The sequence below is a fragment of the Kribbella sp. NPDC003505 genome, from assembly GCF_040610875.1.
Classification (GTDB): Bacteria; Actinomycetota; Actinomycetes; order Propionibacteriales; family Kribbellaceae; genus Kribbella.
In genome coordinates, this window is sequence record NZ_JBEXNA010000003.1 from 866,223 (window position 1) to 921,804 (window position 55,582).

General features: G+C 68.7%; 57 protein-coding genes (2 of these 57 only partly in view). 25 read left to right on the top strand and 32 right to left on the bottom strand.

All coding sequences use genetic code 11. The annotated features are described in order from the left end of the window. The 3 genes from ABZX12_RS13085 to ABZX12_RS13095 form a co-directional block, all read right to left on the bottom strand. Positions 1-115, bottom strand: partial view of an MFS transporter gene (locus ABZX12_RS13085; protein WP_355692685.1) — the beginning only. Its footprint begins 1,259 nt before the window's first position; the window shows 115 of its 1,374 coding nt (coding positions 1-115); the start codon lies at positions 113-115; its stop codon lies beyond the left edge, outside the window. Between the two features lie 54 nt (positions 116-169). Beyond that, entirely contained in the window at positions 170-922 is a 753-nt protein-coding gene (locus ABZX12_RS13090) for a glycerophosphodiester phosphodiesterase (RefSeq protein ID WP_355692687.1), read from the bottom strand. A 181-nt stretch (positions 923-1,103) separates the two neighbouring features. Then, positions 1,104-2,333, bottom strand: coding sequence for an RNA-guided endonuclease TnpB family protein (locus ABZX12_RS13095; protein WP_355692688.1), 1,230 nt, complete (start codon positions 2,331-2,333; stop codon positions 1,104-1,106). 379 nt (positions 2,334-2,712) lie between these two features. Between ABZX12_RS13095 and ABZX12_RS13100 the strand changes: the two genes are divergently transcribed. Together ABZX12_RS13100 and ABZX12_RS13105 are read left to right on the top strand one after the other, a co-directional pair. Next, a complete protein-coding gene (locus ABZX12_RS13100) occupies positions 2,713-3,861 on the top strand; it encodes an aminotransferase class V-fold PLP-dependent enzyme (protein ID WP_355692689.1) in 1,149 nt (382 codons plus the stop codon). Continuing rightward, entirely contained in the window at positions 3,858-4,487 is a 630-nt protein-coding gene (locus ABZX12_RS13105; protein ID WP_355692690.1) for a methyltransferase domain-containing protein, read from the top strand. The genes ABZX12_RS13100 and ABZX12_RS13105 overlap by 4 nt, the downstream gene beginning before the upstream one ends. Here the strand turns inward: ABZX12_RS13105 and ABZX12_RS13110 are convergent. The 4 genes from ABZX12_RS13110 to ABZX12_RS13125 are packed head-to-tail and all read right to left on the bottom strand — an operon-like array spanning position 4,477 to position 10,406. Continuing rightward, positions 4,477-5,328, bottom strand: a complete 852-nt coding sequence (locus ABZX12_RS13110; protein ID WP_355692691.1) for a carbohydrate ABC transporter permease — start codon at positions 5,326-5,328, stop codon at positions 4,477-4,479. The two genes, ABZX12_RS13105 and ABZX12_RS13110, sit on opposite strands and share 11 nt — an antisense overlap. After that, entirely contained in the window at positions 5,325-6,251 is a 927-nt protein-coding gene (locus ABZX12_RS13115) for a sugar ABC transporter permease (RefSeq protein ID WP_355692693.1), read from the bottom strand. The genes ABZX12_RS13110 and ABZX12_RS13115 overlap by 4 nt, the downstream gene beginning before the upstream one ends. Continuing rightward, complete coding sequence (locus tag ABZX12_RS13120) at positions 6,248-7,579, bottom strand: extracellular solute-binding protein (RefSeq protein ID WP_355692695.1); 1,332 nt, start codon at positions 7,577-7,579, stop codon at positions 6,248-6,250. Before ABZX12_RS13120 ends, ABZX12_RS13115 begins: the two co-directional genes overlap by 4 nt. A 52-nt stretch (positions 7,580-7,631) precedes the next feature. Then, positions 7,632-10,406, bottom strand: a complete 2,775-nt coding sequence (locus tag ABZX12_RS13125) for a family 78 glycoside hydrolase catalytic domain (protein WP_355692696.1) — start codon at positions 10,404-10,406, stop codon at positions 7,632-7,634. A 224-nt stretch (positions 10,407-10,630) separates the two neighbouring features. Between ABZX12_RS13125 and ABZX12_RS13130 the strand changes: the two genes are divergently transcribed. Continuing rightward, positions 10,631-11,503 (top strand): AraC family transcriptional regulator, encoded by an 873-nt coding sequence (locus ABZX12_RS13130; RefSeq protein ID WP_355692698.1) that lies wholly within the window; start codon positions 10,631-10,633, stop codon positions 11,501-11,503. Here the strand turns inward: ABZX12_RS13130 and ABZX12_RS13135 are convergent. Beyond that, complete coding sequence (locus ABZX12_RS13135; protein WP_355692699.1) at positions 11,429-12,160, bottom strand: TetR/AcrR family transcriptional regulator; 732 nt, start codon at positions 12,158-12,160, stop codon at positions 11,429-11,431. The two genes, ABZX12_RS13130 and ABZX12_RS13135, sit on opposite strands and share 75 nt — an antisense overlap. A gap of 78 nt (positions 12,161-12,238) precedes the next feature. On the opposite strand from ABZX12_RS13135, the gene ABZX12_RS13140 reads away from it, so the two are divergent. Continuing rightward, a complete protein-coding gene (locus ABZX12_RS13140) occupies positions 12,239-13,441 on the top strand; it encodes an FAD-dependent monooxygenase (RefSeq protein WP_355692700.1) in 1,203 nt (400 codons plus the stop codon). Here the strand turns inward: ABZX12_RS13140 and ABZX12_RS13145 are convergent. Together ABZX12_RS13145 and ABZX12_RS13150 are read right to left on the bottom strand one after the other, a co-directional pair. Next, positions 13,409-13,867 carry a PGPGW domain-containing protein gene (locus ABZX12_RS13145; protein WP_355692702.1) on the bottom strand — a complete coding sequence of 153 codons (459 nt, stop codon included), beginning with the start codon at positions 13,865-13,867 and terminating at the stop codon, positions 13,409-13,411. The genes ABZX12_RS13140 and ABZX12_RS13145 overlap by 33 nt on opposite strands. Before the next feature lie 20 nt (positions 13,868-13,887). Next, the gene (locus tag ABZX12_RS13150) at positions 13,888-16,026 is read right to left on the bottom strand and encodes a peptidoglycan DD-metalloendopeptidase family protein (RefSeq protein ID WP_355692704.1); all 2,139 of its coding nucleotides are present in this window, start codon (positions 16,024-16,026) and stop codon (positions 13,888-13,890) included. Between the two features lie 164 nt (positions 16,027-16,190). On the opposite strand from ABZX12_RS13150, the gene lpdA reads away from it, so the two are divergent. Then, positions 16,191-17,588 (top strand): dihydrolipoyl dehydrogenase, encoded by a 1,398-nt coding sequence (lpdA, locus tag ABZX12_RS13155; RefSeq protein ID WP_355692705.1) that lies wholly within the window; start codon positions 16,191-16,193, stop codon positions 17,586-17,588. Positions 17,589-17,699: 111 nt separating this feature from the next. Here the strand turns inward: lpdA and ABZX12_RS13160 are convergent, their stop codons facing one another. The 3 genes from ABZX12_RS13160 to ABZX12_RS13170 form a co-directional block, all read right to left on the bottom strand. Beyond that, entirely contained in the window at positions 17,700-18,905 is a 1,206-nt protein-coding gene (locus ABZX12_RS13160) for an acyltransferase (protein WP_355692707.1), read from the bottom strand. An 81-nt stretch (positions 18,906-18,986) separates the two neighbouring features. After that, positions 18,987-19,400 (bottom strand): tRNA (N6-threonylcarbamoyladenosine(37)-N6)-methyltransferase TrmO, encoded by a 414-nt coding sequence (gene tsaA, locus ABZX12_RS13165; RefSeq protein WP_355692709.1) that lies wholly within the window; start codon positions 19,398-19,400, stop codon positions 18,987-18,989. Then, the gene (locus tag ABZX12_RS13170) at positions 19,397-20,140 is read right to left on the bottom strand and encodes a metallophosphoesterase (protein WP_355692711.1); all 744 of its coding nucleotides are present in this window, start codon (positions 20,138-20,140) and stop codon (positions 19,397-19,399) included. The genes tsaA and ABZX12_RS13170 overlap by 4 nt, the downstream gene beginning before the upstream one ends. A gap of 142 nt (positions 20,141-20,282) precedes the next feature. Here ABZX12_RS13170 and ABZX12_RS13175 point away from each other — a divergent pair, with 142 nt between their 5' ends. The 7 genes from ABZX12_RS13175 to ABZX12_RS13205 all read left to right on the top strand — a co-directional run bounded on the left by ABZX12_RS13175 (position 20,283) and on the right by ABZX12_RS13205 (position 27,307). Then, positions 20,283-21,638, top strand: a complete 1,356-nt coding sequence (locus ABZX12_RS13175; protein ID WP_355692713.1) for an NAD(P)/FAD-dependent oxidoreductase — start codon at positions 20,283-20,285, stop codon at positions 21,636-21,638. A gap of 36 nt (positions 21,639-21,674) precedes the next feature. After that, positions 21,675-22,694: an energy-coupling factor ABC transporter permease gene (locus tag ABZX12_RS13180; protein ID WP_355692714.1), complete on the top strand. Its 1,020-nt coding sequence runs from the start codon at positions 21,675-21,677 to the stop codon at positions 22,692-22,694. Then, positions 22,691-23,449 carry a cobalt ECF transporter T component CbiQ gene (gene cbiQ / locus ABZX12_RS13185; RefSeq protein ID WP_355692716.1) on the top strand — a complete coding sequence of 253 codons (759 nt, stop codon included), beginning with the start codon at positions 22,691-22,693 and terminating at the stop codon, positions 23,447-23,449. The genes ABZX12_RS13180 and cbiQ overlap by 4 nt, the downstream gene beginning before the upstream one ends. Next, positions 23,446-24,219, top strand: a complete 774-nt coding sequence (locus ABZX12_RS13190) for an ABC transporter ATP-binding protein (RefSeq protein ID WP_355692718.1) — start codon at positions 23,446-23,448, stop codon at positions 24,217-24,219. The genes cbiQ and ABZX12_RS13190 overlap by 4 nt, the downstream gene beginning before the upstream one ends. Then, a complete protein-coding gene (locus ABZX12_RS13195; protein ID WP_355692720.1) occupies positions 24,216-25,250 on the top strand; it encodes a mandelate racemase/muconate lactonizing enzyme family protein in 1,035 nt (344 codons plus the stop codon). The genes ABZX12_RS13190 and ABZX12_RS13195 overlap by 4 nt, the downstream gene beginning before the upstream one ends. 122 nt (positions 25,251-25,372) lie before the next feature. Further along, positions 25,373-26,158, top strand: coding sequence for an SGNH/GDSL hydrolase family protein (locus ABZX12_RS13200; RefSeq protein WP_355692722.1), 786 nt, complete (start codon positions 25,373-25,375; stop codon positions 26,156-26,158). 147 nt (positions 26,159-26,305) lie between these two features. Next, complete coding sequence (locus ABZX12_RS13205) at positions 26,306-27,307, top strand: winged helix DNA-binding domain-containing protein (RefSeq protein ID WP_355692724.1); 1,002 nt, start codon at positions 26,306-26,308, stop codon at positions 27,305-27,307. Here ABZX12_RS13205 and ABZX12_RS13210 read toward each other — a convergent pair. Then, positions 27,296-29,557 carry an excinuclease ABC subunit UvrA gene (locus tag ABZX12_RS13210; protein WP_355692726.1) on the bottom strand — a complete coding sequence of 754 codons (2,262 nt, stop codon included), beginning with the start codon at positions 29,555-29,557 and terminating at the stop codon, positions 27,296-27,298. The genes ABZX12_RS13205 and ABZX12_RS13210 overlap by 12 nt on opposite strands. A gap of 73 nt (positions 29,558-29,630) precedes the next feature. After that, on the bottom strand, positions 29,631-30,176 hold the full coding sequence (locus ABZX12_RS13215) for a MarR family transcriptional regulator (protein ID WP_355692728.1): 546 nt from the start codon (positions 30,174-30,176) through the stop codon (positions 29,631-29,633). Between the two features lie 56 nt (positions 30,177-30,232). On the opposite strand from ABZX12_RS13215, the gene ABZX12_RS13220 reads away from it, so the two are divergent. The 6 genes from ABZX12_RS13220 to ABZX12_RS13245 all read left to right on the top strand — a co-directional run bounded on the left by ABZX12_RS13220 (position 30,233) and on the right by ABZX12_RS13245 (position 35,901). Continuing rightward, positions 30,233-30,940: an SDR family oxidoreductase gene (locus tag ABZX12_RS13220; RefSeq protein WP_355692730.1), complete on the top strand. Its 708-nt coding sequence runs from the start codon at positions 30,233-30,235 to the stop codon at positions 30,938-30,940. 199 nt (positions 30,941-31,139) lie between these two features. After that, positions 31,140-32,189: a LacI family DNA-binding transcriptional regulator gene (locus ABZX12_RS13225; RefSeq protein WP_355692732.1), complete on the top strand. Its 1,050-nt coding sequence runs from the start codon at positions 31,140-31,142 to the stop codon at positions 32,187-32,189. An 88-nt stretch (positions 32,190-32,277) separates the two neighbouring features. Further along, positions 32,278-33,570 (top strand): extracellular solute-binding protein, encoded by a 1,293-nt coding sequence (locus ABZX12_RS13230; RefSeq protein ID WP_355692733.1) that lies wholly within the window; start codon positions 32,278-32,280, stop codon positions 33,568-33,570. Between the two features lie 14 nt (positions 33,571-33,584). Beyond that, positions 33,585-34,520 (top strand): sugar ABC transporter permease, encoded by a 936-nt coding sequence (locus ABZX12_RS13235; RefSeq protein ID WP_355692735.1) that lies wholly within the window; start codon positions 33,585-33,587, stop codon positions 34,518-34,520. A 71-nt stretch (positions 34,521-34,591) separates the two neighbouring features. Continuing rightward, positions 34,592-35,398 (top strand): carbohydrate ABC transporter permease, encoded by an 807-nt coding sequence (locus ABZX12_RS13240; RefSeq protein ID WP_355692737.1) that lies wholly within the window; start codon positions 34,592-34,594, stop codon positions 35,396-35,398. A gap of 209 nt (positions 35,399-35,607) precedes the next feature. Further along, positions 35,608-35,901, top strand: coding sequence for a hypothetical protein (locus ABZX12_RS13245; protein ID WP_355692738.1), 294 nt, complete (start codon positions 35,608-35,610; stop codon positions 35,899-35,901). 84 nt (positions 35,902-35,985) lie between these two features. On the opposite strand, the gene ABZX12_RS13250 is transcribed toward ABZX12_RS13245, so the two are convergent. The 8 genes from ABZX12_RS13250 to ABZX12_RS13285 all read right to left on the bottom strand — a co-directional run bounded on the left by ABZX12_RS13250 (position 35,986) and on the right by ABZX12_RS13285 (position 42,940). Beyond that, positions 35,986-36,330: a YciI family protein gene (locus tag ABZX12_RS13250; protein WP_355692739.1), complete on the bottom strand. Its 345-nt coding sequence runs from the start codon at positions 36,328-36,330 to the stop codon at positions 35,986-35,988. A gap of 73 nt (positions 36,331-36,403) precedes the next feature. Then, positions 36,404-36,859: a carboxymuconolactone decarboxylase family protein gene (locus tag ABZX12_RS13255; RefSeq protein ID WP_355692740.1), complete on the bottom strand. Its 456-nt coding sequence runs from the start codon at positions 36,857-36,859 to the stop codon at positions 36,404-36,406. 27 nt (positions 36,860-36,886) lie between these two features. Further along, positions 36,887-37,669, bottom strand: coding sequence for a TIM barrel protein (locus tag ABZX12_RS13260; RefSeq protein WP_355692742.1), 783 nt, complete (start codon positions 37,667-37,669; stop codon positions 36,887-36,889). Then, positions 37,669-38,493: a carbohydrate ABC transporter permease gene (locus ABZX12_RS13265; RefSeq protein WP_355692744.1), complete on the bottom strand. Its 825-nt coding sequence runs from the start codon at positions 38,491-38,493 to the stop codon at positions 37,669-37,671. The genes ABZX12_RS13260 and ABZX12_RS13265 overlap by 1 nt, the downstream gene beginning before the upstream one ends. Beyond that, positions 38,483-39,430, bottom strand: coding sequence for a sugar ABC transporter permease (locus ABZX12_RS13270; protein WP_355692746.1), 948 nt, complete (start codon positions 39,428-39,430; stop codon positions 38,483-38,485). The genes ABZX12_RS13265 and ABZX12_RS13270 overlap by 11 nt, the downstream gene beginning before the upstream one ends. A 5-nt stretch (positions 39,431-39,435) precedes the next feature. Continuing rightward, positions 39,436-40,740, bottom strand: a complete 1,305-nt coding sequence (locus ABZX12_RS13275; protein WP_355692748.1) for a sugar ABC transporter substrate-binding protein — start codon at positions 40,738-40,740, stop codon at positions 39,436-39,438. Positions 40,741-40,748: 8 nt separating this feature from the next. Continuing rightward, a complete protein-coding gene (locus ABZX12_RS13280) occupies positions 40,749-41,891 on the bottom strand; it encodes an enolase C-terminal domain-like protein (protein ID WP_355692750.1) in 1,143 nt (380 codons plus the stop codon). Positions 41,892-41,902: 11 nt separating this feature from the next. Beyond that, positions 41,903-42,940: a hydroxyacid dehydrogenase gene (locus tag ABZX12_RS13285; RefSeq protein WP_355692752.1), complete on the bottom strand. Its 1,038-nt coding sequence runs from the start codon at positions 42,938-42,940 to the stop codon at positions 41,903-41,905. A gap of 96 nt (positions 42,941-43,036) precedes the next feature. On the opposite strand from ABZX12_RS13285, the gene ABZX12_RS13290 reads away from it, so the two are divergent. Genes ABZX12_RS13290 through ABZX12_RS13300 form a run of 3 tightly spaced genes read left to right on the top strand, consistent with a single transcriptional unit; the run spans position 43,037 to position 45,737 of the window. Continuing rightward, positions 43,037-43,945, top strand: a complete 909-nt coding sequence (locus tag ABZX12_RS13290) for a LysR substrate-binding domain-containing protein (RefSeq protein WP_355692753.1) — start codon at positions 43,037-43,039, stop codon at positions 43,943-43,945. Positions 43,946-43,962: 17 nt separating this feature from the next. Next, the gene (locus tag ABZX12_RS13295; protein ID WP_355692755.1) at positions 43,963-44,907 is read left to right on the top strand and encodes an SDR family NAD(P)-dependent oxidoreductase; all 945 of its coding nucleotides are present in this window, start codon (positions 43,963-43,965) and stop codon (positions 44,905-44,907) included. 23 nt (positions 44,908-44,930) lie between these two features. Then, positions 44,931-45,737, top strand: coding sequence for a putative protein N(5)-glutamine methyltransferase (locus ABZX12_RS13300; RefSeq protein WP_355692757.1), 807 nt, complete (start codon positions 44,931-44,933; stop codon positions 45,735-45,737). Here the strand turns inward: ABZX12_RS13300 and ABZX12_RS13305 are convergent. From ABZX12_RS13305 to ABZX12_RS13320, 4 genes are all read right to left on the bottom strand, one after another. Continuing rightward, complete coding sequence (locus ABZX12_RS13305; RefSeq protein WP_355692758.1) at positions 45,694-47,652, bottom strand: translation factor GTPase family protein; 1,959 nt, start codon at positions 47,650-47,652, stop codon at positions 45,694-45,696. The two genes, ABZX12_RS13300 and ABZX12_RS13305, sit on opposite strands and share 44 nt — an antisense overlap. Positions 47,653-47,803: 151 nt before the next feature. Further along, positions 47,804-48,100, bottom strand: coding sequence for a hypothetical protein (locus ABZX12_RS13310; protein WP_355692760.1), 297 nt, complete (start codon positions 48,098-48,100; stop codon positions 47,804-47,806). A gap of 160 nt (positions 48,101-48,260) precedes the next feature. Next, positions 48,261-48,533, bottom strand: coding sequence for a hypothetical protein (locus ABZX12_RS13315; RefSeq protein WP_355692762.1), 273 nt, complete (start codon positions 48,531-48,533; stop codon positions 48,261-48,263). Positions 48,534-48,568: 35 nt separating this feature from the next. Further along, positions 48,569-49,486: a hypothetical protein gene (locus ABZX12_RS13320; RefSeq protein ID WP_355692764.1), complete on the bottom strand. Its 918-nt coding sequence runs from the start codon at positions 49,484-49,486 to the stop codon at positions 48,569-48,571. A 126-nt stretch (positions 49,487-49,612) separates the two neighbouring features. Here ABZX12_RS13320 and ABZX12_RS13325 point away from each other — a divergent pair, with 126 nt between their 5' ends. From ABZX12_RS13325 to ABZX12_RS13335, 3 genes are all read left to right on the top strand, one after another. Continuing rightward, positions 49,613-49,834, top strand: coding sequence for a hypothetical protein (locus tag ABZX12_RS13325; protein ID WP_355692766.1), 222 nt, complete (start codon positions 49,613-49,615; stop codon positions 49,832-49,834). 9 nt (positions 49,835-49,843) lie between these two features. Beyond that, positions 49,844-50,434: a VOC family protein gene (locus ABZX12_RS13330; RefSeq protein ID WP_355692768.1), complete on the top strand. Its 591-nt coding sequence runs from the start codon at positions 49,844-49,846 to the stop codon at positions 50,432-50,434. Between the two features lie 207 nt (positions 50,435-50,641). After that, positions 50,642-51,592 carry a small ribosomal subunit Rsm22 family protein gene (locus tag ABZX12_RS13335; RefSeq protein ID WP_355692770.1) on the top strand — a complete coding sequence of 317 codons (951 nt, stop codon included), beginning with the start codon at positions 50,642-50,644 and terminating at the stop codon, positions 51,590-51,592. Here the strand turns inward: ABZX12_RS13335 and ABZX12_RS13340 are convergent. Next, complete coding sequence (locus ABZX12_RS13340; RefSeq protein ID WP_355692772.1) at positions 51,582-51,902, bottom strand: nuclear transport factor 2 family protein; 321 nt, start codon at positions 51,900-51,902, stop codon at positions 51,582-51,584. The genes ABZX12_RS13335 and ABZX12_RS13340 overlap by 11 nt on opposite strands. Before the next feature lie 9 nt (positions 51,903-51,911). Then, a complete protein-coding gene (locus tag ABZX12_RS13345) occupies positions 51,912-52,673 on the bottom strand; it encodes an SDR family oxidoreductase (protein ID WP_355692774.1) in 762 nt (253 codons plus the stop codon). An 80-nt stretch (positions 52,674-52,753) separates the two neighbouring features. On the opposite strand from ABZX12_RS13345, the gene ABZX12_RS13350 reads away from it, so the two are divergent. Beyond that, positions 52,754-53,554 (top strand): MerR family transcriptional regulator, encoded by an 801-nt coding sequence (locus ABZX12_RS13350; protein ID WP_355692776.1) that lies wholly within the window; start codon positions 52,754-52,756, stop codon positions 53,552-53,554. Here the strand turns inward: ABZX12_RS13350 and ABZX12_RS13355 are convergent, their stop codons facing one another. The 3 genes from ABZX12_RS13355 to ABZX12_RS13365 all read right to left on the bottom strand — a co-directional run. Beyond that, positions 53,555-54,316: an SDR family oxidoreductase gene (locus ABZX12_RS13355; protein WP_355692778.1), complete on the bottom strand. Its 762-nt coding sequence runs from the start codon at positions 54,314-54,316 to the stop codon at positions 53,555-53,557. 69 nt (positions 54,317-54,385) lie between these two features. Further along, positions 54,386-55,258 (bottom strand): AraC family transcriptional regulator, encoded by an 873-nt coding sequence (locus tag ABZX12_RS13360; protein WP_355692861.1) that lies wholly within the window; start codon positions 55,256-55,258, stop codon positions 54,386-54,388. Positions 55,259-55,263: 5 nt separating this feature from the next. Next, positions 55,264-55,582, bottom strand: the 3' end of a protein-coding gene (locus ABZX12_RS13365) for an alpha/beta hydrolase (protein WP_355692780.1). It continues 473 nt past the right edge of the window; 319 of the gene's 792 nt are visible here — the last part of the coding sequence; its start codon lies beyond the right edge, outside the window; its stop codon occupies positions 55,264-55,266.

A 55,582-nucleotide genomic window follows, 5' to 3' on the forward strand; every position in this document is an offset into this window, starting at 1 on the left:
GCGCGAACAGGACCGTGCCGACCGTGGTGACATAGCCGGAGTTCGCCCAGTCGTACAGGCTGAAGCCCCAGTACTCACGCTTGTCCACGCCGGCCGGAGCGGAGAGGATTCCCATGCGCGGAAGTGTGTCAGGTCCCCGGGACGATCCGGCGTACCCGCGGATAACACTTCAGCTCCACTGACCGCGCTCCTGCAGCACGTCGCGGAGCAGGTCGGTGCGATCGGTGATGATGCCGTCGACGCCGGCGTCGAGCAGCCGGCGCATCGTGTCCGGGTCGTCGATCGTCCACACGTGCACCTGCTTGCCGCCGGAGTGCGCGCGCCGGATCAGGCCGGGCGTCAGCACGTGGAAGGCGCGGTACCGCTCGGGGATCTGCAGGCAGGCGCCGCGCGAGGGCAGCGCGAACGGCAGGAACCGGATCAGCGCCGCCTCCCACTCGCCGTACCCGGTGCACAGCCGGCGGCCGAGGAGCTTGCGGATCCGCCGGACCCGGGACTGGGAGAAGGACGACACGCAGATCCGGTCGATGGCGTTCGCGGCCTCCAGCACCTTCGCGGCCGGCTCCAGGCCGCTCTCGGCCTTGATGTCGAGGTTGAACCGGACGTCCGGGAAGTGCTCGAGCAGCTCGTCCAGGCGGGGGATCGGTTCGTGACCGTTGATCTTGGCCTTGCTGACCTCCGACCAGGGCAGCTCGGCGATCACCCCGGTGCGGTCGGTGACCCGGTCCAGGACCTTGTCGTGGAACGCGACCACGACCCCGTCGCTGGTCGCGTGCAGGTCGGTCTCCAGGTACTTGTACCCGAGGTCGACGGCGTGCTGGAACGCGTGCAGCGAGTTCTCGTAGCCGATGTTGTCCGGGTGTTTCGCACCGCCTCGATGAGCCATCGCGATCGGGCCGTCGTGGTCGAGGTAGGGGTACACGTCCAGAAGTATGTACCGTTTGGCTGGTGACGGTACTCAGCCGTTGCGTGAGTCTCAGTTGATGCCTCGCTGAGATTCTTCCTGCTTCATCGACCGCCGCCGACTCCGGAGAGTGAGGTCTCATGCGGTCTCCATCAGGCGTTTTGTCTCTCCGGGGAACTTCCCGGCGAGAGGTCTGGCGTCAGGTTGGTGTGGTGGTCCGCTCAGCCAGAAGTCCTCGGAGAAGATTTGCGGCCGCATTGTCGTCGCGGTCGTGGATGGCGCCGCAGCCGGTGCATTTCCATTCGCGGTCGGCCAGTGCGAGGGAGTGATTGAGCCGATCGCATTGCGCGCATTGTTTGGAAGATGGAAACCAGCGGTCGGCTTTCCAGATGCGGCAGCCGTACCATTCCGCCTTGTACTCCAATTGGCGGACGAACTCCGCGAATCCGGCGTCGGAGAGCGCCCGAGACAGTCTGCGGTTCTTGACCATGCCCTTGACGTTCAGGGTCTCCACGGCGACAGCGGACTTGGTTCTCGTCAGCTCGGTGGTGGTCTTGTGCAGGAAGTCCCGCCGACGGTCGGCGACTCGCAGGTGTAGCCGACCCACACGACGGCGTGCTTTCTCCCGGTTCTTCGATGCCTCCTGGGTCTTGGAGAGCTTTCGGTTGGCCCGCTTCAGAGCGCGTTGGACAGCCCTGAGTGGGGCCGGAGAACGGATCTCCTGGCGGCTTCCGTCGCTGTTGTGGATGACGGCGAAGGTCTTCAACCCAAGGTCGATGCCGCACATCGGTGCGTTCGCGGCCGCCCGGCGCCGCTGGTTGATCTCGTCGCGGTCTGCCTCGACCTGGAAAGATATCCACCAGCGTCCGGCACGTTCGCGGATCGTCGCACCCAGGACACGGACGCGGCCGCTGGTCATTCGCTCGGTCAACCAGGACATGTTCTCGCGGGTGGCGACGATCCCGATCGCAGGTAGACGCACACCGTGGGTGTTGAGCGGCTTGGCACGGTCACCGTCGTACCGAAATCGGGTCCCGTGCTTGCGTTTGCGCCACGTCGGAAAGCCCACCCGGTCGCCTTTACGCTTGCCCTGCTTGGATCTCAGATAGTTGGCGAATCCGGCGGCCCGAGCCCGGCACGCTTCCTTCGGGATCCGGGAGGACAGCTTGCTCTCGTTGAACCACGGGAACGATTGCGGGTGCTCTGCGCGCCACAGCTTCTCGAGTGCGGGTGCGGTCCACGGAACCCTGGTCAAGTCCGCGCCGGAGATGCCGTAGGTCTCCTCTGCCTTGCGCTGCGCCCACCTCTTGCGCACTGTCTCCAGGCAAAAGTTCTCGACGAGCCGCGACAAGCCGGCATGACGGCTCATGAGCGCAGCCTGTGCCGGGGTGGGAGCCAACTCGAACCGCAGTCCCTGCTTGTGTCCCAACTGTCCTCCACGACCTCATGGCCGCCGATCGCACCGGCGTCCGACGTGTTCTTTCCCAAGGATTCGTACGGTACGAGCCCGCACCGACAAACTCGGCGTCGGTGGCTCAGCCACATTCGGCGATGGTACGTCGGTCGTCGCGGCTCCAGGTGACCGAGGTACACGCCCGGCCGACGAGCCGACCGACGAGTTCGGCGATCTGACCGTGATCAAGCCCGAGTGTAGAGTGATGCCGCATCGACCCACCTAACATAGCCGTGTAGAGAACCTGCGGCCGGTAACCGAAGACAACCACCAATCTGAATCTCTGCTCTTTCTATCTCTTCCCTGTGAACTCATCACGTACTTCTGAATAGCCCTTCAATAAATATGCCGAGGAATGCTGTTGAAATACCCAATAGTTTCTGGCCCCCGCCCCGACCTGTGGACCCTCGATCCCGGCGTCCTGCACCTCAACCATGGTTCGTACGGCGCCGTGCCGCGCCGGACGCAGGAGGTGATGAGTGCCCTGCGGACCGAGATGGACGCCAACCCGATGGTCTGGTTCCGCACCGTCGCCGACCGGTTGACGGCCAGCCGGCTCGCGCTCGCGTCCTACCTCGAGACCGATCCGGCCGGATTCGCCCTGGTGCCGAACGCGAGCGCCGGCGTCACCGTCGCGCTCCAGACGCTGCCGATCCCCGCCGGCAGCCGGATCGTGCTCACCGACCACGCGTACGGCGCGGTGCGCTACGCGGCCGAGCGGTTCGCGAAGGAGCGCGGCGCGGAGGTGGTGACGGTCGGGATCCCGCTCGAGGCGGACGACGAGACCGTGGTCGCGCTGGTCGCGGCCGAGCTGGACAACGCCTCGGTGCTGATCGTGGACCAGATCACCTCCGGTACGGCGAAGGTGTTCCCGATCGACGCGCTGGTGACGGCCGCCCACGCGCACGGCGTACCGATCGTGGTCGACGGCGCGCACGCGCCGGCGCTGATCGACGCGCCGGCCGCCGGGGGCGCCGACTTCTGGACGGGGAACTTCCACAAGTGGCCGGCCGCTCCGCGCGCCACGGCCGGGCTGGTCGTCGCCGAGCGGTGGCGGACGGCCGCGATGCCGCTGATCGTGTCCTGGTCCGAGTACGACGAGCGCATGCCGGAGCGGTTCGACATGCAGGGGACGTACGACTACGTGCCGTGGATCGCGGCGCCGGAGTCGCTGCGGGTCCTGGCCGACCTGGACTGGCCGGCCCGCCGTCCGCAGCTGACCGCCCTGGTCGAGGAGGGCGCGAAGATCCTCGCGAAGGCGCTCGGGACCGGTGTCGCCGACGTGGTGCACCCGCCGGCGACGATGCGGCTGGTCGAGCTGCCGCCCGCGGTCGACCTGAGCGGCGGCGACGCGCTGAAGATGCGCGTGTCGCGCGAGCTGAAGGCCGAGATCACCTTCACCGGGTTCGAGGAGCGCAAGTTCATCCGGCTGTCGGCACATGCCTACAACTCGCTCGCGGACTACGAGAAACTGTCGGAGGGTCTGCCTAGAGTCCTCGCGTGAACGACATCCAAGGGTCTTACAACGCTGCCGCCGCCGATTACCACGCGATCCTGAAGGACTACCACCGCGACGATCCGTTCGAGATCGGCGCGCTGGAGTACTTCACCCGGCTGGTCGAGGACGGGCCGGTGGGAGACCTCGGATGCGGCACCGGGCGCATCACGACGTACCTGGCCGGTCAAGGGCTGGACGTGTTCGGTGTCGACCTGACGCCGGGGATGATCGACGTGGCCCGGCGGGAGTATCCGGAGCTGCGCTTCGAGGTCGGGTCGTTGTTCGGCCTGGGCCTGAAGGACGACGAGCTGGCCGGCGCCCTCGCGTGGTACTCGCTCGTTCACACGCCCCGCGAGGAGCTCCCGAAGGCTTTCGCGGAGCTGTTCCGGGTGCTGCGGCCCGGGGGCGTTCTGGTGCACGGGTTCAAGGTCGGCGACGGCAGCCGGGAGCTCAAGCAGGCGTACGGGCACGACATCGACCTCGAGGTGTACATGTACGAGGTCGCCGAGGTCGCCGAGTTGCTGACCGCCGCCGGGTTCGTCGAGGTGGCCCGCCTGACCCGCGCGGCGCTGCCGGCCGAGAAGGACGCCGCCCAGGCCGCCCTCCTCGTCCGCAAACCGGCTACCCCTTGATCGCTCCCGACGTCATGCCGGCGACGATCTGCCGGTTGAAGAACAGGAACATGATCAGCGGCGGGATCGTGATCAGCAGGATGTCCATGAACAGCAGGTTGTACTGCGTGGAGAACTGACCGGAGAAGTTGTAGAGCGTGAGCTGGACGGTGGCGTTCTTGTCGCCGGGCAGGAAGTACAGCGGGTTCACGAAGTCGTTGAACACGTTGACCGACTGCACCACGACCACGGTGATGATGACCGATCTGAGCAGCGGGAAGATGACGCCGAAGAACAGCCGCAGCGGCCCCGCCCCGTCGATGATCGCCGCCTCGTCCAGCTCCCGCGGGATCGTCGAGACGAACGCCCGGAACAGCAGGATGCAGAACGACAGCCCGAACGCGATCTCGATCAGGATCAGTCCCGGCATCGTCCGGAACAGCCCGAGCTTCTGCAGCACCCAGATCGTCGGCACGACGGCCGGCGGGATGATGAGTCCGGACAGCACCAGGAAGTTGATGAATCCGTTCCACTTGCTCGCCCGGCGCTGCAGCACGAAGCCGGCCATCGCGGCCAGCACCACCATCCCGGCCACACTCACGACGGTCAGGATGGTGCTGTTGATGAACGCGATCACCAGCATGTAGTCGCGGGCCTTGACCACGTCGACGAAGTTCTGCACGAACTGGAACTGGTGCGGCCAGGAGAAGTCGAGATCCGCGGCCTGCTGGCGGTCCTTGACCGCGGTCAGCAGCATGAACACGAACGGGACGATGAACACCACGATCGAGGCCAGGATCGCGGCCACGCTGAGCGCCCACTTGCGGCCCGGCCGGTGGTTGACGAGTTCGGCGGTGCTCACATGTCCACCTCCTTACGGTTCAGGAACCAGTTGAGCGGCAGCACGATCGCGGTCACCACCACGAACAGGATCACGTTGCCGGCCGTCGACAACCCGTAGAAGCCGGCCTGGTACTGCTTGTAGATCACCGACGAGATGACGTCCGAGGTGAAGCCGGGACCGCCCCGCGTCATCGCCCAGATCAGCTCGAACGACCGCAGGCCGCCGATCAGGGACAAGATGATCACGGTGACGGTGGCCGGCTTGCACAACGGGAGCACGATCCGGCGGAACGACTCCCAGGCCCCGGCCCCGTCGACCCGGGCGGCCTCCATGTACTCCCGCGGGATCGACACGATCCCGGCGATGTAGATCAAGGTCGCGAGGCCGACGCCCTTCCAGACGTCGACCAGGGCGATCGACAGCAACGCCCACTTCGGGTCGGTGAGCCACCCGGGCCCGTCGATACCGATGACGCCGAGGGCCCCGTTGATGATCCCCCGTTCAGGATTCATCATCACCTGGAACAGCAGGCCGACCCCGACGGTACTGACGAGCACCGGAAAGAAGACCACCGAGCGCAGGTAGCCGCGACCGATGATCTGCGACGTCAGCAGCACGGCCAGCAGGAGACCGAGCACGACCTTGGATCCCGACGTCACGACGGCGAAGACCAGCGTGTTGGTGAAGCCCTTGACCAGCGCCGGCTCCTGGAAGAACAGCTTGAAGTTGTCCAGCCCGATGAATTTCGACTCGAACAGGCTCCAGCGGGTCAGGCTGTAGTAGAACGAGGCGAACGTCGGGATCAGGAACAGCACGGCGTAGATCACCGCGGTGGGCACGTAGAACCAGAACGAGTACGGGCGGTACACCTTGCTACCGGTCTTCGCGACCGCCGCGGTCTTGCTGTGCTCCTGGGAGATCGACACAGCCACCGACCTCACCAGCCCTCCAGGCCCAACTGCTGCGCCTGCTTCTTGACGTCCTCGTCGTACCGGGCCGCGCCGTCCTTGGCCTTGCGGATCCCGGAGCCGACCTCGACCGTGATCTGCTCCAGCGACGGGCCCTTGACCGGCGAGAGGAACTCGAGCGCGAGGCTCGAACCGCCCGGCTTGTCGAGGTACGGCTGCATGTCCTTGATCGCCCGCGGCACGTTGTCGCCGAGCGTGCAGCCCTTCACGGCGTACGGACCGGTCGGCGCGCCCGCCTCGGACTGCGACTTGCACCCGTCCGGGCTGGCGACGAAGGCGAGGAACTTCTTGGCCGCGTCGAGCTTGTCGCCGGTCGTGGTCTTCGGGATGTAGAGGCCGCCCGGCGTCCACAGCGTCAGGCCGTTCTTGCCCGCGTCGTCACCAGGCAACGCGAACAGGCCGACGGTCTTCGCGGCGTCCGGGTAGGTGGCGATCATGTTCGCGACCACGCCGGACAGGATCGGGTAGTGCGCGCCCTTGCCGGTGGCAAGCATCTTCAGGCCGTCCGGCAGCTTGGCGGAGGCGAAGTCCTTGTTCTCGTAGCCGGCGTCGTGCACGGCCTGGGTGTGCTCGAAGCCCTTGATCGCGGCCGGCGACGTCGCGTACTTCGCCTGGTTCTTGGTGTACTTGTCGGCGAAGTCCGGCTCGGCCGCCGAGACGTTGTGGAAGTCGCCGAGCACGAACAGCTGCGACGTCCAGGTCTCGCCGTACGTCTGGATCACCGGAGCGACGCCGGGGTCGCCGGCCTTGATCTTGGCGTTGTTGGCCATGAACTCGGCCCAGGTCGTCGGCACCTTGAGGCCGAGCTTCTCGTAGACCGGGATGCTGTACAGCACCGCACCGCCCATGAACCCGCCGACAGGCGCGCCGTACACCTGGCCGTCGGCGGTCACGGTCTTCTTGAAGTTCTCGTCCAGGTCTCCGACGTAGGGCTCGTCGTTGATGGAGAGCAGGTTCTTCTGCGGCGCGATCGCCTGGAAGAGCGAGCCGGTGTTGTAGTTGAACACCTCGGGCATGTCACCGGTCGAGAGCCGGGTCTTGACGATGTTGTCGCCTTCGGTGCCGCCCGGCCGGCTGTCGACCTTGACGGTGATGTTCGGATTCTTCGCGTGAAAGTCCTTGGCGAGCTGCTCGGCCTCCTTGATGTCCTGATCCTGGTTCGTGGTCAGGTACGTGATCTCGACCGAGCCGCTGCCACCGGCGTCGTCGCTGGATCCGAGACTGCCCGCGCTGCACGCGGAGAGGGTTAGGGAACAGACAGCCAGCAGTGCGAGTCCGCTGGCTCCTGGGCGGAACCTCATCATGACCTCCAAGGGATGTACTTCGCGGCAGCGGGGCGGTCGGTGAGTCGGGCTAGTGGTTGAGCAGGGCGTCGAGCTCGGCCTTCAGGGCCTCGGCGCTCGCGGAGAAGCCGCGCGGGCTGATCGCGTCGACCAGGCCGGCGGCCGGCTGGTCCAGGTACCGCTCGAGCCGTCCGGCGAGCTCGGCGTCGTCGGCGACGATCCCGTGCTCGACGGCAGCGGCCGCGAGCGCGGACCAGGTCGGCTCGTGGTCCAGGACGTCGCGGATCGTCGCGTCGGCGGCCAGTTGCGGCGCCTCGGCGTACGGATCGGCGAGGGTCCACTCGTGCGTACCGTGCCCGGTCTCGACAGGATCGAGGCCCGGTACGTCGACCTTGGCGCGAGAGCCCACCGGAACGGTGACCTTCAGCGTCACCCGCCCGTCGGCACGGGTCCACGCGACCGACGCCTCGCCGTACGGCGTGAGGTGCCTGGCGGACGCGTTCGTCAGGTGGTCGGTGAACAGCGGGCGGACGTCGATCGTCCGGTAGCCGGGCTCCGCGGCCGCGAGGCCGGCCACCCGCCGGTGCATCCAGTCGGCAACGGCGCCGAGGGCGTAGTGGTTGAACGACGTCATCTGGCCGGGGTTGATGCTGCCGTCGGGCAGCATGCTGTCCCAGCGTTCCCAGACCGTCGTGGCTCCCATGGTCACTGCGTACAGCCAAGAGGGGCAGCCTGTCTGTAGCAGAAGGCGGTACGCCAGGTCAGGATGTCCGGAATCGGCCAGTGCGTCGGCCATCAGCGGCGTCCCGACGAATCCGGTACTGATCCGGAAGCCCGCCGTCCGCACGAGGTCGGCGAGCCGTTCGCCGGCGCGCTGCCGCTGGTTCTCGGTCGGCAGCAGCGCCCACTGCAGGGCGAGTGCGTAGGTCGTTGCCGCGTCGCTCAATACCCGGCCGCCGTCGGTCGCGTACTCGGTCGCGAAGGCCTGCCGGACGCGCGCGGCAAGGTCGGTGTACTCGCGGGCAAGGTCGGTCTGCCCTACGACCGCGGCAGCCTTGCCGAACACTTCGGCGGACCGGGCCAGGTGCGCGGTGGCGACGACATCCGGGTCGGCCTTGGCCAGGAACGCGTTCTCCGGCGGCGCGGTCGGGTCGAGCCAGTCGCCGAACTGGAAGCCGCCCGACCAGACCAGGTCGGGACCGGCCAGGTCGGCCATCTTGTCCACCCAGGCCCGCATGCTCGGCAGTTGCCGGGCGAGCAGCCCGGCGTCGCCCGTGCGCTCGTACACGACCCACGGAACGATCGTTGCCGCGTCACCCCAAGCCGCAGTTGCCGGTGACTCGTTGCGGAGCACGTCCGGGATGACGAAAGGCACCGAGCCGTCCTTCTGCTGCTCGGCGGCGAGATCGGCGAGCCAGTTGGTCAGGAAGCCCGCGGTGTCGAACAGGAAACCGGCGCTGGGGGAGAAGACCTGGATGTCGCCGGTCCAGCCGAGCCGCTCGTCGCGCTGCGGGCAGTCCGTCGGCACGTCGACGAAGTTGCCGCGCATGCCCCACACCACGTTCTGGTGGAACTTGTCGAGCAGCTCGTTCGACGACTCGAACCAGCCGGTCCGCCGCAGGTCGGTGCCGACGACGACGGCCTCCAGGTCCTCCTTGCGGAGATCGGCCACGCCGGTGACCTCGGCGTACCGGAAGCCGTGGAAGGTGAGCGGCGAGTCGAGGACGACCTCGTCCGGTCCGGCCAGGATGTAGGTGTCGGTCGCCTTCGCGGTGCGCAGCGGGCGGACGCCGAGCTCGCCGTTGTCCAGCACCTCGGCGTGCCGCAGGACGATCTCGTCGCCCGCGGACTGACCGCGGACCTTGAGGCGGACGCGGCCGACGAGGTTCTGGCCGAAGTCGACGAGCGTCTTGCCGGACGGCGACGTGCTGATCTCCAGCGCCGGTAGCACGTCGGTGATCCGGACCGGCGGGCCGTCGGGCGCGACGAGCAATGCGAGGTCGGCGTCCAGGACATCGACGGGCGCCGGCTCGCCGGGCTGCTTGCGCAGGTCGGTGGACTGGCCGTCGTACAGGTCGTCGGCCAGGACGTTGCTCTCCCGGGAGGTCCAGGTACCGTCGCTCGCGACCGTGTGGACCTGGCCGTCCTCGGTGGTCACCTCGAGCTGCGCGAGGACCGCGAGGCGGTCGCCGTACAGCTGCTTCTGGTCCTGGAAGCCGATCCGGCCGCGGTACCAGGCGTTGCCGAGGAGGAATTCGAGCGTGTTCTCACCAGGTCGGACAAGCTCGGTCACGTCGTACGTCTGGTAGCGGAGGCGGTACTGGTACGCCGTCCAGCCGGGCGCGAGCTCCTCGGTGCCGACCCGCTGCCCGTTCAGCTCCGGGATGTAGATGCCGTACGACGTGGCGTACAGGCGGGCCTTCACGACACCGCCGGGGAGCTCCGCGGAGCCGGCGATCAGCGGCGCGGGGGAGCCGTGCGGGTTGTCCCGCGGGCTGACGAAGCGCGCGGTCCAGTCGTCCGGCGTGAGCAGCCCGGCCTCGACGGTCGCGCGTTCGCTCCAGTCGCTCCAGTCCCCGGTACCGCGGACGCGGACCCGCACCTGCGCGGCCTGGCGGGACTCCAGCGCGTCACCCGGCCAGGGCACCAGGATCTGGTCGGGGGACTGGACGGTGAAGACCTGCGTGCTGCCCGTGGTGATCTCGACCTCGTACGCCGTCTGCGCGTAGCCGGCGTCCGCGGCCGGGACCTGCCAGGAGATCCTCGGGCTCGCGGTGCCGATACCCAGGACGGGTGCGGACCGATGCTCGAAGCGGAGGGCGGTGGGTGCGGCGAGTTGCGACATGAGACTCCAACCGAGTGAAACGATTCATTGGGTGCTCTGACAAAACGCTCGATCGTTGGCTGATGGACCGGCGAGGACGTTTCGCTTGTTCCCCGATCCTGCGACCGGCAGTCGCCGGTCACTAGCCCGATGTGCACTCGATCTAGCACGATCTGCACTTCGGCTCGTATCGTGACCTCGTGGCAGCGGTGGCCGATGAGCCCGTCAGGACCCGTGGAACCGTCTTGCATTTCGTCGAAGGGACGGTGGTGCACGCGGGCACACACCTGCACGAGAAGTCCCACCCGTTGCACACGCACAGTTTCTTCGAACTGCTGCTCGTCACCGGCGGTGAAGGCGTCCACCACAGCCTCGCGGGGCGCCAGCGGCTCCGGTCCGGCGACGCAATCCTGCTGCGGCCCGGGGTCTGGCACGAGTACGTCGAATGCGACGGCCTCGAGGTCTACAACTGCTGTTTCTCGGCCGACCTGGTGCGCCGCGAGCTCGCGTGGGCGCGCGAGGATCCCTTGCTGGGTTACCTGTTGTGGACCGGACCGTTCTCCGCGCAGCGTCGCGGGATGCTCGCCACACATCTCGATCCGGGCACCTTCGCCGAGGCTGTCGGGCACCTCGACGGACTGCGCCGGCTCCGCAACCAGCCGCTCAGCCGACACCGCGGCGAGGTGATCGGCTGGCTGTCGCTGTACCTGAGTTGCGTCGCCCGGACGGTGGCGGAATCCGACGAACGCGGTGAGCACACGCATCCCGCGGTGCTCGACGCGATGCGGTTGATGGAGGCCGACCCGGCGCGGCACTGGACGCTCGCCGAACTCTCCGGCGAGTTGCATCTCGCCCCCGGCTACCTGGTCCGGCTGTTCAAGTCGGTGACCGGGGTCCCGCCGATGGCCTATCTGTCGCGGCATCGCGTCGAGCTCGCGGCCGACCGGCTGCTGCACACCGACCTGCCGATCAACCGGATCGGCGAGTCGGTCGGATGGCCCGACCAGAACTACTTCGCTCGCCGATTCAAATCCCACTACGGGCTATCGGCGACCCTCTATCGGGAACGTTTCAACGCCATCAGGCACAGCTACCCGGCGGCGGACGAGAAGGTCTAACCCGTCCAGGATTCGCTGCAGACCGAACTCGAGGCCTTGGTTCTCGCTGCCCGCCGAGGTCCGCATCGCGGCGGTCAGATGCGGGAAGCGGTCGGCCTCGGTCGTCAGGATCGCGGCGAGCGACTGCTGCATCTCTTCCGCGGTCAGCCCGGTGGTGTGCCCCGGGAAGGTCGTCGACTGCTGGGCGATGTTCCGGACGTGGCTGGTGACGACCAGGATCGCGTCGAACTGCTCGCCGCCGGTGAGACCGGTGCCGGCGAGCGCGGCCAGTCCACGTTCCATCCAGAGGAGCTCGTTGGGCCCGAGCAGCCGGCGGCCGATCGTCGACTGGAGCAGCCACGGGTGCCGCGTGAAGCCGTCGTACAGATCGAGCGCCCAGGTGTGCAGGGCCTTTCGCCACGGTAGGTCCGGGCGCTCGGGCGGGGGGCCCATCGCGATGTCGCTCATCACCGCGACGAGTTCCGTCTTCCCGGGGACGTGCCGGTAGAGCGCCATCTTCGTCACCGGCAGCTCACCCGCGATCCGCTGCATGGACACCGCATCCAGGCCCTCGGCGTCCGCGATCGCGATGCCGGCCGCGGCGATCTCGGCCAGCGTGATCGCCGGCTTCGGGCCGCGGCTGCGAGCCGGCGGCCCGCCCCAGAGCAGTTCGGTCATCGGCGTCCTTCCGAATTCGGCTTGAACTGTGTCTACCATACACTTTAATGTGTCTACCGGACACAGTAAGGAGACGAAATGAAGATTCTGGTATCGGGTGCGAGCGTGGCGGGCCCGTCGGTGGCGCTCTGGCTGGGGCGCGCGGGCCACGACGTGACCGTGGTCGAGATCGCGCCGGCACTGCGGCAGGGCGGGTATGCGGTGGATTTCCGCGGTGAGGTGTTCACAACGGTCCTCGACCGGATGGGCGTGCTCGACAACCTGCGGGCGCTGCAGACCGGCGGGAACGCGATGCGGTTCGTCGACGAGTCGGGCCGCCGGCTGATGCGGTTGCCGGCCGAGTTCGCCGGCGGCGAGCTGGAGGTGCTGCGGGCAGATCTGTCGCGGGTGTTGTACGAGCACAGCCGGGCGCAGGCGACGTACCGCTTCGGCGACTCGATCGCCTGGTTGCGCGAGCACTCCGACGGCGTGGACGTGCGGTTCGAGAGCGGGGTCGAGGAGACGTACGACCTCGTGATCGGCGCCGACGGGATGCATTCCGTCGTACGGCGGCTGGCGTGGCCGGCCGACCAGGTCGTCGAGCGGCACCTGGAGTACTACGTGGCCGGCTGGGAGGTGCCGAACACGCTGGGCATCTCGGGGGACACGCTGATGTACAACGTGCCCGGCAAGCTGGCGAGCGTCGGCGCGGACCGCCGCGATCCGGCGCTGGCGCAGACGCTGTTCGTGTTCAAGTCGCCGCAGTTGCAGTACAACCGCCGGGACCTGGAGGAGCAGAAGGCGATCCTGCAGGAGCAGTTCGGCGGGCTCGGCTGGCACGTCCCGGAGCTGCTCGAGGCGTTGCCCGCCGCAACGGAGCTGTACTTCGACTCGATCAGCCGGGTGCATGTCGAGCGCTGGTCGACGGAGCGGATCGTGCTGCTCGGCGACGCGGGGTACGGCGCGACGTTCGGAGCGCTCGGAACCGGTACGGCGGTGGTGGGCGCCTACGTGCTGGCGGGGGAGCTGGCGCAGGCGCGCGGCGACGTCCGCACCGCCTTCGCGCGGTACGAGGCGACGCTGCGCAAGGCCGTGTCGACGACGCAGGACGGCAGCCGCGCGGGGTCGTTCCTGGCGCCGGCGACCCGGTTCGGCATCGCTACGCGGAACCGGATCCTGGACATCCCGTTCTTCCTCAACCAGATGCTCAGGATGGCCCGGAACATGAGCGAACTGATCGAGCTGCCTGCCTACTCGATCGACACGGCCTCAGGGCAGCAGCGGCAGCTGGTAGAGGAATGACTCCCAGGAGTCGGGCAGCCACCCCGGCACACCGAGCACGGCCAGGTAGAGCCAGATCGCGACGAGCACGCAGAGGAACAGCGCGAGGGTCCCGAGTGCCTTAAGCCAGGCGGGCTGCTTGCCGGTCCAGGCGGTGAGCGCCTTCACCCAGTCCTTGACCCGGTACAGCAGCCGCTGCGCCCACTCGAACTCGCTCGCGAGCACGGCGAGACCCGCGATGAACAACGGGATCCCACCCGGTCCCGGCAACCACCCCGTCAGCGGCGCCGCGATGATCAGCAGCCCGCCGAGCACCCCCACGCCGATGCGGTAGAACAGCAACTTCCTCGGATTCTCACGAATCCGCCTCCGCCACTCCCACCGGTCGTCCGCAGCATCGAGGGTGATGTTGTGATCGGTGCGGTCGGGACTCTGTTTCTCGGCCACCTGCCCAGCCTACCGGGCGACTAGGCACTGGCCGGGTTGCCGAACTCCCAGTGCCACGGCTCCTCGCGGTTGCCGCCCTGATCGGCCCAGGCCGGGTGCAGCCAGCCGTACGCCGGGGCATGCGACTTCATCCATTGGTACTGGGTGGTGTTGTACTTGTCGATCCCGCCGCACAGGTCGACGGCCACGCCCCACCCGTGGTTGGAGGTGCCCGGGAGCGCGGCCAGCGACGGCTTGCGCTGGTACAGGCTGACCTGCGACGCGTACGAGCGGTAGGAGTCGGTGATGCAGAGCGACTTGCCGAAGTGGGCGCGGTAGGCGGCGGCGAGTCGCGCATACGCCGCGGCGGCGTCGCAACGGAGCATGTGGCCGCCGGACCCGAGGGCGCACAGCTTGCCGGCGGGGATCATGCCGTTGCTGTAGCCGCCCCAGCCGGTGCTGGCGGATCCGGTCGCCAGGAACGGCATCGGGTTCACCGGGTCGCCGCCGAGCCGGACCTCGAAGTGCAGGTGCGGCCCGGTCGAGTTGCCTTCAGTGCCGACGGCACCGATCTGCTGCCCGGCGGTGACCTGCTGACCGTCCGTCACGTCAACGCGACTCAGATGGGCGTACAGCGTCTCGAGTCCGTTGCCGTGGTCGATGCGCACCAGGTTGCCGGCCCAGGCCGGGTGCTCGACGCGGACGACGCCCGACGTCACCGCGCGCACCGTCGTACCGATCGCGGCCGGGAAGTCCTGGCCGGTGTGCAACCCGGTCGACCACATCGCTCCCGACTGGCCGAACGGCGTGCCGATCTCGTAGGTGCCGTCCGGCAGCGGCCACGTCCAGGAGCCTGAGCCGACGTCGTACGAGGTGGCGGTGTTGCCGCAGCGGAACGCGTAGGCCTCGGAGGTCGCCACCGGTGCGACCTGCGGCTTGGCCGGGGCGCCGAGTGTCGGGCGCAAGGCGGCGTACAGGTTGTCGGGGATCGTCGTGACGACCACCGCGCCCTTGGCCTCGTCGGCGGCGATCATCTCGCCGCTGTCGAGCGCGATGCCGATGTGCACCAAGCCGAGCGACTTGCTGCCCATGACCAGGATGTCGCCCGGCTGGATCTGCGCGTTCGGGACAGCTTGGTAGTCCGGATAGACCTTGCCGACGAGGTTCGGCAGCGTCGTGTACGGCTGCCAGGCGACCCGGGCCGCGCCGAGGCAGCCGTACTTGTCGGGGCCGGTGGCGGCGACGCCGTACGGCTTGCCGACCAGGCTGAAGGCCTGGTTGACCGCGCGGATCGTCTCGGCCGACATCACGCGGACAGTCCGGCCGCCGGCCGCCACCGAGGCGACACCGGGGATGGCGGCGCCGCGGCGGGTCAGCGGGCCCAGGCCGGCCGGCAGCTTGGCCGGATTCTTGAGGACGGCGGCCGCCGGGGGAGCGACCTTCGTGGCGGCGAGCTCGGTGAGATACGCGCGCCAGCGCGCGAGGGCCTGCTGGTTGCGGGCCTGCTGGAGCTGCTGCGACAGCGCGGAGGCGACGTCGAGGTCGGCCGTCTGGTCAGCCATCGCGGCCGCGGCGTCGGCCGCCTTCTGCTGCACCTGGTTGCTGAGCTCCTGGGCCTTCGCGGCGGCCTGGTCGGCGGCGGTGCGCTTCGTCGTCGCCTCGCCCCTCAGCCGGTCCGACTCGACCTCGGCGGCCCTGGCCCGCTGGTACTGCGAGACCTGGGTGTTGCCCAGCTGCGTGATCGCGGTCTGCCGGTCGGCGATCTCCTGGAGGTTCTCGGCGACCGGGGCGAGCGACCACAGCATCGACTCGGTGCCCATCACGGTCGGGATGCCGAGCTGGTACGCCTGCGCGGTGATCACCCCGAGACGCCGGCGCTCCTCGTCGGACCTGCCCTTGGACACGGTCGCGCTGGACTCCGCCTTCTTGGCGGCGGCCTCGGCGGCCTGCGCCTCCTTCAGCGCCTTCGTGTAGGCGATGGTCGCCTTGGCGAAGTCGGCCTGCAAGGCCGCGGCCTCGGCCTGGAGCTGCTCGAGGGAGCGGTTGACGTCGGTGACCGAGGCCGGCGGCGGCTCGGTCGCGGACGGCGACGGATCGGCATGCGCCACCGGCACGGCGACCGCCGCCAGCAGTGTGCCGAGTGCCGCGAGCCGCAGCCCCCGGCGCTTCCCCAGATCCATCCGTCCCCCATGCGAGATCGCCTCACGCGCGAGCCCAGCGTAGGCGTCGTACGGTCCCTACGGAACCCTGGTGCACACAAAGTGACCGTTCGGACGACATGAGGCGGGCCACAGTTGCCGACTCGGCGTCGGATCGGCTGGTCCGACCTACTAAAGTTCACTGCATGGCCTCGCACTTTGACGTTGTTGTCCTCGGCGCCGGTCCCGGCGGGTACGTCGCGGCGATCCGCGCCGCCCAGCTCGGGCTCAAGACCGCCATCATCGAGAAGAAGTACTGGGGCGGTGTCTGCCTGAACGTGGGCTGTATCCCCTCCAAGGCGCTGCTGCGGAACGCCGAGCTGTCGCACATCTTCCGGACGGAGGCGAAGACCTTCGGCATCAGCGGCGAGGTGACCTTCGACTTCCCGACCGCGGTGCAGCGCAGCCGCAAGGTCGCGGACGGCCGGGTCAAGGGCGTGCACTTCCTGATGAAGAAGAACAACATCACCGAGTTCGACGGCTGGGGTTCGTTCACCGACGCCAACACCCTGGACGTCACGCTGAACGACGGCTCCTCGGAGACCGTCACGTTCGGCTCCTGCATCGTGGCGACCGGCGCGACCACCAAGCTGCTGCCGGGCACCCAGCTGAGCGACCGGGTGGTGACCTACGAGGAGCAGATCCTCACCGAGGAGCTGCCGGGCTCCATGGTGATCGCCGGCGCCGGCGCGATCGGCGTCGAGTTCGCGTACGTGCTGGCGAACTACGGCGTCAAGGTGACGATCGTCGAGTTCCTGGACCGGCTGGTGCCGCTGGAGGACCCGGAGGTCTCCAAGGAGCTCGCCCGGGCGTACAAGAAGCTCGGTGTCGACGTGCTCACCTCGACCCGGGTCGACTCGATCGACGACTCCGGCGACAAGGTGAAGGTCACGGTCACCGGCAAGGACGGCAACCAGCAGACCATCGAGGCCGACAAGGTCCTGCAGGCGATCGGCTTCCAGCCGCGCGTCGACGGCTACGGCCTGGACAAGATCGGCGTCCAGCTCACCGAGCGCGGCGCGATCGGCATCGACGGCTTCTGCCGGACCAACGTGCCGAACATCTTCGCGATCGGCGACGTCACCGCGAAGCTGATGCTCGCGCACGCCGCCGAGGCGATGGGCGTGATCGCGGCCGAGACGATCGCGGGTCACGAGACCATGGAGCTCGACTACGCGATGATCCCCCGGGCGACGTTCTGCCAGCCGCAGATCGCCAGCTTCGGGTACACCGAGGAAGAGGCGCGGAAGCTCGGCCACGACGTCAAGGTCGCCAAGTTCCCGTTCACCGCGAACGGCAAGGCCCACGGCCTCGGCGACGCCAGCGGCTTCGTGAAGGTGATCAGCGACAGCAAGTACGGCGAACTGCTCGGCGCGCACCTGATCGGCCCCGAGGTCACCGAGCTGCTGCCGGAGCTGACCCTGGCGCAGAAGTGGGACCTGACCACCAAGGAACTGGCCCGCAACGTGCACGCCCACCCGACGCTGAGCGAGGCCCTCCAGGAGGCCTTCCACGGCCTCGAAGGGCACATGATCAACTTCTGAGCCGGTCAACGGCTGCTCGTGCCTAGTCGGCGCGAGCAGCCGTTTTCTTGTGTCAGGCGACGGCGGTGGCATCGAGTTCGACCAGTTGGCCACCTCTGCCGCGGACAGTCGTCAGAGAACCCGGGACAGGCCGGGGATCCGGGTGATGAGTAGCCAGGCCAGCGCGAAGCACAGGATGACGCCACCCGTGGCAACTGCCAGGGCCTTGAGTTCAGCCGGCAGCGGTACGGGCCGCAGGGCGATGGCGAGCAGGACCAGCACGACCTGCTGCAGGACGAACGCTCCGAAGCAGGCCCGGATGACCGGTGGCCGGATCCACGGGACCTGTCGTGCAAGGCGTCGCTGCGCCAGACCGAGAAGCCAGATCGGGCCGAAGACGACCAGGGGACTCTCGATGACCGGGAACATCATTGCCGACCAGTCCCAGCCGCCGGTCCACGCCTCTTCGCCGATTCCGCTCTCGCTGACCCCGACGAGCACGAAGCCGCCGAAGGCGGCCAGGGCAACGAGCGTCACGACGCCGCTGATCCGCCGCAGCCGGTCGGGGACCGCCGTGAGCCAGTCGGCGCGCGACGCCACGATGCCGACGGCGAAGATCGCGATGCACGCCGGCCACTGGTAGAAGTTCAGGTCGAGATACCTGTTCTCGCTGTTGAACGGGAACACCAGGCGGACCAGGAAGGTGGTCACGGCAACGACCACGGACACCAGGGCGAGCTGCCGCGCGGTGATCTCGTGGACGGCGGAGCGAGTGGCGAGGCGACGCCGTGCGACGGTCCAGCCGGTGTAGGCGAGCGTGAACAGGAGCAGGTCGCCGACGAACCAGAGCGTGCCGGTGTCGAGGGTCTTCTCGGCGCCGAAGTACGACGACCAGTACGAGCCGGTGTCGGTGCCGATCCAGTGTTCGAGCACGTACATCGTGAGCGGCAGCAGAACCAGCACGTAGACGGCGAAGACGATGCCGAGGCGGAGCAGGCGGTCGCGGACGTACGGGCCGGGGTGCTTGCGGGCCAGCGATGGGGGTGTCATCAGCCCGGCGACCAGGAACAGCACCGGGATCAGCAACATCGCGAACGGCCCGCCGACCGCGAGGACGATCGCCTGGGTGACGGGGGACAGCGTCGTCTCACGCTGGTCCGCGTACGCCCACCAGTCCAGCTCGCCGTATCCGCTGACGGCGTGGCCGACGATGATCGCGGCGATCAGGATCACCTTGAGGTTGTCGACGTACCGCAGGCGCGCGCTCGCCCAGCGCGTGACCTCCGCGTCGTGGCTGCCGGTCACGCGGCTGCTCGCCGTGCCGCGCACCTTCCTCACACCCTGAGCGTCTGGCCGGACGTGCCTGGCCACCAGTGCCGAACGTCCGCCGTGCAGCCGGTCGACCTGCCCTGATCGCGGCTACCGTTCGGTGATGTCGCCGAGCACGGGTTTGACGTCGACGATCGGGGTGCCGTCGAGGGCTTCGAGGTTGCGCACCTGCAGACGGAGCTCGTCGCGGGCCAGCACCGTGACGCGGTGCAGGCCGAGCGGGTTGGGCCGGTCGGGGGAGCGCGTGCTGAAGACGCCGGTCGACGGACGGGAGGTGTCGCCGCGCGGGTGCACCTTCTGTACGTCGCGGTCGGCGCGGTCGAACCAGGTGATCAGGATGAGCTCGTCGCCGACACCCACGTCGGCCAGCGCGTCCCGAACCGACGCGTCGAACACCACCCACGCATCGGGCGCGCCTTCGTCACCTTGCCGCGGCGCATCCTCCCGAGCCCGCAAGCTCGACTCCACCCTCGCGATCGGACGCAGCAGCATCTCGCCGGTCACCTCGGGAACCTGTAGACGGTCTGAAGAGGTTCGCCGGGGGTGTGGAGGTGGAAGGCGAGGCCGGGGTGGGCGGTGGGGTCCACGACCGAGTCGGTGTGCGGTTCGAACGGCAGCGGAACGGTGGAGCGGATGCCGGGGGCGCCGAGGACGGGGTGGCCGGCGAACGTGGTGACGATGGCGTTGTGGACGTGGCCGGTGAGGATCGCGGTCACGGGTTTGCCGGTGAGAACCTCGGCGAGGGCGTCGGAGTCCATGAGCTTCCACTGGTCCATGACCGGATGATGCAGCTCGAGCGGCGGGTGATGCATGGCGACGAAGAGCGGCCCGTCGAACGGTTCCCGCAGTACGCCGTCCAGCCACGCGAGTGAGTCCGCGGAGAGCAGACCGTGGTCCGCGCTCGGGACGCTGCTGTCGACGAGGACGAAACGGGCGCCACCGATGTCGCGCACCTGATGAACCGGATGCCCTTCGCCGGCGGACGACACGAACGTGGCGAGTCCGGCCCGCAGCGGCGCGCTGACGTCGTGGTTGCCGGGCAGCGCCAGCACCGGCACGTCGAAGTCCAGCTCGCCGGCGAGTTCGGCGTACTCGGCCTCCAGCCCGTGATCGGCCAGATCACCGGTCACCAGCACGACGTCCACCGACGAGGACCGGACGTACGACGTGACCCGGCGCAGTCGCGACCGAGGCTCCTCGGAGCCGTCGAGATGCGGGTCACTGAGGTGCGCGATCACGAACATGGCAGCACATTAGCCGCAGAACCCCGGCACGGTTCCGCCCCGGTCGGGACTCCCGTGGCCGGTGGTGAACGGTTCCTTACGCTGCGACGACGTGCCGGGTGGCGACTTGGCCGGTCAAGGCCGGTCTGGGAGATTGGGGCGCATGGCTGAACAGGTTGATGTCGTGGTGGTGGGGCTCGGGGTCGGCGGCGAGGAGGCGGCCGGCCGGCTGGCGCAGGCGGGGCTGCGGGTGGTGGGCATCGAGTCCCGGCTCGTCGGCGGTGAGTGCCCGTACTACGGCTGCATCCCGAGCAAGATGATGATCCGGGCCGCGAACCTGATCGCCGAGACCCGACGCGTCGACGGCATGGCCGGTACGGCGAGCGTGACGCCGGACTGGACGCCGGTGGCGAAGCGGATCCGCGAGGAGGCGACCGACACCTGGAACGACCAGGTCGCCGTCGACCGCCTGGTGAACAAGGGCGCGACCGTGATCAAGGACGTCGCCACGATCACCGGCCCGACCACGGTCAGCGCCGGCGGCGCCGAGTACGAGGCGTCCCGCGGCATCGTGATCGCGACCGGGACGGTGCCGTCCGTCCCGCCGATCGAGGGGCTCGCCGGCACGCCGTACTGGACGAACCGCGAGGCGATCGAGGTCGAGACGCTGCCGGAGTCGATGGTCGTCCTGGGCGGCGGCGCGATCGGCATGGAGCTCACCCAGGTGTTCGCCCGGTTCGGCGTCCGGATGACGGTGGTGGAGGGCGCGCCCGAGGTGCTGTCGATGGAGGAGCCGGAGTCGGGTGTGCTGGCCCGCGAGGCGCTGGAGCGCGACGGCGTGACGTTCCTGCTCGGCGCGCACGCGCAGCAGGTCGCGTACGCCGACGGCACGTTCACCGTGACGCTCGCGGACGGCAGGACGGCGTCGGGCGAGAAGTTGCTGGTGGCAACCGGCCGGCGGGTGGCGACCGCGGGGCTCGGGCTGGACAAGCTCGGTCTGGACCCGGCGGCCCGCCGGATCGAGGTCGACGAGCACGTCCGTGCGGGCGACAAGGTCTGGGCGATCGGCGACGTCACCGGTGTCGGCGTCTTCACCCACAACGCGATGTACCAGGCCGACATCGCGGTCCGCGACATCCTGCAGGAGGAGAACGCGCCGACCGCGAGCTACCACGCGATGCCGCGGGTGACCTTCACCGACCCGGAGATCGGCGCGGTCGGGATGACCGAGAAGCAGGCCCGCGACGCGGGGCTGAACGTGCGCACCGGGTCGACGCCGATCCCGGCCTCGACCCGCGGCTGGATCCACAAGGCCGGCAACGAGGGCTTCATCAAGGTCGTCCTGGACGCCGACCGGGGGGTGCTGGTCGGCGCGACGAGCGCGGGCCCGACGGGCGGCGAGGTGCTGAGCGCGCTCGCGGTCGCGGTGCACGCCGCCGTACCGGTGAGCACGCTGCGTCAGATGATCCTTGCGTACCCGACGTTCCACCGGGCGATCGGGGAAGCTCTCAAGTTCTAGTTGCGAATCGGTCGCAACTAGAACAAGAATGTCGGAGTGCATGTACCTGACGGGTTCTTCGACGCGCCAACGTCCGTCGCCACCGGCCTGATCGCTGCCGGAGCGGTCGGTTTCAGCCTGCAGCGCGCGAACCGCGAGCTCCGAGAGACCGGTCCGGCGCTGGCCGGGCTGACCGCAGCGTTCGTTTTCGCGGTGCAGATGGTGAACTTCCCGGTCGGCGCCGGCACCAGCGGTCACTTGCTCGGGGGAGCGCTGGCCGCCGCGCTGGTCGGGCCGTGGACCGCCGTCCTGGTGATGTCCACGGTGCTGCTGGTGCAGGGGCTGTTGTTCGCCGACGGCGGGCTGACGGCACTGGGGACGAACATCACGTTGATGGGCCTGATCACGGTCCTGGTCGGATACTTCCTGACGCGGGCACTGCTCAAGCTGATGCCGCGCCGGGCCGGGAGCGTCGTACCGGCCGCGACCGTCGGCGCGCTGGTGTCGGTCCCGGTCGCGGCGCTGGCGTTCACCGGGCTATACGCGATCGGCGGTGCGGTCGACATCCCGCTCGGCAAGCTCGCGACCGCGATGGTCGGCTGGCACATCCTGGTCGGCATCGGCGAGGCGGTGATCACCGCCGCCGTGCTGAGCGCGGTCGTCGCCACCCGGCCGGACCTGGTGTACGCCGCCCGGCACCTGCAGCAGGACCTGGTCCTGGTCGATGCCGACGGCAACACGTCCACCGTCTCCCCGGACCGCCCGATCGCGGCGAGGCCCGCGGGCCGGTCGCTCGGCGTCGGCATCGCGGTGACGCTGGTGGTCGCCGGCGGTCTGAGTCTGTTCGCGAGCGCGCACCCGGACGGCCTGGAGTTCGTCGGGGCGAAGCTCGGGTTCGACAGCGCGGCCAAGCACTCGGCAGCCGCGAGCAGCCCGCTGGCCGATTACGGCGTCCACGGGATCGGCAACGCCCAGGTCTCCGGGGCGCTGGCCGGCATCATCGGCGTGCTGGTGACCATCGTCGTCGGCCTCGCGATCGCGAAACTGGCGTCGCTGCGAGCGAACAAGGCCTCATGAGCGGAGACGGCCTGCTCGTCGCGGTGGACAGCCCGGTCCACCGCATCCCCGCGCAGGTGAAGCTGGTCGCGCTGTTCGTCTTCGTGCTCGCGGTCGTCTCCACCCCGGCGGCGATCTTCTGGGCGTTCGGCCTGTACGCCGCGATGCTCGTGGCGGCCGTGGCGGTGGCGAAGCTGCCGGCCCCGGTCGTGTCGCGGCGGCTCGCGGTCGAGACGCCGTTCATCGTGTTCGCGTTGCTGCTGCCGTTCGTCGCCACCGGCCCGCGGATCGACGTCCTCGGGCTGCACCTGTCGCAGTCGGGCGTGCTCGGCGCCTGGAACGTGCTGGCGAAGGGCACACTCGGCGTGATCGCGGCGATCCTGCTGTCGGCGACGACAGCGCCACGCGACCTGCTCGCCGGGCTCGAGCGCCTGCGACTGCCGGCGACGCTGGTGGCGATCCTGTCGTTCATGGTCCGCTACCTGAGTGTCGTGTCCGACGACCTGCACCGGATGCGGGTCGCCCGGGAGTCCCGCGGGTACACCGGCGGCCGCGCCGGGCACCTGAAGGCTGTCGCCGGGGGAGTGGGCGCCCTGTTCGTCCGGAGCTTCGAGCGCGGGGAGCGCGTCCATTTGGCAATGCGCTCGCGCGGCTACACCGGACGGATGCCGCTGCTGAGCGTCGAGGGCGCGACCAGGAGCCAGTGGATCGAGGGTCTGACGATCTCCCTGGCCGCGGTGGCGATCGCGGTCGCCGCTAGGGTGGTGGCCTTGTGAGCGGTCCAGCGATCCAGGTCGAGCAGCTGGTCTTCGCCTACCCCGACGGGCGGCAGGCCCTGTTCGGCGTCGACTTCACCGTGGAGCCGGGCGAGCGGGTCGCGCTGCTCGGCCCGAACGGCGCCGGCAAGACCACGCTCGTGCTGCATCTCAACGGCATCCTCGGGTCGGTCGCGGGCGGCACCGGCAGCGGCCGCATCCGGATCGGCGGCACCGGCGTACATCGCGAGCACCTGACCGCGATCCGGCGCAAGGTCGGTCTGGTCTTCCAGGACCCGGACGACCAGCTGTTCATGCCGACGGTCCGCGACGACGTCGCCTTCGGCCCCGCGAATCTGGGCCTGCGCGGTTCCGAGCTCGACGATCGCGTCCACGAAGCCCTGGTCCTGGTCGGCATGCAGGACCACGCGGACCTTGCTCCGCACCACCTGTCGTTCGGCCAGCGTCGCCGGGTCGCGGTTGCGACGGTGCTCGCGATGCGTCCCGAAGTACTGGTGCTGGACGAGCCGTCGAGCAACCTCGATCCGGCAGCCCGCCGTGAGCTCGCCGACATCCTCGCCGAGCTCGACGTCACGCTGCTGATGATCACCCACGACCTGCCGTACGCACTCCAGCTGTGCGAGCGGAGCCTGCTGATGGACGGCGGCCGGATCGTCGCGGACGGCAAGACCCGCGACCTGCTCGGCGACGCCGGCCTGATGGCCGCGCACCGGCTCGAGCTGCCGTACGGTTTCAACCCCCTCTCCGTCCCCGGTCCGGAGCGTTCATGAAGATCACCGCGGTCACCGTCGAGGTCACGTCCGAGCCGAAGGCGCATCCGGTCCGCGACGCGATCCAGCTGCTCGACCGCGACGGTCTCGCCCGGGTCCGGATCGACACCGACGAGGGCGTCAGCGGCGTGAGTACGACGTACTTCGGTCGCGTCGAGAGCTCACCGGCCGTGCTCGCCAAGATCGTCACCGAGCAGCTGGCGCCGGCGATCATCGGAGCGGACCCGACCGTCATCCGGGGTATCCGGCAGACGCTGCAGACCCTGACCGACTACCAGGGCACAGCGGGCCTGTCGTCGTACGGGATCTCGGCGATCGACCAGGCGTTGTGGGACCTGCTCGGCAAGTCGCTCGACGTCCCGGTGTGGAAGCTGCTCGGCGCACAGCGCACCGCGATCCCGGCGTACGCGATGGTCGGCTGGCTCGAGCTCGACGTCGCCGGTCTGGAGCGGGTCTGCGCACAGGCGATGGAGCAGGGGTTCCAGGGCGTGAAGATGAAGGTCGGCGGCGGCCCGCTGACCGAGGACGTGCAGCGGATCACCGCGGTCCGGAACGTGATCGGCCCGGACGCTCCGCTGATGGTCGACGCCAACCAGGCCTTCGGGTACGCCGAGGCGCTGCGGCGCGGCCGGGTGTACGAGGAACTCGACTGCCGGTGGTTCGAGGAGCCGCTGCCGGCCGGGGACACCGACGGTCATGTCCGGCTGGCCGAGAAGCTCGACATCCCGATCGCGACGGGCGAGAACCGCTACGGGCAAGCCGCGTTCAGGGACCTGATCGCGCGCGGCGGCGTCGGCGTCGTACAGCCCGATCTGCGGCGGGCCGGCGGGCTGACGGACTGTCTCGAGATCGGGCTGATGGCGGCCGGGTTCGGAGTGCCGTACGCCTCGCACGGCGGCGGCGCGCACATCCATGTCCTGGCGGCGCTGCCGAACACGATCTACCTGGAGAGCGGGCTGCTGCCTCCCGACGTGCAGCTCGTCGACGGGTGCTACCCATTGCCGGCCGGAGCGGGCCTGTCGAGCTGGTGACGGTCACCAGGAATCCACGGTGAATTTGTTACCAAGCCCTTGTGTGTTACTTGCGGGTCAGTAACAGTGACGTTGAGTACTACTGTCGCCACTTCCCGCTCATGCAAAGGCGGTCCGCCCCCATGAAGTCAGTCGTCAGTCTGCTGTCCGCCGCGGCCCTCGGCGCGGCGATGCTCCTCAGCCCGGGTGTCGCGCACGCCGCGGCGCCCACTTACGTCGCGCTCGGCGACTCGTACGCCTCCGGTGTCGGGACCCGTACCTACATCGAGAGCAGCGGCTCCTGCCAGCGCTCGACGAAGGCGTACGCCTACATCGACGCCGGCCGGCTCGGCGCGAACCTGACGTTCGTCGCCTGCTCCGGCGCCAAGGTCGCCAACGTCACCTCGAGCCAGTTGCCGTCGGTCACCAGCTCGACCGACATCGTCTCCGTCCAGGTCGGTGGCAACGATGCCGGGTTCTCGTCGGTGATCACCGAGTGCGCGAAACCCTCCTGGCTCGGTGACTGCAACAGCGCCGTGGCGAACGCGCAGTCGATCATCAACAACACCCTGCCCGGCCGGCTGAACACGCTGTATTCGTCGATCCGGAGCCGGGCGTCGTCGGCCAAGGTGGTCGTGGTCGGGTATCCGCGGCTGTTCAACGGCACCGACTGCAACGCCGGGACCTGGTTCAGCCCCGACGAGATGACCAAGCTGAACGCGACCGCCGACCTGCTGAACTCGCGGATCTCGTCGGCGGCCGGCGCGGCCGGTTTCGCGTTCGTGAACCCGACGTCGGCGTTCATCGGCCACTCGGTGTGCGGCAGTCCGGAGTGGATCAACGGCCTGTCGAACCCGGTCAGCGAGTCCTACCACCCGAACGTCACCGGCCAGGCGGCCTACGCCGACCTCGTCCAGCCCGCCCTCTGACCAGCTCCGACGTTTCCCTGGCTGACCAGGCAAATGCGGGGTTCTTCACCCTGGTTCAGGGTGAAGAACCCCGCATTTCGCGGGTGAGCCAGGCAAATTGCCTTTCGAGATGCGGACACGGCCGGTTCGTGGTGTCATGCTGGGGTGGTGCGGAGGTCTGTGGACTGGTTGCTGGCGGCCAGGATGCAGGCCAACTGCCTTGCGCGTCCGGTGAACGAGGCCGGCCCCGGAGGGGTGGCCGACGTCGTGCGCCGGACGGGGGGACTCCAGGCCCAGACCTGGCGAGGAGCGACGTACGCCGTCCGCGCCCGTTCGACGTCCACCACGCTCGCCGATGTGGTCCACGCGCAGGTGACCGAGCGCTCCGTGCTCCGCGGCTGGTTCATGCGCGGCACGATCCAACTCGTGGCGACCGAGGACGCCGGCCCTTTGCTCGGCTTGCTCGGCCAGAAGCTGATCAAGGACACCGAACGCCGGTACGGCGAACTCGGGTTGCCGGAGCACGTCCGTGCGGAGGCGGCCGACGTCCTGGAGGAGTGGCTGCTCGCCCGCGGTCCGAGCAACCGCGCCGAACTGGCAGACGTACTGCTGCGGGCCGGGCTCATCGCGGAGCCGAAAGGGCAGGCGGTCTACGCCCTGATCCGCTACACCGGCCTGCTCGGGCGGCTTTGCTACGGGCCTGGCGAGACCTGGGTCGCGGTCCGTGACTGGCTCGGTAAACCACTGGTCCTCGACGGTGATGCCGAGGATCTCGCCCGCCGGTACCTGACCGCGTACGGCCCAGCCACCGCACGCGACTTCGCGACCTGGTCGGGTCTGCCGGTCCCGCTCGCCCGGCGAGCCGTCGAGGCGGTGGCCACGACCTCTTTCGAGGTCGGGACCACCCAGCTCAAAGGCCTCGACGACCTGCCCGGCTGTCAGGACGTACGGCTGCTCGGAGAGTTCGACGCGTACCTTCTCGGCTATCAGGACCGCCACGTCGATCTGCCGAAGTCCATCTTCCCGGGCGGCGGCATGCTCCGCCCGGCCGTGCTGAAGGCCGGCCGGCCGATCGGCACCTGGGAGCACGCCACCCTCCGGACGGACCTGTTCGAGCCGGCCGACCTGACTCCCGAACTCGCGGACATCGCCCGGTTCTCAGGCACCTGACACGTACCTGCGCAGGTGTTCCGCGGTCGTCGTCGGGCTGCTCTCGACCAGGTCCGCGGGCGTGCCGGTGAAGACCACCCGGCCGCCGTCGTGTCCGGCGCCCGGGCCGATGTCGATCAGCCAGTCGGCGTGCGCCATCACCGCCTGGTGGTGCTCGATGACAATGACCGTGTTCCCCTGATCCACCAGTGTGTCGAGCATGCCGAGCAGCTTGTCGACGTCGGCGAGGTGGAGCCCGGTGGTCGGCTCGTCGAGGATGTAGATCGACCCCGTCTTTCCCATGTTGATCGCGAGCTTCAGCCGCTGACGTTCGCCGCCGGACAACGTGGTCAACGGCTGCCCGAGCCCGATGTACCCGAGGCCGACCGTCGACAGCCGGTCAAGAATCGTCCGCGCCGTACCGGTCGTGAAGAACTCCCGGGCCTCGGCGACCGTCATCCGCAGGACTTCGCTGATGTTCTTGCCGCGCAGGCGGTGCTCGAGTACCTCTGCCGTGAACCGGGCGCCGTTGCAGTCCTCGCACACCGACGCGACCTCGGCCATCATCGCGAGATCGGTGTACACCAGCCCGATGCCCTTGCACGTCGGGCAAGCGCCCACCGAATTGGCGCTGAACAGCCCGGGCTTGACCTTGTTCGCCTTGGCGAAGGCGGTACGGATGGGATCCAGCAGCCCGGTGTACGTCGCCGGGTTGCTCCGCTTGGACCCGCGGATCGGTTCCTGCCCGGCGATGATCACACCGTCCCGCCCGGCCAGCGAGCCGTGAACGAGCGAGCTCTTCCCGGATCCCGCAACACCTGTCACCACGGTGAGGACGCCGAGCGGGACATCCACACTCACATCGCGGAGATTGTGCAGCGTCGCGTGTGCGATCGAGAGCTTGCCGGTCGGCCGGCGTACGTCGTCGCGCACGGTCACCCGATGGTCGAGGTACTGCCCGGTCAGCGTGCCGGACGCGGTCAGGCCGGCCACGTCACCGGCATAGCAGAGACGCCCGCCGGCCAGGCCCGCGCCCGGGCCCAGGTCGACGACGTGGTCGGCGATCCGGATCGTCTCCGGTTTGTGCTCGACGACCAGCACCGTGTTGCCCTTGTCCCGCAACTGCAGCAGCAGGTCGTTCATCTGCTGGATGTCGTGCGGATGCAGGCCGACGGTCGGCTCGTCGAAGACGTACGTGACGTCGCTCAGGCTCGACCCGAGATGCCGGACCAGCTTCACCCGCTGCGCCTCGCCGCCCGACAGCGTGGACGACTCGCGGTTCAGGCTCAGGTACCCCAGGCCGATCGTCACGAAGGACTCGAGCAACTCCCGGAGCCCCTCCAGCATCGGGCCGACCCCGGAATGCTTGATGCCGGCAACGAAATCGGCGAGATCGCTGATCTGCATCGCCGAGCACTCGCCGATCGTCCGCCCGTCGACGGTCACGCTCCGGGCCGCCGCGTTCAGCCGGACGCCGGCGCACTCGCCGCACGTCTCCTGCCGGATCGCGCGGTCGGCGAACGCCCGCGCGTGGCTCTGCATCGACTGCGGATCCTTGCTGAGGTACTGCCGTTTCAGCTTGGTGACGAGTCCCTCGAAGGTCAGATTGCTCTTCCCGACCCGGATCTTCATCGGCTCCTGGTAGAGGAACTGCTGCCACGCCTCGCGCGGGTAGTCCTTCAGCGGCAGGTCCGGATCGAACAGACCCGACTGCGCCATCAGTTGCCAGTGCCAACTGTCGACCGAGAAGCCGGGCGCCTTGATCGGGCCCTGGTTGAGGCTCTTCTCGCGGTCGACCAACTCGTCCAGGACGAACTCGGCGGTCCGGCCGAGCCCTTCGCAGGCCGGGCACATGCCTTCGGCCCGGTTGAAGCTGAACACCGACGGGGGACCGGCGTACGGCGTCCCGGCACGGCTGAAGAGCACGCGCAGCATCGTGTGGGCGTCGGTCGCCGTACCGACGGTGGAGCGGGCGTTCGCGCCGATCCGCTCCTGGTCGACGATGATCGCCGCGGACAGGTTCCGCAGCGCGTCCACGTCCGGCCGGCCGAGGCTCGGCATGAAGTTCTGCACGAACGCGGTGTAGGTCTCGTTGATCAGCCGCTGGGACTCGGCGGCGATGGTGTCGAAGACGAGCGAGGACTTGCCGGAACCGGAGACCCCGGTGAAGACGGTGAGCCGGCGTTTGGGGATGTCGAGCGAGACGCCGCTGAGGTTGTTCTCGCGGGCGCCGCGCACCTGGATGACGTCGTGACTGTCAGCAGGAAGCATCCTTCAATGGTGTCATTGAACCGCCCGTAGCAACTTAGAGCTGATCAGCCTGCTGCACCTCCTCGTGAAAGTCTCAACGCCGCGGGGAAGGTTCGCGGGCCACCCGGGCGACCTCGTCGAGGAGGTCCTGGAGCTGGGCCGCGAGTCGGGTGCGGGCGGTGGGGGACAGGGAGGCGACCAGTTCGGACTCTCGCGTGAGGACCTGGTCGACCGTCCGCTCGATCAGGTCGTGGCCGGCTTCGGTGAGGGTGACGACGACGGCACGGCTGCCGTCGTCCGCGGCCCGTCGCGTCACCAGCCCGCTGTCCTCGGCGCGCGCGACGCGCTGCGAGATCGCCCCGGCCGTGACAAGCGTCCGCCGGGCCAGCTCACGCGTGCTGAGCTCGTACGGCGTGCCGGCGCGCCGCAGCACGCTGAGCAGATCGAGCGTCGCCGGGTCCACACCGGCGTCGGCCAGCACCCGGCGGCGGTCGTCGGCGAACAGCTTGGCCAGCCGCCACAGCGGCGTGACGATCTCGATCGAGTCGGTCGGCGTACCAGGACGCTCGCGCTGCCAGGCGCGCGCGATCTCGGCGGCGGGATACGCACTGGGGGCGTCGAGCGGATAGTTGTCGGCCACGCGACCCATGGTACGTTTAGAGCTAAACATTTAGAGCTAAACGTGAGGATGTTGTGATGAGGACGATCGTGGTGACCGGGGGAGCGACCGGGATCGGGCGGGCGACCGCGGAGCGGTTCCGGGCCGACGGCGACGAGGTGGTGATCACCGGCCGGCGGGCCGACGTACTCGAGAAGTCCGCCGCGGATCTCGGCGCGCGGGCAGTGGTGTGCGACGCGACCGATCCGGCCCAGGTGGAGCGGCTGCTGGACGAACTGCCCGAGCGGGTGGATGTCCTGGTCAACAACGCCGGCGGCAACACCGACTTCGGCCGGCCCGACGGTGATCTCGCCCAACTGAAGGCGAACTGGCTGGCCAACCTGGAGGCCAACCTGCTGAGCGCGGTGCTCACGACGACAGCCCTCGCGCCCCGGCTGACCACGGCTGTGGTTCAGCTGGGCTCGATCGCGGGCGCCCGTGGGCCCGGTTCGTACGGAGCCTCGAAGGCTGCGCTGGCGATGTGGAACGCCGACGTCGCGGCCGAACTCGGACCGCGGGGTGTGACCTCGAACGTCGTCGCGCCGGGATTCACCGCCGACACCGAGTTCTTCCAGGGCCGGCTGACCGGCGAGCGTCGCGAGACGTTGCTGCAGGCAACGTTGACCAAGCGCGAGGGCCAGGTTGCCGACATCGCCGGCACGATCCACTTCCTGGCCTCACCCGCCGCCCGCCACATCACAGCCCAGGTCCTGCACGTCAACGGCGGCGCACACATCACCCCCTAGCCCGCTCTCTGCGTGCCTCACGAGGGCAGACAGCGCAGAGCGCACAAGACCGGATATCCGCTCGCGTTGCGGGTTGTTCGCTCTCGCACCAGCCGAGAACCCCCAAGAGCAGTGGATATCCGCTCTTGTGTCGGGGGCGGGCGAGGAGCGCAAGGCTGGTGCGGCCTGACAACGTGCGCCAGATGTGACAATGGGCGACATGCGTCCCACCGTCAAAGATGTCGCCAAGCTCGCCGGGGTGTCGCCGAAGACGGTGTCGAACGTGATCAACGGCGTCGTCTTCGTGCGACCCGAGACCCGGGCCCGGGTGGAGAGCGCGCTGGCCGAGCTCGACTACGTGCCGAACATGAGCGCCCGCGGCCTGCGCAACGGCCGCTCCGGCATGATCGCGCTCGCACTGCCCGACCTGCTCCGGCCGTACTCGGCGGAGATCGTCCACCTGGTCGTCGAGCTCGCCCATGAGCGCGGCTGGGGTGTGCAGATCGAGCAGACCGCGGCCGAGCCGAACCGTGAGTTCGAGCTGCTGTCGAAGGCCCGCGCGTATCTCGTCGACGGCCTGATCCTGAACCCGGTGAACCTCGACGACAGTGCGGTGACGTCCGCCGGTCCGCTGCCGCCGCTGGTCCTGATCGGCGACGTCGACCAGGACGTCGTCAGCCAGGTCGCGATCGACAACGTCGCGGCCGCGCGGGACATGACCAATCACCTGCTGGCGCAGGGCTGCCGGCGGATCGCCGCCGTCGGTACGCCGGAGATCCCGCGCGGGTCGAGCGGCGCCGGCGTCCTGGGCGGATCGGCCGAGTCGCCGGGGACCGCGGCCTCGCGGTTGCGGACGGCGGGGTACCGCGAGGCGCTCGAGCAGGCCGGCGTACCGGTCGATGCGCGGCTGGAGATCAGCCTCGACCGCTGGCGTCCGGAGGGCGCCGCGACGGTGGTGGGGAAGTACCTGACCGAGCACGAGTTGCCCGACGCGTTCTTCTGCTTCACCGACACGATCGCGTCCGGCACGTTGTCGGCGCTGTGGAGCGCGGGCATCGACGTACCGAGGCAGACGCTGGTCGCCGGGTTCGACAACATCCTCGACAGCCAGTTCATGATCCCGCCGCTGACCACGATCGACTTCGACCGGCGGGCGTTCGTCGCCGCCGCCCTCGACCTGCTCGCCGAGCGGATGGCGGACAAGACCGCACCGCCACGCAGGGTGATGATCCCGCACCGCGTTGTCGCGCGTGCCAGTACCGCACGATAACGGATACGTTTCCACAAAATCGCACATTGGAACCTTGTGCCGGGCATTCTAACGATGTAATCATCGGTCCCGCCCCGAAGGAGACCGAATGACTGCAGATTTCTCCCGGCGCAGCCTGCTGAAGACAGCGGCCGCGCTGGCCGGTGGCGGGTTGCTCGTCGGCTGCGCGCCCGGCGCGTCCCGCTCGACGGCCGACCTGAACTACTGGCACCTCTTGACCGGTGGTGACGGCACGGTGATGGCTGGCCTGGTGGACGCCGTCAACGCCGCGAACCTCGGCTTTCACACCACCCAGACCGTGCTGGCCTGGGGACCGCCGTACTACACGAAGCTCGCGATGGCATCGGCCGGCGGGCGCGCCCCGGACGTGGCGATCATGCACGCGTCCCGGATCGCGGGCTACGCGCCGGGCGGCCTGCTCGAGCCGTGGGACCTGGACCTGCTCGCCGAGGCCGGCCTGCGCGAGAGCGACTTCCCGGCCCGCGTCTGGGAGAAGTGCCAGTACGACGGGAAGCTGTACGCGATCGCGCTCGACACGCACCCGTTCGTGCTCTACTACAACACCGAGCACGCCGAGAAGGCCGGTGTCACCGAGGCTCTGCACACGCTGAAGAGCCCGGAGGAGTTCACCGAGGTCGCGACCGAACTGCAGAAGGTCACCGGCAAGCACGGCCTGTCATACGGCTACCTCGGTGACGGCGCCCAGATGTGGCGGCTCTGGTACACGCTCTACAAGCAGACCGGCGCCGACATGACGCTGGTGCCCGGTCAACCGGCCAAGGTGGACAAGGACGCCGCGGTCAAGACGCTCAGCTTCGTGCAGTCGTTGCTCAACGACACGATCGCCTCGCGCAGCGGCGACGGCGGCACGGCGACCAGCGAGTTCCTGCACGGCGAGAGCGGCATGTTCTTCGGCGGCGTCTGGGAGCTCCCGGTGCTGAAGGAGGCGAAGCTGCCCGTCGACGCGGTGCCGATCCCGACGATGTTCGGGACCCAGGCCGCGTACGCCGACTCGCACACGTTCGTGCTGCCGCGGCAGTCGAAGGTGTCGCCGGAACGCCGCAAGCACGTGTACACGATGGTGGCCGAGGTGCTGAAGCGGTCGGTGAAGTGGGCCGACGGCGGCCACATCCCGGCGTACCGGCCGGTCGCGACGAGCGCGGAGTACCAGGCGCTGAAGCCGCAGTCGAACTACGCCGGGATCCCGGGCTACGTGAACTACGACCCGGACGTGTGGTTCAGCGGTGCGGGCAGCGACTTCCAGAACTACTTCGCCGAGAACGTGCAGAACGTGTTCCTCGGCAGTGGTGACCCGGCGGCCGGGTTCGACGGGTTCGTCGCCCGGCTGAACAAGCTGCTCGACCGTCCGCAGCCGGTGTGAGAGAGGAGGCACAGATGTCTACTGCGATCGACACTCCGCCCGCTACGACGGAGGAGGTCACCGCTCAGGGCAGGGCCCGCGCGAAACGTGGCGAGTCCCTGACAGGTTGGGCGTTCGCGGCGCCGTTCGCCGTACTGTTCGTGCTTTTCCTCGTGGTGCCGGCGATCTACGGCCTGTACCTCAGCTTCACCGGCGAGACGCTCACCGGCGCGGGCAGCGGACTGGTCGGCTTCTCGAACTACGCCGACGCGTTGCGCGACCCAGACCTGTGGAAGTCGCTCGGGAACACGCTGTGGTTCACGGTGCTGAGCACGGTCCCGCTCATCGTCTTGTCACTCGCGCTCGCACTGCTCGTGAACCTCGGTCTGCCGGGGCGCTGGTTGTGGCGGCTGTCGTTCTTCCTGCCGTACCTGCTCGCGTCCACCGTCGTGGTGATGTTCTGGAGTTGGATGTACAACCCGAAGCTCGGGCTGATCAACGCTGTGCTGGACAAGGTCGGCGCCGGACCCGTGGCGTGGCTGCAGGATCCGAAGGTGGCGATGATCTCGGTCGTGGTCACCACGCTGTGGTGGACGATCGGGTTCAACTTCCTGCTCTATCTGGCGGCGCTGCAGAACATTCCCGAGCAGCAGTTCGAGGCCGCGGCGCTCGACGGCGCGGGCAAGTGGCGGCAGCTCTTCTCGATCGTGATCCCGCAACTTGCGCCGACCACGGCACTGCTGGTGACGCTGCAGATCCTCGCGTCGCTGAAGGTGTTCGACCAGATCTACATGCTGACCAACGGCGGTCCGGCCGGGACGACGCGGTCGATCGTGCAGTACATCTACGAGTCCGGCTTCACCGGCTATCGGTTCGGTTACTCGTCGGCCATCTCGTACCTGTTCTTCGCGCTGATCGTTCTGGTGTCGCTGGCGCAGTACAAGCTGATCAACCGCAGGAGCGTCTCGTGAGCACCTACACCCTGAGTCGTGGGATCAAACAAACGCACAAGCCGGGCGAAAACCCCTGGAGCGTGTCCAGAATGGCCGCGCTGCTGGTGCTTGCGGTGCTGGCCGTAGCCTGGCTGGTCCCGTTCGCCTGGGCCGTGCTCACGTCGCTGAAGAGCGAGGCGGACGCCGGTGCGTCGCAGATCACGCTGAACCCGCCGGACGGGTTCAGCTTCGAGGCCTACCGCAAGGTTCTGTCGGCCGGCGACATCCCGTCCTGGGCATGGAACAGCCTGATCACGTCGGTGGCGATCACGCTCATCACGGTCGCGACAGCGGCGCTGGCCGGCTACGCGTTCTCGCGGGTGAACTTCAAGGGCAAGCGATTGTTGTACGCCGCGATCATCGCCGCGATCATCATTCCGCCGCAGTTGCTGATCGTGCCGCTGTTCCGGCAGATGCTGGCGTTCAACCTCGTCGACACCTACTGGGGCATCATCCTGCCGCAGGCGTTCGCGCCCGCGATGGTGCTGATCCTGAAGCGGTTCTTCGACCAGATCCCGGTGGAGCTGGAGGACGCGGCCCGGGTCGACGGCGCGGGCCGGCTGCGGGTGTTCTGGTCCGTCGTGCTGCCGTTGTCGCGGCCGATCCTCGCGGCGGTGGCGATCTTCGTGTTCATCGGTGCGTGGAACAACTTCCTCTGGCCGTTCATCGTGACCACGGACGCGGACCTGATGACGCTGCCGGTCGGCTTGCAGACCGTCAAAAGCGCCTACGGGTTGCAGTACGCGCAGAACATGGCGTCCGCGATCCTGGCCGCGCTGCCGCTGGTCGTGGTGTTCCTGTTCTTCCAGCGACAGATCATCAAGGGCATCGCGACCACCGGCTTCGGTGGTCAGTAGAGCTTTCCTGGACAGGAATTCCGGCACTCGGGATTCCGGTCACGATCCCTTGAAAACGTCGTCACTCTCAGCGAGGGTTGCCTGATCACTTCCGCGTCGTTTCCGGGTGCGGGGAGGACGGGGGAGTGTGCGGTCGTGTGACGTGAACACGGCCGTATCCGCCGTCACTCGGGGGTAGTACACGATGAGAAGGGGGAAGTGTGTCAGCGATGAAAAGGCTCGCCGAGCAGCGCCGTGATGTGAGGAGTCACGGCGACGCAGGGCTCGGACGGGCCGCGGTCCAACCAGCGGTGTGCACCGGCATCCACGAGGTGAACTCGTCGATCCCGTCGGTGCGGCCGCGACGCGTGGCGATGCTCAGACTGAGCAACGGAATGACGACCACGCTGCGACTCGGCGACGGTGCGCAGGCGCCGGCGCCCGGCGCGACCGTACTCGTCCAGGGTGGCCGGGGCATGGGCGATCAGCCTGCCTCAGGTGGGGTCATCCTCGCGTCGAGGTGACCCGTCGGACGTGAACGGTCAGAGTCAGTGACTCGCCGGTCTCAGGTGTCAACGCCCAGCTGAGGCCGGCAAGTCCCTGGACGGTCAGCTCTCCTCGGTGAACTCCCGGATCTCGATGGGGGAGTAGGGCGCTTCCGGCAGCCGCCCGGCGATCTCGGTCGCGCGCTCCAGGCTGCAGTCCACGACGTAGTAGCCGGCCAGCACTTCCTTGGCCTCGGTGAACGGCCCGTCCGTCACCGTCGGGACGCCGTCCCGGACCCGGACCACCCGCGAGTTCGCGGTGGTCAGCGGCCTGTCGTCGATGTGCTCACCGCACGCTTTCAGTTCGTCGATGAGCTTGCCGTGCTGTTGCATCACCTGGTCCATGCCCACGGCCCGCAACGTCTCCCAGGTCTGTTCGTTCCCGTAGATCAGCAACATGTATTTCATCTGCTCGCCTCCATTCACCTGGATACGTCGGAGCCCCGGACATCATCTCGACATCCGGGGCCCACGCTATCGACTACCAGGTCGCACCGGCAGGTGCCCGCACCGTGGTGTTCAGGCGGTTGAAGAGGTTGGTGAGGCCGATCATCAGGATGATCGCCGACAGCTCCTTCTCGTCGAAGTGATCGGCGGCCGCGTTCCAGATCTCGTCGGTGACCGCGGTCGGGTTGTCGGCCAGCCGGGTCGCGGCCTCGGCCAGCTCGAGCGCAGCCCGTTCGGCGTCGGTGAACAGGTCGGAGTCCCGCCAGGCGGCGACCTGGTGCAGCCGTTCGTCGGTCTCGCCGTTCTTCAGCGCCGACTTCACGCCGCCGAACACGCAGGGCGAGCAGCCGTTGATCTGGCTGGCCCGCAGGTGCACGAGTTCGAGCGTCTTGCCGTCGGCCCCGGACTGCCCGATCGCCTTGTAGATGTTCTGGATGCCCTTGGTGGCGTCGGGCAGGACCATTGCGGGGTTGGTCATCCGTGCGTGCATGATCGCTTCTCCATCAGTTGGTTGCTTTCACTCCCTTGACGGATGCTGCGCGGCGGATGTGACAGCGAACCGCAGATCTCTTTCCAGCCGGGTCTCCACCGGCACGGCGGGATCGGAGTACTGACCTGTCAGGCAGATCGGTCCGCTGTAGCGGAGCTGGCGGAGCGTCGCGAACACGGCCGCCCAGTCGGACAGCCCGTCGTCGCCCTCCACGAAGTTCGTCTTCCAGGCCCCGTCGGCGCGGACGTAGTGGACGTTCTTCAGGTTCACGATCCCGAGCCGATCCGCACCGAGTTCGAGGGTGACCGCGGGATGGTCGCCGGCGAGTGCGTCGTGCGCCGCGTCCCAGACCAGCTTGAACCGTTCGGGCAGCCCGTCGAGCAACTGCAGCACGCCCAGCGTCGACGACACGTACCGGCCGTGGTGCGGTTGCACACCGACCTGTACGTCGTACCGCTCGGTCAGGGCGACGGCCTGCTCGAGCAGCGCGCGGTTGCGGCGTACGGAGGCGGCGTACCCGTGGGGGCCGAGGTCGGCCATGATCCGGATCATCGGCACGCCGGCCTCCGCGCAGGCGGCGAACACCGGCTCGGACAGGTCGCTCGCGACGCTGATCGGTTCGATGCCCTCGGCCCGTAACTGGGCGGTGAACTTCGGCAGCTCCGCCTCGGCGCCGCCCGGCGTGACGTACGCGGCGTCCCGGACCGGGACCTCGGCGCCGGCGAACCCGAGACCGGAGACCACCCGGCCGAGCTCGTCACCGGGCAGCCCGATCCAAGGCTTGGTGAAGACGGACCACAGATACGACATCAACGGCCTCCCAGGCCACTCATGGTGATTCCACGGACGAACCAGCGTTGGGTGAGGAAGAACAGAACGATCAGGGGAATGGTGGTGACGGTGGCTGCCATCAGCAACAGGTTCCACTGGGTCCCGTTGGTGTCCTGGAACACCTGCAGGCCGACCGACGCGGTCCGGGTGGCGTCGCTGTTGGAGATCACCAACGGCCACAGCAGGTTGTTCCACTGGCCGATGAACTTGAACACCGCCAGCGTCGCGATCGCCGGTACCGCGAGCGGCACGATCACGCGGACGAACGCCTGCCACCGGTTCGCGCCGTCCAGCCGGGCGGCCTCCTCGTAGTCGCGCGGGATGCCGAGGAAGAACTGCCTCAGCAGGAACACCCCGATCGCGGTGAACGCGTGCGGCAGGATCATGCCCGGCCAGGTGTCGATCCCGTGCAGCTTCGCCACCAGGACGAACTGCGGGATCAGCGTCACCTGCGACGGGATCATCAGCGTCGCCAGATAGATCCCGAACAGCCAGCTGCGGCCGGGGAAGTTGAGCCGCGCGAACGCGTATGCCGCGAGCGCCGCCGTGACCGTCTCGAGCAGCGTCGTACCGGCGGCGAAGTAGATCGTGTTCAGCAGGTACTTGCCGAGCGGGACCAGGTCGAACGCGCGCGTCAGGTTCTCCGGGTGCCAGGTGCTCGGCCAGAACGACGGCTTCGCGGCCATCGACTCGCCGTCGGACTGGAACGCGACCAGCACCATCATGACGACCGGGACCAGCGTGATCGCGGTGACGAGGAAGCAGGTGAAGACGACCAACTTACGCCGGATCTCAGTTGTCATAGTGCACCAGCCTCCGCTGGAACAGGAACTGGCCCGCGGTGATGATCACGATGAACGCGAAGAGCACGAGCGACTGCGCCGCGGCGTACCCCTGGTCGTAGTTCTCGAAGCCGGTCCGGTAGATGTACATGACGAGGGTCGTGGTGCGGGTGCCCGGGCCGCCGTTCGTCATGATCAGCGCCTGGTCGAACACCTGGAACGAGCCGATCACCGACGTGACGACGACGAAGAACAGTGCAGGGGAGAGCATCGGCAGGGTGATGTGCCGCAAGCTCTTCCACGGCGACGTGCCGTCGACCCGGCCCGCTTCGTACAGCTGTTGCGGGATCGCCTGGAGGCCGGCCAGGAACACGACCATGCCGAAGCCGAAGCTCTTCCAGACGCTCATCACTATCAGCGCCGGCATCGCCCAGGTGTCGGAGATCAGCCATGCCGGGCCGTTGATGCCGAACCATCCGAGCACGGCGTTCACCAGGCCGTCGTGCGGGATGTAGAGCCAGATCCAGACGAACGCGACCGCTACCGTGATGGTTGCGTACGGCAACAGCAGCAGCGACCGGAAGACGGCGATCCGTTTCAGGCCCTGGTTCAGCAGCAGTGCGAGCAGCAGGCTGACGAGGATGGTCAGCGGGACGCTCACCAGCGTGAAGTACGCCGTGCTGCCGAGGGCCGACCAGAACGTCGGGTCGGGGCCGAGCCGAGCGAAGTTGTGCAGGCCGGCCCAGGTCGGGGCGCTGAACAGGTTCCAGTTCAGCAGCGAGATGACGCCGGCGGCGACGACCGGTCCGGCGGTGAAGATCAGGAAGCCGATCAGGCTGGGCAGGATGAACAGCCAGGCAGTGAGCGCTTCCCTGCTGCGCCATCGCGGCGTGGGCGCCTGCCGGGCCGGTGTCGGAGTGGCGGTGACCGGTGCGGTGTCTGCCGTGGAGATGGCCATGGTGATCACCCCTTCCTGGCAGTGGCTTGGCGGACCGTGTCGAGATGCTGACGCATCAGTACGTCGAGCCGCGGTGTCAGACCGGTGATGGCGTCCGGGACCGGGACCTGGCCGAGGAACGTCCGCGGAAGATCCTGACCGAGCAGCTGTTTGACCTGGTTCCAGTTCGTGGTGACGTCGAACGCGTGCCCGCCGGCGACTTTGCCGGCCAGGATGTCCTGGACGATCCCGAGGTTGTCGGGCGGTGGCTGGAACGCGCTGCCGGCACTGAGCCGGGCTGGGTTGTTGCGGCCGGCTTTGGCGTAGATGTCGAGTGCGCCGGTGCTGGTGAGCGTCTTGAGCAGCTTCCACGCGAGGTCGAGCTCGGCACCCTCGCGCACCCCCGATGGAATCGCGAAGCTGGAACCCGAGACCCGCGGCGTGCTCCCGTTCGCGCCGGCCGGGAACGGGATGATGTCCCAGTCGAACTTCGCCTTCCGGGCGTTCACGACCTGCCACGGCCCGTTCTGCATGAAGGCGACGTTGCCCTGCAGGAAGTTGGACAGTGAGCTCTCGGTGACCAGGTTCTTGATCGGCGGCGTCACCTTGTCCTGCACGAACAGGTCGATGACGAACTGCAGCGCCTCCATTGCCTCGGGGTCGCCGAGAGCGCTGCGGCTCGCGTCGGCGCTCATCACGTTGCCGCCGGCGCAGTAGATCCAGGACACCAGGTCGTCGATGGCCGGCGCGCAGGTGAAGCCGTACTGCTCACCAGGTTTCGTGAGCTGCTTGGCGAGGTCGCGGAACGTGGCCCAGGACATCGGCTCGGTCCGGGACGGCAGCGGGATGCCTTGCTTGTCCAGCAGGTCCTTGTTGTAGTACATGACGGTCGGCGCGACGTCGAAGCCGATCGCGTAGGTCTTGCCGTTGAAGCTGGAGATCTTCCGGCTGGTGTCGTAGAAGTCGTCGAGCGCGAAGTCGGGGTCGGCCTCGATCAGGTCGTCGAGCGGCCGGTGCGCGCCGCGGGCGGCGTACGTCGGGATCAGCGTGCCGTTGAGCGCGGTGACGAGGCTCGCGGTGCCGCTGACGAGTTGCAGGTCGAGCTTGGTCGGGTAGCCGCTGGACGGGGTCAGCGTGGCGACCGACTTCACGCCGAGCTGGTGCTCGACGTACGTGCCGAAGTCCTCCCACACCTTCTTCTCGGCGGCGCTGCTGGACCACATGGCCCAGGTCGCCGTACCCGAGGGCGGGCCGGACGAGCAGCCGGCCGCGAGACCTAGCCCGGCCAGGCCGCCGATCCGCAGGACGCTGCGGCGGGACAGCTTGTTCATGGTTCTCCTCACCGGTAGAGCAGGTCGATCGACTCGGCGCGGATGCGCTCCTCGTCGACCTCGACGCCCAGTCCAGGGGCGGTGGGGACCGTTGCGACGGCCTTGGTGATGCTCAGCCCCTCGACGTACAGATCGGTCAGCAGCTCCGGCCCGTTGAGCTCGGCGGGCAGGGCGAGCTCGAGCTGACTGAACACGTGCAGGGCGGCGGCGAACGCGACGCCGCAGTCGGTCAGGCCGCTGGCCAGCAGTTCCACGCCGCCGGCCAGCGCGGTCTGGGCGGTCTTCAGCGCGTTCCGCAGACCGCCCGACTTGCAGATCTTGACCACGACGAGGTCGGCGGCGTCCAGGCGGATCGCCCGGGCGAGGTCTTGCGCGGAGAAGCTGCCTTCGTCGATCGCGACCGGCAGGTCGATCAGCTCGCGGACCCGCTGCATCGCGAGGGTGTCGGTGCTGGGGACGGGCTGCTCGATGCAGTGGATCGTGCCGATGTGCTTGGTGCGCTGCAGCAATTGCTTGAGCGCTGCCGGGCGGTAGGACTGATTCGCGTCGAGCCACAGCGGTTTGCCGTCGGCGACTTCCGCGACGGTCTCGATCGCGGCGGTGTCCGCGTCCTGGTCGCCGCCGATCTTGACCTTGTACGCCGAGTAGTCCGACGACTCGAGGGCGTGCGCGCGGACGGTGTCCTGGTCGCCGACCCCGATCGCCGAGCAGAGCGGGATCTCGTCGTGCACCTTGCCGCCGAGCAGCGCGTGCACAGGGACGCCGGCAAGCTTTCCGGCCGCGTCGTGCATCGCGACGTCGACGGCCGCGCGGGCGAACGGGAAGCCGTTCGAGACGGCGGGGCTGAGCCGCTTGGCCGCTCGCTGGTGGAACAGTTCGACGTCGAACGGCGTGAGCTCGCGCAGGATCGGCGCGAGGTGCCGGCGGATCACGACGGCCATCGTCTCGGCGGTCTCGTAGCTCCAGCTGGGCAGTGCGCGCTGCTCGCCCCAGCCCACCACACCGTCCTCGGTGGTCAGCTTCACGAAGATCACCGCGCCGGCCTGGTCCGGAGCCGCGTCGGGCGAACCGACCGCGCCGCTGCCGAGCACGAACCGACGGGCGAACGGCACCGCCACCGGAAACACCTCGACCTGGGTGATGCGGGACATGGTCAGTCCTTTCAGGCGGCGATCGACCAGACGGCCGGGTCGACGAAGCTCGGCCCGCGGGTTCCGTCCTCGAGCCACTTGAGCGTGTCGCGGATCACGTAGCCGGCGAGCGCCAGATGGCCCTCGGCGGTGTCACCGGCGATGTGCGGGGTGAGCAACAGGTTTGGGCACGCCAGGGTGGGCGCGTCGAAGGACGGCGGCTCGGGGTCGTAGACGTCGAGGGCCGCGGAAATCCGGCCGTCGAGTGCGTGGTCGAGCAGAGCCTGCTGGTCGACCGCCGGACCGCGCGACGAGTTGACCACGACCGCGCCGTCGGGCAGGTTCTCGATCAGCTCGCGGGAGATCATGCCTTGTGTCTCCGGGACGTTCGGGACGTGGATCGACACGAAGGTGCTCGCGGCTGCCTCGGGCAGGTCGGCCAGGCGTACGCCGAGCTCGGTCGCGCGCTCCGCGCTCAGGTACGGGTCGTACACGACCACATCGCAGCCGAACGGCTTCAGCAGGGTGATCAGCGCCCGCGCCGTACTGCTCGCGCCGATGATGCCGACCTTGGCGCCGGCCAGTTCGTGACCGCGGAAGCCGGTCTGCTTCCAGCCGCCGCCGCGGATCGCGCCGTCGAAGCGCGGCAGCCGCCGGGCGAGGGTGAGCATCGACGCGAGGCAGTACTCGCCGACCGACCACGCGATCCGCGGGCCGGCCGAGAACACCGCGACGCCCTGGTCGAGGATGGCCGGATCGATCAGGTTCTTCACCGTGCCGGCCGCGTGCGCGACGACCTTCGGGCCGTTGCCGTCGGCCCACAGCTCCTTGGCCAGGTGCGGCGTACCCCAGCTGGTCAGCAGTACGTCGGCGCCTTCGGCGAGGGCCGGTACGGCATCCGGGGCGAGCGCCGGAGGCTTCGCGGGGGACCCGGGCCCGGCGGTGTGGTCGGCAGTCGCCCAGACCACCTCGAACCGCTCCTCCAGCAGCTGTCGAGTGCTCGCGTCGACGACATCCGTCGCACGGTCCGGGGACATCAGGGCGGCAAGTCTGGGCGCGGGATTCGGCACCGTGAGTACTCCTTCACGTCGAGGTAGCCACGACGGTAGGCGCTTTCCGTTATGCAGGTCCAAGCCCATTTACGTATGGACCGATACCGTGCTTGCATGGCGACCATGGACTTGTCGCTGCAACAGCTCCGGGGGTTCGTCGCGGTCGCCGAGGAGCTGCACTACGGGCGGGCGGCGCAGCGCCTCAACCTGACCCAGCCGCCGCTGACCCGGCAGATCCAGGGCCTCGAACGCACGCTCGACGTCCGCCTGTTCGACCGCACCGGCCGCGGCGTCCGCCTGACCGCGGCCGGGGGAGTCTTCCTCGAGCACGCCCGCCGGGTGCTGGCGCTGCTGGACGTCGCGCCCGAGGCGACCCGCCGCGCCGCGGACGGCACCACCGGGACGCTGCGGCTCGCGTTCACCGCGATCGGCGCGTACGCCGTGCTCGCCGACTTCCTGACCATGGTCGGGAAACGGACGCCCGGGGTGACGGCGGAGCTGACCGAGCTGGTGAGTCCGGCCCAGTTCGAGGCGCTGGCGAACCTGGAGATCGACCTCGGGTTGGTGCGGCCGCCGATCCCGGCGCAGTTCGAGTCGCTGCTGGTGCACTCCGAGGACCTGGTGCTCGCCGTACCGGCCGCGCATCCGCTGGCCGAGGGCGACCGTCCGGTGTCGCTGGTGGACGTGACCGACGACTACATCGGGTACAGCCCGGAGGGTTCGCAGTACCTGCACGACATCTGCGCGGCGATGATCGGGATGGATCGGTACGCCGTCAGCCAGCTGGCGTCGCAGGTGCCGACCATGCTCGCCCTGGTCCGCGCCGGCCTGGGGTGTGCGTTGATCCCGCGCTCGATCATGGCGATGGGCGTCGACGGCGTCCGGTACCGGGAGCTGGACGCGGCCGACGCGCACTCGGTGACGTTGCACGCGTGCTGGAGCCCGGACAACCCGAACCCGGCGCTGCAGCGGCTCGCGGAGTCGTTGCGCGCCGATCCGCACTTGACTTGGAGCGAGCTCTGATTCGTAGGCTCGAACCCATGAGTGGACAACACAAGATCGGCTCGGGTTTCGGGCCCGACAGCACCGCCGACGAGGTCCTGGCCGGGATCGACCTGACCGGCAAGCTGGCGATCGTCACCGGCGGGTATTCCGGCCTCGGCCTGGAGACCACCAAGGCGCTCGCCCGCGCGGGCGCGCACGTCGTCGTGCCGGCACGACGTCCGGATACGGCGCGCGAGATCCTCGGCGACCTCGCCGAAGTCGACGAACTGGACCTCGGCTCCCTCGACAGCGTCGAGGCGTTCGCCGGCCGGTTCCTCGCGTCCGGACGCCCGGTCGACATCGTGATCGACAACGCCGCGATCATGGCCAGCCCGGAGACGCGGGTCGGGCCGGGCTGGGAGGCGCAGTTCGCGACCAACCACCTCGGGCACTTCGCGCTGGTGAACCGGCTGTGGCCGGCGATCGCGGCGGACGGCGGCGGCCGGGTCGTGTCGGTGTCGTCGACCGGGCACCGGCGGTCGGACATCCGGTGGGACGACCTGGAGTTCCGGCTCGGGTACGACAAGTGGGAGGCGTACGGGCAGGCGAAGACCGCGAACGTGCTGTTCGCCGTCCAGCTCGATGCCCTCGGCAAGGACTTCGGCGTCCGCGCGTTCGCGCTGCACCCGGGCGGCATCCTCACGCCGCTGCAGCGGCACCTGACCCGCGAGGAGATGGTCGGCTACGGCTGGATCGACGAGGACGGCAACCCGTTGAACCCCGGGTTCAAGAGTCCGGAGCAGGGCGCGGCGACGCAGGTGTGGGCGGCGACGTCACCCCAGCTCGACGGGATCGGCGGCGTGTTCCTGGAGGACTGCGAGGTCGCCGAGGTGTCGACCGACGACACCCCCGGCGTGCGGCCGTACGCGATCGACCCCCGGTCGGCCGAGCGGCTCTGGACCGTCTCGGCGGAGCTCACCGGAGTGAACGCGTTCGGCTAGTCTGTGGTCGTCGAAGGGGATCGGTGGCTGTTTCTTCATTCGAGCTCGACGGGATCGTCGAGCGGTTGCGGGCGTCCGGATGCGTGTTCGCCGAGGACGAGGCCGCGTTGATCGCCGGGTCCGCACGGGACGCGACCGAGCTGGACGCGATGGTCGAGCAGCGGGTCGGCGGACAGCCGTTGGAGTACGTCGTGGGCTGGGCGTCGTTCCGCGGGCTGCGGATCGCCGTCGATCCTGGCGTGTTCATCCCGCGCCGGCGGACCGAGTTCCTGGTCGGTGAGGCGCTGCGGGTGACTGTCGCGGGCTCGGTCGTGGTGGACCTGTGCTGTGGTGCAGGCGCCCTGGGCGCTGCGGTGGCGGCCGAGCGTGAGGTGTCGTTGTACGCCGCCGACATCGAGCCGGCCGCGGTGCGGTGCGCTCGGCGGAACGTGCCGCCCGAGTCCGTGTACGAGGGTGATCTGTTCGACGCGCTGCCGGTGCGGTTGCGCGGGCAGGTCGACGTACTGGTGGCGAACGTCCCGTATGTGCCGACGGACGAGATCCGGTTGCTGCCGTCGGAGGCGCGGCTTTACGAGCCGCACGTGACGCTGGACGGTGGTGCGGACGGTCTCGCTGTCCTGCGTCGGGTGGCTGCCGACGCCGCGGAGTGGTTGATTCCCGGCGGTCACCTCTTCGTCGAGGTGAGCGAGGGTCAGGCTCCGACGGCGCGTGCGGTGATGGTTTCGGCGGGGCTCGTCGCCGAGGTCGTCACGGACGACGACCTCGGCGCGAACGTCGTGCACGGGATCAGACCCGCCGCTGGACGTGCAGGAGATACTCCCGGCGGTTGAGCGGGTCGTGGTCGGTGCGCGGGCGATCCGGGATCGGACCGGTCACCGGTTGGTAGCGCTCGAACGCCGACTCCAGAACGCCCTCGCCGCGGGTGAGGGCGGGGAGTTGCTGCTCGAGCTCGTACACCGCCGCGGCGGGGATTTCTCCTTCCAGGGTCGAGGTTTCCGCGGCCAGTGCCGGCACCTGGGGGATCGCCCGGAGCCGGGCGAGTGCCGCCAGTACGGCGCGGGTCGTGTCGGTCGGAATGTCCAGCCGGAAGCGGTGCATCGGTTCCTGCACCGTCGTACCGGCCTGCTGGAGTGCGGTCATCAGTACCAGCGGCGTGAGGAACCGGAAGTCACCGGCCGTGCTGGACATGCTCTTGTCGAACACGGCGTGGGCGTGACTCTGGCGCGCGGAGTAGCCCGAGTGCGTCATCACGACGCGGGCGTCGGGAATCTGCCAGCCGTGGATCCCCTGGTGCAAGGTTTCGCGCACGGTTTCCTCGACGGCCTTGATGAACGCGTACGGCATCGAGCCGAGCTCGACCTCCAGTGCGAAGCTGACGCCGGCGTTCACGGGCGCCGGTTCGACCCGGAGCCCGACGGTGGCGAGGAACGGGTTCGCGTCCTTCTTGTTGAACTCGACCGCCGCGCCCGTCCCGTCGATCCGCTCGACGCAGATCGTCGTCGTCTCCCGGAAGTCCACCGCGATGCCGAAGTCGGTGGCAAGCGTGGATTCGATGACCTCCTTCTGCACCTCGCCGTACAGCGAGACGTAGGTTTCCTGCCGCAGGTCGTCCTGGCGAAGGTTGATCAGCGGGTCCTGCTCGGCGAGCTGGGTGAGCGCGACGCGCAGGTTGCCCTTGTCGGACGGCTTCCGCGGCGTGACGACCGTTTCGAGCGTCGGCGGCGCGAACGCGTGGGCGCTGCGTCGCTGCGCGGTGGAGGTGGTGTGCGGATCGGTCACGGTATCGCCGATCCGGATCTCGGCGAGCCCCCAGAAACGCCCGATCCGGCCGGCGCGGATCGTGCTCGCAGGGCCTTCGCCGACGACCTCGAGCGCGGTGATCTTGCCCTCGGTGTCGCCGTACCGGACGCGCTCACGGACGTGGGCGGCGCCCGAGAACATCCGCACGTAGGCGATCTTCTCGCCGGCCGGTCCGCGCTCGACCTTGAACACGGTGCCGTCGAGCGGCTCGCCGTCGGTGCGGGCGCGGGGGAGCAGTTGCCGGATCCCGTCGGTGAGGTCCTCCGCGCCGGCGCCGGTGATCGCCGACCCGAAGTACACCGGGTGGACGATCGCCCGGTGTGTCTGTGCGGCGAGTGCCTCGTCCAGGGACAGGGGCTCGTTCTCGACGTACCGCGCGAGGAGTTCGTCGTCGTGCCGGGTGAGGACCTCCAGGAGCGTGTCCTCCTGGACGATGGGCTTGAACGCCGCCTCGGGGGTGCCGAGGTGTGCTGCTTCGCCCATCGGGACGATCTCGCGGGTGAGCTTGGCGGTGATCTGCCGCAGTACGCCGTCGTACTGCGCGCCGGGCCGGTCGAGCTTGTTCACGAAGATCAGGGTCGGAATGCGCAGGCGCTGCAGGGTGCGCATGAGGACGCGGGTCTGCGCCTGCACCCCCTCCACCGCGGAGACGACCAGGACTGCGCCGTCCAGCACGCTCAGCGCACGCTCCACCTCGGCGATGAAGTCCGGGTGTCCCGGGGTGTCGATCAGGTTGACGGTGAGATCGCCCAGCGCAAACGAGGCGACAGCCGTCTTGATCGTGATCCCCCGCTGCCGCTCGAGCGCGAGCGAGTCGGTCTGGGTGTTCCCGTCATCGACACTGCCGACCTCGTCGATGACTCCGGCGGCATACAGCAGCCGCTCGGTCAGGCTGGTCTTCCCGGCGTCAACATGCGCCAGAATCCCGAGGTTCAGTACTTCCACGCAGCTTCATGTCCTTCGAACAGGTGTCAGTGGTCTCCGCGACAGACATGAAGCGAGGTCGCATGACGGACTCCTTAACGTGACACCTGTTCTTCGGTACGCCCCGAGTACACCAACCGTTCCACCCACGGACAAACTATTTAGCCGATGCCTACATGGTTGGGGGTGGCGGATAGACCAGCGGCGCCAGGACGCGCCGTGCCGCCCCGGCCCCGTGGACGGACTCGACCGCGAAGGCTTCCAGGATCAGGTCCCTGGTCGCCGGATCGACCTCGGCCCGATGGTTCTCGAAGAACGCCCGGGCGCCCGCGGACCTCCCCTGAAGCAGCGCACTGGCAATCGCCGCCGCGACCGGATCAGCGCCCCGCGTGCCCGCCCACCCCAGACAGTCCCCGGCGTCCTGGGCAGCCTCCGAGCAGTCGCCCGCCCCAGCCTGATCGCGGTCCATGGCTCCACAGTGTACGACTCGCCCAACGACTCAGCGCCAGGATCTGGTCGCGAGTCGTCACTGACGCCGGAGTGGCGAGGACGGAGTGGCGAGGACGGAGGCGCGTACGGAGTGACTTTCTCAAGGCGTCCGAGGTGTGCCTACAGCAGCGCCGGGGTGATCACCCCAACTCGGCGCGCAACCGCTCGCGATCACGTTCGATGCGAGCCACGCCCGACAGGGTCAGCCTCCCGAATTGAAGGTCCAGCACTGCTTGGGCATGCTGCTCGGTCACGCCGAGAAGCTGTTGGACAGCTCGCAGCGCATCCTCGGGCGCGTCCGAGTTGCTGACCAACTCCAGGACCTCAAGGCGGCGCTGGATGGCGGCGTAGACAGCGTCGAGCATCTCGAGACGATGGCGCTGGGCATCAGCGATCTCGCCGGGTCCGGTCAACCAATCCTCCTGGGGCGCACTGACCTTGGTCGAGTTCAGCCACCGTTGCCGTAGGCCAAGAACTCCCAGTTGCCGGAATCTATCACTTTCCACCGCCGGGTCTCGACCTCGACTGTCGATGACGGATATCCGGGCGGCTGATTCGTCCAGTTCGCCTGGAAATAGTACCAATTCCCCGTCGTCATCGACGGCTTGCTGTAGACGTTGCACTCGAGTGTGTACCCGCCGGCGTAGCAGTTCAGAGTGGATTTCGCGGGATCCCCACCAAGGGTGACGTCCTGGTAGATCCTTTCCACATTACTACTGAGATACGGCCGCACTCCGGAGCTGTGTACGACATCCATGTACCAATGCGCACCCGAGCCGGGATAATACGTGTGAGCCTCGAGATCGGCGGTCAGCGAGCCCAAGGTGTGGTACCCGGACGAATTGGTGTATCCGTAGTAGATCTGAGTCTGCGTTGATCCATGCAGCACCCATTTGTACCAACCCGTAGCGCGGGTCTCGCCGTTGTCGATCTGAGAGGCATTGGGGCTATAAATCTTCGGGACGGCATGCGTGGTGCTTCGTGCGGGAAACACGAGCGGGGCAAGTACGCGAGCGGCTTCGTCGGCACCTTCCTTGGCCTCCACCGCGAGGGCCTGACTGATTACGCTCTGAGTGCCCGCGCTCATTCTGGCACGACGACCGTCGAAGAACTTGCGGGCCAGGTCGGCCTTCCCGAGACGCAGCGCACTGGCAACTGTGGCCGCCGCCAGATCTGCCCCTTCCCCGCCGGCCCAGCCAAGGCACTCGCCTGACGCCTGCGCCACAGCTGAACAGTCAGCCGGTGACTTCGCGGAAGCGGCCACCGACCTGGCGTCATCCGGCGGCGCAGCTGAGGCGGAAGTCATACATACGACCGATCCGAGGGCCGATGCAAGTAGCAGCGTCACCACTTTGCGGATTTTCATCAATACCTCCATGGGCGGGCCCGGCGCCCCCCGGCGGCCGGTATGTCGACGGTAGGGGTGAGTCGCCGGCACTGGAAGGCTCTGCGATTGCAACAAGATGCAATCTCATGGCTGTAGCGGCCGGGCATGTTCTGCCGTCGTACTCGGAGCTGGCATGTAATCGATCTGTCGTATTCGCAACTGACCGAGCACACGACACCTGTTCCCGGCCCCGGCTACCCGGCGTCCGAGAGTTACGTCGTCGGCGAGTGCCTCGGCACGATCCTCGCCGAGGAGTTCGAGCATCGCCGGTACGCCGAGCGCGATCTCGCGACACTGCAGGCCGGAACTGTCGGTGCCGGGACGTAGCCTCGGGGCATGGTGGTTGGGCCTGAAGTGGCGGACTGGCGGCGGCTCGCGCAGTCGTTGCACGCGAGATTCCTGATCGACGCCTACGTGGACGGCGCGCGGTTCGTGGCCGCGGTGGGGGAGGCCTGCCAGGACGCCGTGCCCGAGGTGCGGCTCGGCGCGTCGTTCGTGGACGTGGCGACCAGGGATCCGGAGCTCGCGGCGCGGATCAGCTCGATCGCGGCCGAGCACGGTCTGACCGCCGACCCGGCGGCCGTGTCGCAACTCGAGGTAGCGTTGGACACGGCGGACCTGGTCGAGCTCGGTCCGTTCTGGGCGGCGGTGCTCACCGGCAGCACGGAAGCCTTCACAGGCAACGACATCATCGACCCGACGGGACGGGTCGCGAACCTGTGGTTCCAGGGGACGAAGCCGCACGAGGAGCCACGCCAGCGGTTCCACCTCGACCTGTGGCTGCCGCCCGAGGTCGTGCCCGGGCGGATCGAGGCAGCGCTCGCCGCCGGCGGCAAGGTCGTGTACGACGAGGAGGCGCCCGCGTTCATCGTGCTGGCCGATCCGCAGGGCAACAAGGTCTGCCTGTGTACGTCGGAGGGCCGCTGACTTCTGTTATCGTCGAGCTGGATCGAGGAGGTGTGTGATGGCTTGGAAGGTTGTCCGGTTCCGCGCCGTTCCCTCCTCGGCTGCTGCCCGCTGACGGGCTGACAGCTTTCTTCTCCGGACCGATCGGTGCGTCGCGGCGTCTGGCCGCGGATCACGTGCGCGCTCAGACAGCCGCGCACTCCGTGCCGATCGAACCGGAGCTTCCGCATGTCCTCCGTGGACACCCAACTTCATGCTGCCCTCGCACGTGCCGTCGCCGGCGTTCCCCAGCACGAACTGCGCCGCCGCGTAGCCGCTCTCTCACACCGCTATCGCACCGAGGAGGTCGACGACGCGACCCCCGGCATCAGCGATCCGCTCGACGCCCTCGCGTACGCCGTGGTCCGGATGCCGGCGACGTTCCGCGCGCTGCACGCGGCCTTGTCGATGGCCGGGCATCACATCGACGCGGCTTTCACCACGCAACTGGACCTCGGCGGCGGGACGGGCGCCGCAGCCTGGGCAGCTGTTGCGCTGTGGCCCGCGATCACCAGCGAGATCGTCGAGCGTCAACCAGCCGCGCTCCGCCTCGGCAAGCACCTTGCCGAGGGCAACTTCGCGCGGAACTGGTGCTGGACACCGGCCGATCTCCGGAACTGGAGCGCGCCCGGGCCGGTCGATCTGGTCACCATCGGATACGTCCTGAACGAGCTCGCCGCTGCCCGCCGCGACGACCTGATCCGGGCCGCGGCGCAGTCCGCGACCACCATCGTCCTGGTCGAACCAGGCACTCCGGGCGGTCACCGCCGGACGCTTGCTGCTCGCGACCTGCTGATGGAGCAGGGGTTCACGATCGCGGCGCCCTGCCCGCACCAAGGCCCCTGTCCGATCGACTGGTGCCATTTCGCGGCGCGTCTGCCACGCACCGAACTCCACCGGATCCTGAAGGACGGCATCCGCAACTACGAAGACGAGAAGTTCGCGTACGTCGTCGCGACCCGGCGCCCGGTGCGCGCGGCCGCGGCGCGGGTGCTGACCCGGCCGACGCGCCGCAAGGGCCAGGTGGTCCTCGACCTGTGCACCCCGGACGGTACGGCGGAGCACGTCGTCGTACCGAGGTCGTCGCCGTCGTATCGCAGCGCCCGGGACGCGGCGTGGGGTGCGGAGCTCAGGCGATGACGAGCCGGCTGATCAGTCCGTCGACGAGGGTGAAGGTGAAGTCGAGGTCGACGGTTCCGCCCGGGAAGTTGCCCTCGAGGTGGTGGGTCGCGACGTAGGTGTGCTCGTCGATCTGCCGGGTGCTGATGAGTTCGGTCGTGTAGCTGTATTCGCTCGCCGACCTCGCCAGCCAGGCACGGATCTCGTCGCGGCCGCGATAGGTCTTGCCGTCGTCGGTGACCTCGGCATGGTCGGCGTACCAGCGCATCGCCGCCGGTACGTTCCGGGTGACGTGACCGACGAGGTACTTCGTGATGGTGTCAGGCAGCACTGGAGCTCCTCAGATGGTGGGGACGGTGCCGGCGTCGATGGTGAAGTCGGCGCCGGTGATCGCGGAGGCGCGATCGGAGACCAGGAACGCGACGAGGTCGGCGACCTCGCCGGGCTCGGCGGCGCGCTGCAGCGGTACGCCGCCGAGCGACGCGAGGATGTCCTGCCAGGCCTGCTCGCGGGTCAGGCCCCGGGCGGCGGCGATGCGGTCGGCCAGGTGGTCGGCGCTCGTGGTCCGGATCGCGCCGGGCGAGACGACGTTGACCCGGATGCCGTGCGCGGCGACCTCGTTCGACAGTCCTTTGCTGTACGTCGTGAGCGCCGCCTTGGCCGCGGCGTACCCGAGCGTTGCCTCGTGCAACGGCATCCGCCGCTGGATCGACGACACGTGCACGATCGCGCCGGCGCGGCGCTCGGTCATCCCCGGGAGCAGCGCCCGGTCGAGCCGGACCGCGGCGAGCAGGTTGAGCCGGAGCTCGGCGTCCCACAGATCATCGTCGAGTACGGCGTACCCGCCGGCCGGGCTGCTCGAGCCGCCAAGTGTGTGAACGACGATGTCCGGCGTACCGAACTCGCTGCGGACGGCCTCCGCGACCGCGGCGGTCCCGGCGGGCGTGGTGAGGTCGGCGGTGACGAACAGCCCGGCGTCGGCCGGTGCGGTGCGCGCGACGCCGAGGACGGTGACGCCCTCGGCACGGAGACGGTCGGTGATCGCGGCGCCGGTGCCTTTGCTCGCGCCGGTCACCACCGCCGTGCGGTTGCTGAGATCCATACCGGCGACGGTGCCGTCTCCCGCCGGGGGAGACGCAAGGAGTTGACTCTCTCCCCGGGGGAGGGTGCAGGCTGAACGACGTGCGCAGCGGGTTGACGATCGGCGAGTTCGCGCGGGCGACCCATCTGAGCGTGCGCACGCTGCGGCGGTACCACGAGAGCGGGCTGCTCGAACCGGCGACGGTCGACGCGTCCAGCGGCTACCGCTACTACACCGTCGACCAGATCCCGTCCGCGCAGGTCATCCACCGGCTGCGCGAGCTCGACGTACCGCTGGCCGAGGTGGCCGCGATCATCGCGACCGACAACCCGGACAGGCGCGCGGAGCTCGTCGCCGTCCATCTCGACCGCTTGCAGGAGACCCTCGAGCGGACCCGGGCGGCTGTCACCTCCCTGCAACAACTGCTCCGGCCCGCTCCGGGGCCTCTCGAGGTCGAGCTCCGCACGGAGCCCGCGCGATTGGTTGCCGGGATCACGGACATCCTCAGCCTGGACGGCGTCCTCCAGTGGTACGACGGGGCGATGGCCGAGCTCGACGCCGCCGTCGCCGAGCCGCTCGGTCCGCCCGGCGGGCACTACGACAACGACCTGTTCGCCGAAGGGCGCGGGAGGGTCCTGGTCTACTACCCGGTGGCGGACGCGCCGTCGTACGGGCGGGTGCGGCCGGTCGAGCTGCCCGCCGTCGAGTTCGCGGCCACGGTCCACCACGGACCGCACGACGACATCGACGTCACCTACGGCCGACTCGCGACCTGGGTGCACGAGCACGCGCTGGCCGTGGCCGGCCCGGTGCAGGAGACGTACACGGTCCGCCCGCAGGACGACCCCGACCCGACGGCCTGGCGCACCGGCATCGCCTGGCCGGTCTTCCGGGTCGGCTGATCAGAGCTCGTAGCCGCCGGACGCCTCGACGGTCTGGGCGGTGATCCAGCCGGCGTCCGGGGAGCCGAGGAACGCGATGACCTTGCCGAGGTCGTCGGACTCGCCGATCCGGCCGAGGGCGGTGCGCTCCGCGATCGGCGGGATCAGCTCGGGGTGCTGCGCGAACGCGTCGTCGCCCAGCCGGGTCCGGGTCACGCCGGGCGCGACCGCGTTGACGCGGATCCCGCGCGCGCTCAGCTCCTTGGCGAGGTAGCGGGTCAGAACGATCTGCGCGCCCTTGACGCTCGCGTAGACCGAGTAGCCGGGGGTCGGCCGCGCCGACTCGAGCGCCGACGTACTGGTCGTGAAGACGATCGCGCCGTGGTCGGCGATCACCGGCAGCAGTGTCTGGGTGAGGAAGTACGGGCCTTTGAGGTGGACGTTCACCATCTGGTCGAACAGCTCCTCGGTGGTGTCGTCGAACATGACCGGCGGCTGTCCGACACCGGCGTTGCTGACGAGTACGTCGAACGAGGTGCGGTCCCATCCCCGCAGTACGTCGGTGAGCGCGGCGCGGAACGCGTCGAACGTTTCCGGACGGGCGACGTCGAGCGGCAGTGCCGCCGCCGTACCGCCGTCCTTCTCGATCCGCTCGACCGTCTCCAGGGCGCGTTCGCGGCCGCCGCGGTACGTGACGACGACGGCCGTGCCGCGCTTCGCGAGCTCGAAGGCCGCGCTCTGGCCGATGCCGGAACTTCCGCCGGTGATGACAGCTACATGCATGATCGTGCACAACTCCTACTGGTCAGGATCAGGTTCCCGACCAGTACACGCGTCGCGCAGGGGAATGTGTTAGACCAATGCTCGCGGTGACTTGCCTGATCCTGCTCGATCGCGACTCGGCGGCATCCCGAACTCGCGCCGGTACTCGCGGCTGAACTGGGACGGGCTGTCGTAACCGACGGCGTACCCGGCGCTGGTCACGTCCTCGCCGAGCCCGACCACGCGCAGCCGGGCCTCCTGCAGCCGGATCTTCTTCTGGAACTGGATCGGGGTCAGCTCGGTCACGGTCCGGAAGTGCCGGTGGAAGGCCGACGTACTCAGGCCGGCCATTGCCGCGAGGTCCTCGACGCGGAACGGCTCGGTGTAGTGGTCGCGGATCCACCGGATGACGCGCGCGACGTGCGACAGGCTGCTGTCGACCAGGCCGATGTCGCGGACGGCGGCTCCCTGCGGGCTGCGGAGCAGCCGCCACAGGACCTCGCGCTGGACGAGCGGTGCGAGGACGGGCGCATCGTCCGGCTCCTCGACCAGGCGGAGGAGACGAATCATCGCGTCGATCAGTTCGGCCGATGCGCGGCTCACGGTCAGACCGCGGACCGGCCCGGGTTTGTCCGCCGCGTCGAGCAGCAGCGCCGCGATCATCTCCGGACGAAGCTCGAGCCCGACCCCGAGGCACGGCGCATCCGGCGACGCCTCCACGAAGTGCCCGGTCACCGGCAGGTCGACGGAAACGACGAGGTAGTCACCGGCGCCGTACTCGAAGACCTGCTCGCCGAGCGCCAACCGCTTCCGTCCCTGCGCGACCAGCGCGAACGTCGGCGTCGCCAGACTCGCTGCCGGCAGGGTGGTTGCCGTCACCACCGATACCAACAGCCCGTCGACGGTGTCTTCGCGCCCGGCCGCCCGGACGATCAGCTCACGCAGCTCCGCCAGACCCGGCATGGTCGTCACGCATCGAGGAACGTGGTGACCGCGTCGAGGACGAGCGGAGTGCGGGCGAGGCCGGTGAAGTGGGTGGTGCCGGGGAAGATCGCGAGCTGGGAGGCGGGGACGCCGACGAAGTCCCCGTTGACGTCGCCGCCGCGGAGCTGGTGAAAACGCACGACGTGCTCGAGCTTCACCGCATCGGCATCGCCGAAGGTGAGCAAGGTCGGGGCCTCGATGCCGCGGATGTCGTCGTCGGACCAGCCGGAGGTGCCGCGGTCGTACGCGCCGAGCTTGTCGAGCAGCGTCTGCAGGTGGTCGTGATCGGGGTGCGGCGACTTC

Excerpts from the sequence above, each read along its gene's own strand:
- ABZX12_RS13260 (WP_355692742.1), bottom strand. The coding sequence starts at position 37,669 with ATGTCGTATCTGTGGTCCGTCTTCACCAAGCCTTGGATCGGGCTGCCC.
- ABZX12_RS13345 (WP_355692774.1), bottom strand. The coding sequence starts at position 52,673 with ATGGATCTCAGCAACCGCACGGCGGTGGTGACCGGCGCGAGCAAAGGC.
- ABZX12_RS13360 (WP_355692861.1), bottom strand. The coding sequence starts at position 55,258 with ATGCCGGGTCTGGCGGAGCTGCGTGAGCTGATCGTCCGGGCGGCCGGG.
- ABZX12_RS13275 (WP_355692748.1), bottom strand. The coding sequence starts at position 40,740 with ATGAACAAGCTGTCCCGCCGCAGCGTCCTGCGGATCGGCGGCCTGGCC.
- ABZX12_RS13240 (WP_355692737.1), top strand. The coding sequence starts at position 34,592 with ATGGCCGCGCTGCTGGTGCTTGCGGTGCTGGCCGTAGCCTGGCTGGTC.
- lpdA (WP_355692705.1), top strand. The coding sequence starts at position 16,191 with ATGGCCTCGCACTTTGACGTTGTTGTCCTCGGCGCCGGTCCCGGCGGG.
- ABZX12_RS13100 (WP_355692689.1), top strand. The coding sequence starts at position 2,713 with ATGCTGTTGAAATACCCAATAGTTTCTGGCCCCCGCCCCGACCTGTGG.
- ABZX12_RS13255 (WP_355692740.1), bottom strand. The coding sequence starts at position 36,859 with ATGCACGCACGGATGACCAACCCCGCAATGGTCCTGCCCGACGCCACC.
- ABZX12_RS13320 (WP_355692764.1), bottom strand. The coding sequence starts at position 49,486 with ATGAAAATCCGCAAAGTGGTGACGCTGCTACTTGCATCGGCCCTCGGA.
- ABZX12_RS13325 (WP_355692766.1), top strand. The coding sequence starts at position 49,613 with ATGTTCTGCCGTCGTACTCGGAGCTGGCATGTAATCGATCTGTCGTAT.
- ABZX12_RS13355 (WP_355692778.1), bottom strand. The coding sequence starts at position 54,316 with ATGCATGTAGCTGTCATCACCGGCGGAAGTTCCGGCATCGGCCAGAGC.
- cbiQ (WP_355692716.1), top strand. The coding sequence starts at position 22,691 with ATGAGCGGAGACGGCCTGCTCGTCGCGGTGGACAGCCCGGTCCACCGC.
- ABZX12_RS13210 (WP_355692726.1), bottom strand. The coding sequence starts at position 29,557 with ATGCTTCCTGCTGACAGTCACGACGTCATCCAGGTGCGCGGCGCCCGC.
- ABZX12_RS13280 (WP_355692750.1), bottom strand. The coding sequence starts at position 41,891 with ATGTCCCGCATCACCCAGGTCGAGGTGTTTCCGGTGGCGGTGCCGTTC.
- ABZX12_RS13295 (WP_355692755.1), top strand. The coding sequence starts at position 43,963 with ATGAGTGGACAACACAAGATCGGCTCGGGTTTCGGGCCCGACAGCACC.
- ABZX12_RS13140 (WP_355692700.1), top strand. The coding sequence starts at position 12,239 with ATGAAGATTCTGGTATCGGGTGCGAGCGTGGCGGGCCCGTCGGTGGCG.
- ABZX12_RS13310 (WP_355692760.1), bottom strand. The coding sequence starts at position 48,100 with ATGGACCGCGATCAGGCTGGGGCGGGCGACTGCTCGGAGGCTGCCCAG.
- ABZX12_RS13235 (WP_355692735.1), top strand. The coding sequence starts at position 33,585 with ATGTCTACTGCGATCGACACTCCGCCCGCTACGACGGAGGAGGTCACC.
- ABZX12_RS13135 (WP_355692699.1), bottom strand. The coding sequence starts at position 12,160 with ATGACCGAACTGCTCTGGGGCGGGCCGCCGGCTCGCAGCCGCGGCCCG.
- ABZX12_RS13150 (WP_355692704.1), bottom strand. The coding sequence starts at position 16,026 with ATGGATCTGGGGAAGCGCCGGGGGCTGCGGCTCGCGGCACTCGGCACA.
- ABZX12_RS13335 (WP_355692770.1), top strand. The coding sequence starts at position 50,642 with ATGTCCTCCGTGGACACCCAACTTCATGCTGCCCTCGCACGTGCCGTC.
- ABZX12_RS13330 (WP_355692768.1), top strand. The coding sequence starts at position 49,844 with ATGGTGGTTGGGCCTGAAGTGGCGGACTGGCGGCGGCTCGCGCAGTCG.
- ABZX12_RS13170 (WP_355692711.1), bottom strand. The coding sequence starts at position 20,140 with ATGTTCGTGATCGCGCACCTCAGTGACCCGCATCTCGACGGCTCCGAG.
- ABZX12_RS13220 (WP_355692730.1), top strand. The coding sequence starts at position 30,233 with ATGAGGACGATCGTGGTGACCGGGGGAGCGACCGGGATCGGGCGGGCG.
- ABZX12_RS13195 (WP_355692720.1), top strand. The coding sequence starts at position 24,216 with ATGAAGATCACCGCGGTCACCGTCGAGGTCACGTCCGAGCCGAAGGCG.
- ABZX12_RS13230 (WP_355692733.1), top strand. The coding sequence starts at position 32,278 with ATGACTGCAGATTTCTCCCGGCGCAGCCTGCTGAAGACAGCGGCCGCG.
- ABZX12_RS13270 (WP_355692746.1), bottom strand. The coding sequence starts at position 39,430 with ATGGCCATCTCCACGGCAGACACCGCACCGGTCACCGCCACTCCGACA.
- ABZX12_RS13200 (WP_355692722.1), top strand. The coding sequence starts at position 25,373 with ATGAAGTCAGTCGTCAGTCTGCTGTCCGCCGCGGCCCTCGGCGCGGCG.
- ABZX12_RS13225 (WP_355692732.1), top strand. The coding sequence starts at position 31,140 with ATGCGTCCCACCGTCAAAGATGTCGCCAAGCTCGCCGGGGTGTCGCCG.
- ABZX12_RS13250 (WP_355692739.1), bottom strand. The coding sequence starts at position 36,330 with ATGAAATACATGTTGCTGATCTACGGGAACGAACAGACCTGGGAGACG.
- ABZX12_RS13125 (WP_355692696.1), bottom strand. The coding sequence starts at position 10,406 with ATGTCGCAACTCGCCGCACCCACCGCCCTCCGCTTCGAGCATCGGTCC.
- ABZX12_RS13290 (WP_355692753.1), top strand. The coding sequence starts at position 43,037 with ATGGCGACCATGGACTTGTCGCTGCAACAGCTCCGGGGGTTCGTCGCG.
- ABZX12_RS13265 (WP_355692744.1), bottom strand. The coding sequence starts at position 38,493 with ATGACAACTGAGATCCGGCGTAAGTTGGTCGTCTTCACCTGCTTCCTC.
- ABZX12_RS13245 (WP_355692738.1), top strand. The coding sequence starts at position 35,608 with ATGAAAAGGCTCGCCGAGCAGCGCCGTGATGTGAGGAGTCACGGCGAC.
- ABZX12_RS13175 (WP_355692713.1), top strand. The coding sequence starts at position 20,283 with ATGGCTGAACAGGTTGATGTCGTGGTGGTGGGGCTCGGGGTCGGCGGC.
- ABZX12_RS13120 (WP_355692695.1), bottom strand. The coding sequence starts at position 7,579 with ATGAGGTTCCGCCCAGGAGCCAGCGGACTCGCACTGCTGGCTGTCTGT.